51 protein-coding genes, 3 tRNA genes and 1 pseudogene (1 of these 55 only partly in view) are annotated in these 56,229 nt (G+C 71.4%); 26 read left to right on the top strand and 29 right to left on the bottom strand.

All coding sequences use genetic code 11. The annotated features are described in order from the left end of the window. The 6 genes from BM314_RS25795 to BM314_RS25770 form a co-directional block, all read left to right on the top strand. Positions 1–1,289: the 3' portion of a lysine N(6)-hydroxylase/L-ornithine N(5)-oxygenase family protein gene (locus BM314_RS25795; protein WP_056529520.1), read on the top strand. It extends 85 nt beyond the left edge of the window; the window shows 1,289 of its 1,374 coding nt (coding positions 86–1,374); its start codon lies off the left edge, out of view; its stop codon occupies positions 1,287–1,289. 109 nt (positions 1,290–1,398) lie between these two features. Beyond that, complete coding sequence (locus tag BM314_RS25790) at positions 1,399–2,349, top strand: ABC transporter substrate-binding protein (RefSeq protein WP_091981170.1); 951 nt, start codon at positions 1,399–1,401, stop codon at positions 2,347–2,349. Further along, a complete protein-coding gene (gene fhuB, locus BM314_RS25785; protein WP_091981167.1) occupies positions 2,346–4,358 on the top strand; it encodes a Fe(3+)-hydroxamate ABC transporter permease FhuB in 2,013 nt (670 codons plus the stop codon). Before BM314_RS25790 ends, fhuB begins: the two co-directional genes overlap by 4 nt. Continuing rightward, the gene (gene fhuF, locus BM314_RS25780) at positions 4,355–5,152 is read left to right on the top strand and encodes a siderophore-iron reductase FhuF (RefSeq protein WP_091981164.1); all 798 of its coding nucleotides are present in this window, start codon (positions 4,355–4,357) and stop codon (positions 5,150–5,152) included. The genes fhuB and fhuF overlap by 4 nt, the downstream gene beginning before the upstream one ends. Further along, positions 5,149–5,997 carry an ATP-binding cassette domain-containing protein gene (locus tag BM314_RS25775; RefSeq protein WP_170855236.1) on the top strand — a complete coding sequence of 283 codons (849 nt, stop codon included), beginning with the start codon at positions 5,149–5,151 and terminating at the stop codon, positions 5,995–5,997. The genes fhuF and BM314_RS25775 overlap by 4 nt, the downstream gene beginning before the upstream one ends. Positions 5,998–6,435: 438 nt before the next feature. Then, the gene (locus tag BM314_RS25770) at positions 6,436–7,425 is read left to right on the top strand and encodes a helix-turn-helix domain-containing protein (RefSeq protein ID WP_091981162.1); all 990 of its coding nucleotides are present in this window, start codon (positions 6,436–6,438) and stop codon (positions 7,423–7,425) included. Positions 7,426–7,815: 390 nt separating this feature from the next. Here the strand turns inward: BM314_RS25770 and BM314_RS25765 are convergent, their stop codons facing one another. Together BM314_RS25765 and BM314_RS25760 are read right to left on the bottom strand one after the other, a co-directional pair. Further along, positions 7,816–8,094 (bottom strand): hypothetical protein, encoded by a 279-nt coding sequence (locus tag BM314_RS25765; protein WP_056529510.1) that lies wholly within the window; start codon positions 8,092–8,094, stop codon positions 7,816–7,818. A 431-nt stretch (positions 8,095–8,525) separates the two neighbouring features. Continuing rightward, positions 8,526–9,164: an isochorismatase family protein gene (locus BM314_RS25760; protein WP_091981160.1), complete on the bottom strand. Its 639-nt coding sequence runs from the start codon at positions 9,162–9,164 to the stop codon at positions 8,526–8,528. Positions 9,165–9,288: 124 nt separating this feature from the next. Between BM314_RS25760 and BM314_RS25755 the strand changes: the two genes are divergently transcribed. The 5 genes from BM314_RS25755 to BM314_RS25735 all read left to right on the top strand — a co-directional run bounded on the left by BM314_RS25755 (position 9,289) and on the right by BM314_RS25735 (position 14,727). Next, positions 9,289–10,200, top strand: coding sequence for a LysR substrate-binding domain-containing protein (locus tag BM314_RS25755; protein WP_056529504.1), 912 nt, complete (start codon positions 9,289–9,291; stop codon positions 10,198–10,200). 186 nt (positions 10,201–10,386) lie between these two features. Further along, positions 10,387–11,265, top strand: coding sequence for a pirin family protein (locus BM314_RS25750; protein WP_091981158.1), 879 nt, complete (start codon positions 10,387–10,389; stop codon positions 11,263–11,265). Positions 11,266–11,368: 103 nt separating this feature from the next. Beyond that, a complete protein-coding gene (locus BM314_RS25745; RefSeq protein ID WP_091981155.1) occupies positions 11,369–12,313 on the top strand; it encodes an alpha/beta hydrolase in 945 nt (314 codons plus the stop codon). Between the two features lie 32 nt (positions 12,314–12,345). After that, on the top strand, positions 12,346–13,872 hold the full coding sequence (locus tag BM314_RS25740; protein ID WP_091981153.1) for a GMC family oxidoreductase: 1,527 nt from the start codon (positions 12,346–12,348) through the stop codon (positions 13,870–13,872). Positions 13,873–14,310: 438 nt separating this feature from the next. Beyond that, positions 14,311–14,727, top strand: coding sequence for an ester cyclase (locus BM314_RS25735; protein ID WP_056529496.1), 417 nt, complete (start codon positions 14,311–14,313; stop codon positions 14,725–14,727). Here the strand turns inward: BM314_RS25735 and BM314_RS25730 are convergent. From BM314_RS25730 to BM314_RS25720, 3 genes are all read right to left on the bottom strand, one after another. Then, the gene (locus tag BM314_RS25730; RefSeq protein WP_056529492.1) at positions 14,724–14,906 is read right to left on the bottom strand and encodes a hypothetical protein; all 183 of its coding nucleotides are present in this window, start codon (positions 14,904–14,906) and stop codon (positions 14,724–14,726) included. The two genes, BM314_RS25735 and BM314_RS25730, sit on opposite strands and share 4 nt — an antisense overlap. Positions 14,907–15,078: 172 nt before the next feature. Continuing rightward, positions 15,079–15,807 (bottom strand): phosphatase PAP2 family protein, encoded by a 729-nt coding sequence (locus BM314_RS25725; RefSeq protein WP_091682788.1) that lies wholly within the window; start codon positions 15,805–15,807, stop codon positions 15,079–15,081. 26 nt (positions 15,808–15,833) lie between these two features. After that, positions 15,834–17,108, bottom strand: coding sequence for an MFS transporter (locus BM314_RS25720; RefSeq protein ID WP_091981150.1), 1,275 nt, complete (start codon positions 17,106–17,108; stop codon positions 15,834–15,836). A 269-nt stretch (positions 17,109–17,377) separates the two neighbouring features. Between BM314_RS25720 and BM314_RS31075 the strand changes: the two are divergent. Beyond that, positions 17,378–17,440 (top strand): annotated as a pseudogene (locus BM314_RS31075) (hypothetical protein); the annotation flags it as partial. Between the two features lie 144 nt (positions 17,441–17,584). Here BM314_RS31075 and BM314_RS25710 read toward each other — a convergent pair. From BM314_RS25710 to BM314_RS25670, 9 genes are all read right to left on the bottom strand, one after another. Next, positions 17,585–20,128, bottom strand: a complete 2,544-nt coding sequence (locus BM314_RS25710; protein WP_091981147.1) for an HWE histidine kinase domain-containing protein — start codon at positions 20,126–20,128, stop codon at positions 17,585–17,587. 184 nt (positions 20,129–20,312) lie between these two features. Further along, positions 20,313–20,552 carry a CsbD family protein gene (locus BM314_RS25705; protein WP_042671726.1) on the bottom strand — a complete coding sequence of 80 codons (240 nt, stop codon included), beginning with the start codon at positions 20,550–20,552 and terminating at the stop codon, positions 20,313–20,315. Positions 20,553–21,235: 683 nt separating this feature from the next. Further along, positions 21,236–21,327, bottom strand: a tRNA-Ser gene (locus BM314_RS25700). Between the two features lie 12 nt (positions 21,328–21,339). Then, positions 21,340–22,200, bottom strand: a complete 861-nt coding sequence (locus BM314_RS25695) for a glycosyltransferase family 2 protein (protein WP_170868185.1) — start codon at positions 22,198–22,200, stop codon at positions 21,340–21,342. Continuing rightward, complete coding sequence (gene lysA, locus BM314_RS25690) at positions 22,197–23,465, bottom strand: diaminopimelate decarboxylase (protein ID WP_091928102.1); 1,269 nt, start codon at positions 23,463–23,465, stop codon at positions 22,197–22,199. The genes BM314_RS25695 and lysA overlap by 4 nt, the downstream gene beginning before the upstream one ends. A 167-nt stretch (positions 23,466–23,632) precedes the next feature. Then, the gene (locus BM314_RS25685) at positions 23,633–23,980 is read right to left on the bottom strand and encodes a hypothetical protein (RefSeq protein WP_056530018.1); all 348 of its coding nucleotides are present in this window, start codon (positions 23,978–23,980) and stop codon (positions 23,633–23,635) included. Positions 23,981–24,148: 168 nt separating this feature from the next. Further along, entirely contained in the window at positions 24,149–24,451 is a 303-nt protein-coding gene (locus tag BM314_RS25680) for a hypothetical protein (protein ID WP_020094369.1), read from the bottom strand. 142 nt (positions 24,452–24,593) lie between these two features. Continuing rightward, a complete protein-coding gene (locus BM314_RS25675; protein ID WP_091981186.1) occupies positions 24,594–25,316 on the bottom strand; it encodes a hypothetical protein in 723 nt (240 codons plus the stop codon). A 147-nt stretch (positions 25,317–25,463) separates the two neighbouring features. Further along, positions 25,464–26,102 carry a DUF1134 domain-containing protein gene (locus tag BM314_RS25670; protein WP_091981144.1) on the bottom strand — a complete coding sequence of 213 codons (639 nt, stop codon included), beginning with the start codon at positions 26,100–26,102 and terminating at the stop codon, positions 25,464–25,466. 157 nt (positions 26,103–26,259) lie between these two features. On the opposite strand from BM314_RS25670, the gene BM314_RS25665 reads away from it, so the two are divergent. Further along, positions 26,260–26,838 (top strand): YHS domain-containing (seleno)protein, encoded by a 579-nt coding sequence (locus BM314_RS25665; protein ID WP_091981142.1) that lies wholly within the window; start codon positions 26,260–26,262, stop codon positions 26,836–26,838. Here BM314_RS25665 and BM314_RS25660 read toward each other — a convergent pair. Both BM314_RS25660 and BM314_RS25655 read right to left on the bottom strand, forming a co-directional pair. Continuing rightward, entirely contained in the window at positions 26,819–27,691 is an 873-nt protein-coding gene (locus BM314_RS25660) for a 3'(2'),5'-bisphosphate nucleotidase CysQ family protein (protein WP_091981140.1), read from the bottom strand. The two genes, BM314_RS25665 and BM314_RS25660, sit on opposite strands and share 20 nt — an antisense overlap. A gap of 72 nt (positions 27,692–27,763) precedes the next feature. Next, complete coding sequence (locus tag BM314_RS25655) at positions 27,764–30,769, bottom strand: bifunctional [glutamine synthetase] adenylyltransferase/[glutamine synthetase]-adenylyl-L-tyrosine phosphorylase (protein WP_091981138.1); 3,006 nt, start codon at positions 30,767–30,769, stop codon at positions 27,764–27,766. A 407-nt stretch (positions 30,770–31,176) separates the two neighbouring features. On the opposite strand from BM314_RS25655, the gene BM314_RS25650 reads away from it, so the two are divergent. The 10 genes from BM314_RS25650 (at position 31,177) to BM314_RS25605 (ending at position 41,945) form a co-directional block, all read left to right on the top strand. Continuing rightward, complete coding sequence (locus tag BM314_RS25650) at positions 31,177–31,887, top strand: histidine phosphotransferase ChpT (protein ID WP_091981136.1); 711 nt, start codon at positions 31,177–31,179, stop codon at positions 31,885–31,887. 104 nt (positions 31,888–31,991) lie between these two features. After that, positions 31,992–34,748: a hybrid sensor histidine kinase/response regulator gene (locus BM314_RS25645; protein WP_091981134.1), complete on the top strand. Its 2,757-nt coding sequence runs from the start codon at positions 31,992–31,994 to the stop codon at positions 34,746–34,748. 91 nt (positions 34,749–34,839) lie between these two features. Continuing rightward, complete coding sequence (locus BM314_RS25640; protein WP_056529997.1) at positions 34,840–35,358, top strand: chemotaxis protein CheW; 519 nt, start codon at positions 34,840–34,842, stop codon at positions 35,356–35,358. A gap of 11 nt (positions 35,359–35,369) precedes the next feature. Beyond that, positions 35,370–35,762 (top strand): response regulator, encoded by a 393-nt coding sequence (locus BM314_RS25635; RefSeq protein WP_012320961.1) that lies wholly within the window; start codon positions 35,370–35,372, stop codon positions 35,760–35,762. Positions 35,763–35,820: 58 nt separating this feature from the next. After that, on the top strand, positions 35,821–37,032 hold the full coding sequence (gene cheB / locus BM314_RS25630) for a chemotaxis-specific protein-glutamate methyltransferase CheB (RefSeq protein ID WP_020094378.1): 1,212 nt from the start codon (positions 35,821–35,823) through the stop codon (positions 37,030–37,032). After that, positions 37,029–37,892 (top strand): CheR family methyltransferase, encoded by an 864-nt coding sequence (locus BM314_RS25625; protein ID WP_020094379.1) that lies wholly within the window; start codon positions 37,029–37,031, stop codon positions 37,890–37,892. Before cheB ends, BM314_RS25625 begins: the two co-directional genes overlap by 4 nt. A gap of 170 nt (positions 37,893–38,062) precedes the next feature. After that, the gene (locus BM314_RS25620; RefSeq protein ID WP_091981132.1) at positions 38,063–38,719 is read left to right on the top strand and encodes a hypothetical protein; all 657 of its coding nucleotides are present in this window, start codon (positions 38,063–38,065) and stop codon (positions 38,717–38,719) included. A 119-nt stretch (positions 38,720–38,838) separates the two neighbouring features. Beyond that, entirely contained in the window at positions 38,839–39,855 is a 1,017-nt protein-coding gene (locus tag BM314_RS25615) for an asparaginase (protein WP_091981130.1), read from the top strand. A 347-nt stretch (positions 39,856–40,202) separates the two neighbouring features. Continuing rightward, positions 40,203–41,108, top strand: coding sequence for a tetratricopeptide repeat protein (locus BM314_RS25610; protein ID WP_091981127.1), 906 nt, complete (start codon positions 40,203–40,205; stop codon positions 41,106–41,108). 303 nt (positions 41,109–41,411) lie between these two features. Beyond that, entirely contained in the window at positions 41,412–41,945 is a 534-nt protein-coding gene (locus BM314_RS25605; RefSeq protein WP_056529984.1) for an isochorismatase family protein, read from the top strand. Positions 41,946–41,977: 32 nt separating this feature from the next. Here the strand turns inward: BM314_RS25605 and BM314_RS25600 are convergent, their stop codons facing one another. The 5 genes from BM314_RS25600 to BM314_RS25580 form a co-directional block, all read right to left on the bottom strand. Beyond that, positions 41,978–42,574 carry a sigma-70 family RNA polymerase sigma factor gene (locus BM314_RS25600; protein ID WP_020094385.1) on the bottom strand — a complete coding sequence of 199 codons (597 nt, stop codon included), beginning with the start codon at positions 42,572–42,574 and terminating at the stop codon, positions 41,978–41,980. Next, positions 42,571–42,828, bottom strand: coding sequence for a NepR family anti-sigma factor (locus BM314_RS25595; RefSeq protein WP_042671734.1), 258 nt, complete (start codon positions 42,826–42,828; stop codon positions 42,571–42,573). The genes BM314_RS25600 and BM314_RS25595 overlap by 4 nt, the downstream gene beginning before the upstream one ends. Before the next feature lie 323 nt (positions 42,829–43,151). Then, the gene (locus BM314_RS25590) at positions 43,152–43,910 is read right to left on the bottom strand and encodes an SDR family oxidoreductase (RefSeq protein WP_091981125.1); all 759 of its coding nucleotides are present in this window, start codon (positions 43,908–43,910) and stop codon (positions 43,152–43,154) included. Positions 43,911–43,927: 17 nt separating this feature from the next. Further along, on the bottom strand, positions 43,928–45,142 hold the full coding sequence (locus tag BM314_RS25585) for an ABC transporter substrate-binding protein (RefSeq protein WP_042671735.1): 1,215 nt from the start codon (positions 45,140–45,142) through the stop codon (positions 43,928–43,930). Positions 45,143–45,424: 282 nt separating this feature from the next. Beyond that, positions 45,425–45,499 (bottom strand) — tRNA-Thr (locus tag BM314_RS25580). Between the two features lie 211 nt (positions 45,500–45,710). Between BM314_RS25580 and BM314_RS25575 the strand changes: the two genes are divergently transcribed. Next, positions 45,711–45,962, top strand: coding sequence for a hypothetical protein (locus BM314_RS25575; RefSeq protein WP_091981122.1), 252 nt, complete (start codon positions 45,711–45,713; stop codon positions 45,960–45,962). Between the two features lie 2,467 nt (positions 45,963–48,429). Here the strand turns inward: BM314_RS25575 and BM314_RS25565 are convergent. The 7 genes from BM314_RS25565 to BM314_RS25535 all read right to left on the bottom strand — a co-directional run bounded on the left by BM314_RS25565 (position 48,430) and on the right by BM314_RS25535 (position 52,229). Continuing rightward, positions 48,430–49,086: a class I SAM-dependent methyltransferase gene (locus BM314_RS25565; protein WP_091981118.1), complete on the bottom strand. Its 657-nt coding sequence runs from the start codon at positions 49,084–49,086 to the stop codon at positions 48,430–48,432. Between the two features lie 350 nt (positions 49,087–49,436). Then, complete coding sequence (locus BM314_RS25560) at positions 49,437–49,814, bottom strand: hypothetical protein (RefSeq protein WP_091981117.1); 378 nt, start codon at positions 49,812–49,814, stop codon at positions 49,437–49,439. Between the two features lie 64 nt (positions 49,815–49,878). Beyond that, positions 49,879–50,208, bottom strand: coding sequence for a hypothetical protein (locus BM314_RS25555; protein ID WP_091682827.1), 330 nt, complete (start codon positions 50,206–50,208; stop codon positions 49,879–49,881). 104 nt (positions 50,209–50,312) lie between these two features. Further along, positions 50,313–50,678 carry a response regulator gene (locus BM314_RS25550; protein ID WP_007567202.1) on the bottom strand — a complete coding sequence of 122 codons (366 nt, stop codon included), beginning with the start codon at positions 50,676–50,678 and terminating at the stop codon, positions 50,313–50,315. Between the two features lie 163 nt (positions 50,679–50,841). After that, positions 50,842–51,408 (bottom strand): hypoxanthine phosphoribosyltransferase, encoded by a 567-nt coding sequence (gene hpt / locus BM314_RS25545; RefSeq protein WP_020094392.1) that lies wholly within the window; start codon positions 51,406–51,408, stop codon positions 50,842–50,844. Between the two features lie 124 nt (positions 51,409–51,532). Continuing rightward, positions 51,533–51,901: a hypothetical protein gene (locus BM314_RS25540; protein WP_091981114.1), complete on the bottom strand. Its 369-nt coding sequence runs from the start codon at positions 51,899–51,901 to the stop codon at positions 51,533–51,535. Between the two features lie 251 nt (positions 51,902–52,152). Then, positions 52,153–52,229 (bottom strand) — tRNA-His (locus tag BM314_RS25535). A 221-nt stretch (positions 52,230–52,450) separates the two neighbouring features. Between BM314_RS25535 and BM314_RS25530 the strand changes: the two genes are divergently transcribed. Then, complete coding sequence (locus BM314_RS25530; protein ID WP_244540036.1) at positions 52,451–54,382, top strand: chloride channel protein; 1,932 nt, start codon at positions 52,451–52,453, stop codon at positions 54,380–54,382. A 103-nt stretch (positions 54,383–54,485) separates the two neighbouring features. Further along, positions 54,486–55,577 carry a tartrate dehydrogenase gene (locus BM314_RS25525; protein ID WP_091981112.1) on the top strand — a complete coding sequence of 364 codons (1,092 nt, stop codon included), beginning with the start codon at positions 54,486–54,488 and terminating at the stop codon, positions 55,575–55,577. A 260-nt stretch (positions 55,578–55,837) separates the two neighbouring features. Here BM314_RS25525 and BM314_RS25520 read toward each other — a convergent pair. Continuing rightward, a partial coding sequence (locus BM314_RS25520) for a transketolase C-terminal domain-containing protein (RefSeq protein WP_280142568.1) occupies positions 55,838–56,229 on the bottom strand: 392 nt, incomplete at its 5' end.

Here is a 56,229-nt window from a genome sequence, read left to right as displayed (position 1 = left end):
AGACCCCGGCGGCGCGCGGCCTCCGGTACCGCTTCCTGGAGCGGCAGCCGCACTTCCGATGGCACGGCGGCATGCTGCTGCCGGGCAGCGACATGCAGATCTCGTTCCTCAAGGACCTCGTCACGCTCCGCAACCCGACGAGCCCGCTGACCTTCGTGAACTACCTGCACAGCCAGGGTCGACTGCACGATTTCATCGATCTCGGGACGTTTCATCCCAGCCGGATCGAGTTCAACGACTATCTTCGGTGGGTGGCGGACCATTTCGCCGACCGGTGCGACTACGGCGAGACCGCGGTCGCGGTGGAGCCCGGGCCGGGACCGGACGGGACGGTCGAGACCCTGTGGGTCGTCACCCGCGACGCCGCGGGCCGCGAGATCCGCCGCCAGACGCGCGACCTCGCCCTCGCGGTGGGCGGCGCCCCGCACGTGCCCGCCGCCTTCGCCGCCCTGGCGCGCGATCCCCGGCTCTGCCATTCGAGCCGCTACCTCGACCACGTCGACCGGCGCGGCCCGGGCAGCCCGCTCGACCTGTCGCGCCCGGGCGCCCGCGTGGCGGTGATCGGCGGCGGCCAGAGCGCCGCCGAGATCGGCCACGATCTCCACGCCCGCTTCCCGCAGCTGCAGGTCGATCTCGTCTTCCGCGGCCACGCCCTCCGACCGTCGGACGCGACGCCGTTCGTCAACGAGATCTTCCACCCCGACCGCACCGACTTCGTGTACGCGCAGCCGAGCGAGCGGCGGGCGGCGATCGTGCGCAGCTACCGCAACACGAACTACGCGGTGATCGACGCCGACCTGCTCAAGGCGCTCCACGTGATCGTCTACCGGGAGAAGGTCTCCGGGCCGCAGCGCCTGCACCTCCGGCCGCGCAGCGAGATCCTCTCGGCCGTCGGCGACGCAAGCGGGATCAGGCTGCGGACCGTCGACCGCTACGCCGAGGTCGAGGCGGAGCGCAGCTACGACGGCATCGTCCTGGCGACCGGGTACGCGCGCGACCCGAACCCGGCGATCCTCGAGCCGCTCGCGCCCTACCGCGACGGGCCGGACCTGGCGCGCGACTACCGCGTCCCGACCCGCCCCGGCTTCGTCCCGCGCATCTACGTCCAGGGCTACTCGGAGACCTCGCACGGTCTGAGCGACACCCTGCTCTCGGTCCTGCCGGTCCGCGCGCAGGAGATCGTCGACAGCCTGCTCGATCAGGACGGGCACGGGGGCGCGGTCGCCCCGGCGCGCGCGCCCGCCGCCGGCGGGATCCGCGCCTGGGAGCGGCAGGGAGCGCATCCATGAGGCTCGCCGTCCCGCGGACCGGCCGGGCGCGGCGCGCGGAGGCGTGCCGCGGGCGGATCCGCCGCCCGCTCGCCCGAGTCGGCGCACGGGTCGGCGCACGGATCGGCGCATGGGGATGAGCCGCCCGCGCGGCGATCGTCGCGCCCTCCTCGCCGGCCTCGCCGCGGGCGTCCTGGGTCTCGTCCCGGGCGGCTTCGCCGCGTCCCTCGCGGGCGCGTCCGACGACCCGCGGCGCGCGGAGACGGGCGGCGCGCCCGCCGCCCGCGTGGTCGCCCTCGACGGGTTGTTCGCCGAGACGCTCCTCGCCATCGGCCTCGTGCCGGTGGCGATCGCCAACCGGCCGCTCTACGAGAAGCTCATCGCGCAGCCGCCCCTGCCGGACTCGGTCCTCGACCTCGGCCCGCTGCAGGAGCCGAACCTCGAGTTCCTCAGCCTGATCGCCCCCGATCTCATCCTCGCCGCGCCGTGGCAGGCGCAGATCCAGGTCGCGCTGACCCGGATCGCCCCGGTCGTGGCGCTGCCCATCGTCGCGGGCGCGCGGGAGCCGATCGACCACCTCGACGCGCTGACCCGCGACCTGGGGGACCGCGTCGACCGCGCCGCGGCGGCGCGGGCGCTGGTCGCCGGGACCGACGGGGCGCTCGCCGAGGCCCGGGCCGCGCTCGCGGGCCGGACCGGGCGCCCGGTCTACATCTGCCGCTTCCGCGACGACGGGCGGCAGCTGGCCGTCTTCGGCACGCGCAGCACCGTCGGCGCGGTCGCCCAGCGCCTCGGCCTGACCAATGCCTGGACCGGCCGGCAGAGCGGTGCGGGCACGGTGCTCGCCGCGGTCGAGGACCTCGCGGAGGTGCCCGACGCGACGCTGATCCACTTCGACCGCGGCGCCGAGACCGCGCGCGCCCTCGGGCGCCTCGACGACAGCCCGCTCTGGCGGGCGCTGCCCGCCGTGCGCGCCGGCCGCGTGATCCGCATGCCGGTCGTCCATCCGAACGGCGGCCTGCCGTCGGCCGCGCGCTTCGCCCGTCAGGTCGCCGCGGCGCTCGGGAAGGCCCCGGCGTGAGCGCGGCCGGGGCCGGAGCGCGGCGGGCGCGAGCCGACGGGGCCGGGGCCTCGCCGCTCTGGCGCGGGGCGGGGCTCCTCGCCCTCGCGCTGGCGGTGAGCGCCGCGCTGCTGCACGCCAACCTGGCGGCCGTCCTGCCGCCCGGGCAGTGGTGGGCCGCCCTGCTCCACCCGACCGACGGCGACATGCCGCAGCTCGTCCTGCGCGACAGCCTGCTGCCGCGCCTCGCCATGGCGGTCCTGGCGGGCGGGGGGCTCGGCCTGGCCGGCGTGCTGTTCCAGCAGGTGCTCGACAACCCGCTCGCCGAGCCCGGCACCCTCGGCGTGTTCGCGGGGGCGAAGCTCGCCCTGGCCCTCGCGACCCTGTGGTGGCCGGCCCTCCTGATCTACGGCTACGAGCCCGTCGCCGGCGCCGGGGCGGCCCTGTGCACGGGCCTCGTGCTGCTGCTGAGCGGGCGCAGCGGCTACGCGCCGTCCACCGTCATCCTCGCCGGACTGGTGGTCGGGCTGTCCGCCGAGGCCGCCAACCGGATGCTGGTGCTCGCGCATTTCGACGCGCTCTCCGACCTCTACGCGTGGCAGGCCGGCGCGCTGAACCAGAACAACTGGGACGGCGTCCGCGGCCTCGTCCCGCGCCTCGCCCTCGCGGCCCTCGCGGCCGGCCTGCTGGCGCGACCGCTGACCCTGATCGAGCTCGGCGATGCCGGGGCGCGGGGCCTCGGCGTCTCCACCGCCGGCACGCGGCTCGCCGCCCTCGCCCTCGGCGTCGCGGTCGGCGCCAGCGTGACCGGGTATCTCGGGGTGATCGGCTTCGTCGGCCTGGCGGGGCCGGCCATCGCCCGCTACGGCGGCGCCCGCCGGCTCCGCGACCGCCTGCTCTGGGGGCCGGTGGCCGGGGCGGTGCTGCTCGTCCTGACCGATCAGCTCGTGCAGCGGCTGATCGGCCGCAGCGGTGTCCCGACCGGCGCCGTCACCGCCCTCGTCGGCGCGCCCCTGCTGGTCGGCCTCATCCTGGGCCTGCGCACGGCGCGCGAGGCGCCGCCGGCGCCGGGGCCTATCCCGGTACGACTCGCCCGGCCGTGGCCCGCCATCGGGGCGCTCGCGATCCTGGCGCTCGCGGCCGTCGGCCTGTCGCTCACCCTGGGGCGGGATGCCCAGGGCTGGCTGTGGAGCCCCGATCCGGGCGCCCTCCTGGCCTGGCGGGCGCCGCGCGCGCTGGCCGCCCTGGGGGCCGGGGCCATGCTCGCCTACGCGGGCGGGCTGCTGCAGCGGCTGACCGGGAATCCCCTCGCGAGCCCCGAGCTGTTCGGCGTCTCCGCGGGCGCGGCCCTCGTGGTGGTGCTCGTCCTGTTCCTCGCCCCCGGCCTCGGTCCGGCCGCGATGCTGGCCGCCTCCGCGGCGGGCGCGCTCGCGACGCTGCTGGCGATCCTGGCCCTGGGCCGCCGGGCGCGCTACGCCTCCACCCGGATCCTGCTCGTCGGCGCGGCCCTCACCAGCCTGATCGGCTCGGTGATCGCGCTCCTGCTCGCCACGGCCGACCCGCGGACCGCCGCCCTGCTGACGTGGCTCTCGGGCTCGACCTACAACGCCACCGGGACCGAGGCCGGGCTCGCCTGCCTCGGCGCGGCCCTGGTGCTCGCGGGCACGCCGCTGCTCGCGCGCTGGCTCACGATCCTGCCGCTCGGGGCGGAGACGAGCCGGGCCGTCGGGCTCCAAGTCGCGCGGGCGCGCCTGACGGTCCTGTCGGTCGCCGCGATCCTGACCGGCGCCGCGACCCTGCTCGTCGGCCCCCTGAGCTTCGTCGGGCTGATGGGGCCGCACCTCGCCCGCGGCCTGGGCTTCAGCCGGGCCGCCGAGCAGCTGGTGGCGGCGACGCTCGCCGGCGGCCTGATCATGGTGCTGGCCGACTGGCTCGGGCGCGTCGCGGCCTTCCCGTGGCAGTTGCCCGCCGGCCTCGTCGCGACGGTTCTCGGGGGCGCCTATTTCGTCTGGCTGATGCTGCGCCGATGATTCTCTCCCCGCTGAACGCCCTGTTCGTCGGCCCCCTCGAGGGCTACCGGGATCGGATCGTGTCCGCGGAGGATCCGCGCCCCTCCGTGAGGGGCGCCGACCTGCTCGATCCGCGCGTCCTGACCGAACAGCTCGACCGGTTCGCCCGCACCTTCGCGGCGCCGGAGCCCCGCGCCGTCGCGTCGATCTGGGCGAAGCAGCACTTCTCGATGCTGGTGGTGCCCGCGCTCGCCGCCAACATCGTGCTCGACCTCATCCTGCCCGTGGCCCTCGACGCCGTCGAGATCGTCCCGGACGACGGCGGGCTGACGCGGGCGCTCAAGCTGCGCGACCCCGCCGCGGGGAGCGACGGGCCCGGCGGGCAGACCCAGGAGAGGGCGCCGGCGGATCGCTTCGGCGCGCTGATCGACGCGCACCTGGCGCCCCTGGTCGGCGCCCTGGCGGCGGTCTCGGGCGTGGCGCCGCGCGTGCTGTGGAGCAATGCCGGCAACATCTTCGAGTTCGTGGTGCGCCGCACCGAGGGGCTCCCGCAGGCGGGCCGGACCGGGCACGCGGCCGCCGCGAGCGTCCTGACGAGCCGCCGCCGGTCCGGCGCGCCCAACCCGCTGTTCGCGCCGATCCGCTACGTCCCGGAGGCGGGGGACGCGCCGGCGGGCGCGCCGCCGCGTCGGGTGCGGAAGGTCTGCTGCCTGCGCTACCTCATCCCCGACCAGAGCCTCTGCGGCGCCTGCCCCCTGCCGGCACGCCCCGAAGCGGGTCCGGCGGGTACGGACGGCCCGAGGAGGCCCGCATGAACGGTCCCGATGCGCCGGTCGTCGCGCGGCCGCGGGGCGCGCCGACGGCGGAAGCCGCGGGCGCCCCCCCGCTCTTCACGCTGCAGGGCGCGAGCTTCGGTCTCCCCGAACGCACCCTGCTGCATCCCCTCGACCTCGTGATCCAGCCGCGGCAGGTGGTGGGCCTGATCGGCCATAACGGGTCCGGCAAGTCGACCCTGATCAAGCTGCTGGGCCGCCAGCAGGCGCCGACCGCCGGCCGGATCGCGTTCGCGGATCGCGCCCTCAGTGCCTGGGAGGACCGCGCCTTCGCGCGCGAGGTCGCCTATCTGCCGCAGGCGCTCCCGCCGGTCCCGGGCATGACCGTGCGCGAGCTCGTGGCGCTGGGGCGCTATCCCTGGCACGGCGCCCTCGGCCGCGTCGCCGACCGGGATCGTGAGGCGGTCCGGCGGGCGCTCGCCGCCACCGGCGTCGCCGCCTTCGCGGACCGCTTCGTCGACACGCTCTCGGGCGGTGAGCGGCAGCGCGTCTGGCTCGCGATGATGATCGCGCAGGAGCCCGCCTGCCTGCTGCTCGACGAGCCGATCTCGGCCCTCGACGTCGCCCACGCCGTCGAGATCCTCGCCCTCGTGCGCGATCTGGCCCATCGTGACGGGCTCGGCGTCGTGGTGGTCCTGCACGACGTGAACATGGCGGCGCGCGTCTGCGACCGCATCCTGGCGCTGCACTCGGGACGCCTCATCGCGGACGGCCCGCCCGGCACGCTGATGAACCCCGACACGCTGCGCGCCGTGTACGACATCCCGATGGGCGTCATGCCGCATCCGGATACCGGTCGGCCGCTGAGCTACCTGCGCGGATCGTAGGCCGGCGCGCGACGACCAGCTGCTCGCGATCCGGCACGCTCGGACCCAGGGTCCGAGCGCGAATCGGCCGGACACTCGGGTGGCGGCGCGCCGCGGACCTCGTCGCCGCCCGGCGGTGACCTCGTGTCGTCTGGACGATCGAGGCATCGGGAAGAGCGCGGCCGTTGCGGCGGCTCCGACAACGCTGGCGAGGACGGAGGGATTCCGAGACGGTGACCGGCCCCCGCGGGGTGGTCCTGTGTCAGGCTTGGGTGCGATCGGAGTGGCGGCTCTGGGCGGTTTCCTGCCGGTGCGCTTACCGACGGCATTGGTTGAGACGCGGACAGAACCGCCGCGAAGCACCCGGCACCGCGGTCTTGAGATAATAGATTATATACAATAACCCTCCGGATCCGCAGTCTGCGCTTCGGGACGGCGCGCTGCGTGCCGAGGCTACGCATGCAACCCTTCTTCTCGACAGAGGGAATTCACCCCAAGGACGCGTTCCGGCGCTGGCGCGAGACGATCTGCGAGCGATTGATCCCGATCGACCAGCAACCCCTTCACGGGGTTCCGTTTCAGGGCAGGCTGGACGTCACCAGCATCGGGCCTGTGCCGATCTCCAAGATGGCACACACCGCCATGCGGACTGAAGCGACCCCCGACGCGATTCGGCGCTATGGGCAGCCCGACCGCCTCTACGCGTCCATGAAGCTCTCCGGCCAGGACGCCATCCAGCAAGGCGATCGGGAGGCTGTATTCCGGACGGGCGACTTCGTCGTTATCGACGCACGCCCGGCCGTCTGCGAGGCCGACACGGGCATCTCCCTCGTCATCGATCTGCCGCGCGAGCGCTTCGAGGCCATGCTGGGTCCGTCCCGGCTGTACTGTGCACTCACGGTCGGCGCGGACCTCGCGTCCACGACCCTGGCAAACACCTTCCTCCAGGAGCTGGTGCGCATGGGCGATCAGCTCACGCCCGACGCGGCCGCGCGCATGGCGGCGATCGGAACGGACCTGATCATAGCGAGCCTCGCCGAACGGATGGCGCAGGAGGTACCCCGTTCCGTCCACGGCAACGTCACGGTCCAGCGCGCCAAGGCCTATATCGAGGCCCATCTGAGCGACCCGAACCTGGATCCGCCGCAACTCGCCGCCGCGATGGGCGTGTCGCTGCGCCGGCTCCAGGAACTGTTCCACGAGCGCGGCCGGCACATCTCCGACTACATCTGGGGACGCCGCCTGGAGGCGGCAGCCAAGCGCCTGGGCGATCCGGCCTGCGCCCACCTGTCGATCGGCATGCTGGCTTACGGCTGCGGTTTCAGCAGCCAGGCGCATTTCGCGCGCCGCTTCAAGGATCGCTACGGCATGAGCCCGCGTGACTACCGGCAGGCGCACAGCCGAGACACGCAACCGGGCGCGTCCGCGTCCCGGCCGTCATTCTCGTGACCTGAGTGACCGGTTCGGGTCGCTCCCGGAACGGCAGTTCGGGGTGGTCTTCCGCCTGTCCGCTTCTGGGCATCAAGTGCGGGAAAGCCGACCTCGGCTTCCATTCGCGCCCAATCTCGAGAAGCGGCGGACTCCGCCACGATCCGGCGCAGGGGATTTCGCATTGCCCTTCGACTGTGCGCGGCGAACGCGCACCGCGTGCGCTGGCTTGCGGTACCGGTCATCCAACCCCCATTCGCCGAGGGCTGTCGGGCGCGGTAAGGTTGATACCCTGCGGCGGGTCGCATCCCGGTCAGGGCAGGCGACGGTAGACACGGGCGAATTCCGTGCCGCGCCGGATTTCGCAGATGCCGGCTCGGCTGACCTTATCGAATACGCCAAGGGATGACTTCACCGTGCGGCGCGGACCTTCCGGATCGGATTCGCGGCCTTCTGCTCCTCTTGGTAAGCGGCGATAGCCATCGAGCAATTCGGTGTCAGGAGGCCGGCTCTCTCGCGGAAGCAGGCCTGGACTTCCCCGCCGTCGGGCGAGAACTGGCCGCAGTGTTCCAGGTAATCTCCTATGCAGTGGCGCTTCAGGTTCTCCTGGCTCGCCTGTGGCTGGGCAAAGGCCATGTCGGAGACGAGGCCGAGGACAGCGGTGAGGCAAGCGGTCTTCGAGATACTCATGGTCGGCTCCGTAGGGTGAGAGATCTACCGAGGAGACGCCTTCAGGCTCCGGTCATCGCCAAATACGGGATGAGGGTGGCGCAGGCGAAGTTGCCGGCGATGACCAGCAGGATGACGGACTGCATGGCCATGACGGCTCACCTCGTCTGCGCGAGGAGACCGGCTGCGGATGCCGGCGTCAGCATCGGCGCGCAGGCGATGGCGCCGATCACGCTGATGACGATCAGCAGTCGTGCGATGATGGTGGTCATGTCGGTTCCCCCTCGTGGCCGTTCGGGCCTTTGGTTAATGAAGGATTTAAGAGCTCGGCCTTACGCGCGTGTTGCTTCGATTGTTGCGTCGAGCAGGGGCCGGCAGACACCGCTGGCGCGCCCGCTTGCCGACCGCTGTGGGACAAGCGGCGGCCGCAAACTGACACGTGTCGGGAACGGTCAAGCATTCGCTCCGCCGTCCACTCTGCCGAAGGAGGCGGCGACCTGGCCGACCAAGGTCGCCCAGGGCATGTCCAAGGCGGCGTAGACCGGGCCCGCCTCCGGGCGGGCGTTGTCCTTCAGGATCTCGACCATCAGCGTCGCGTAGTCGGACAGGACCACGCCCGCCTGCGCCATACGGAGAAGGCCGGCCTGGCGCTTGGTCTCGCTGAACGTCCCGGAGGCGTCGACAGCCACGTAGGCGTCGAGGCCGCGGGCGACGGCTGTCATGGCCGGGAAAGCCGCGCAGACCTCCAGCGAGATGCCGGCGAAGATCAGCTTCTCGCGGCCCGTGGCCTCGATGGCCCGGGCGACGCGCGCGTCGTCGTAGGCGTTCACCGACGAGCGGTCGATGATCTCGTTTCCGGGCAACGCCGCGACCAACTCGGGGAAGGTCGGACCCCATAGGCTGTCGCGCGCCGTCGTGGTGACCACGATGGGCAGGCCGAGCGCCGTGGCGGCCTTCGCCAGGGCGATCACGTTGTGCTTGAGCTCGCCCGTCGAATAGTCCCGCACGCCCGTCATCAGGCCGACCTGATGGTCGACGAGGACGAGGGCTGCGTTCTCGGCGGTGAGCGGTTCGTAGGCGCGAGCGGTCATCGTATCCTCCTGCTCAAGGCCCGTCGGGGCCGGCGACGAGCAAGAGCTATCGGCTGGACCGACGGCCCAGAAGCCGCAACAATCCGAACCCAGCGTCCATAGGTTTGGACGACGAGGAGGCGGCGTGCTCGACCTGAACGACTTCTTCTACTTCGTGCAGGTCGTCGATCGCGGCGGCTTCACGGCCGCCGGGCGGACGCTGCGCGTGCCGAAATCCACTTTGAGCCACCGCCTCCAGCAGCTGGAGGGCGCCCTCGGCGTCCGGCTGTTGAACCGGACCTCGCGCCGGTTCGGCATGACGGATGCGGGGGAGGACTTCTACCGCCACGCGGTCGCGATGCTCAGAGAGGCGGAGCTGGCGGAGACGACGATCCGCCAGCGCCTGACGGAGCCGACCGGCACGGTGCGGTGCACGGCCGGCGTCGCGACCATGCAGTTCGCCCTGGCGGACATCATCGCGGACTTCCTCGTCCGCCACCCGAAGGTGAATGTCGTGGCCCACGGCGCGGACCGCACCGTCGACATCGTCGGCGAGAATTTCGACATCGCCGTGCGGGCCCATACGGACCCGCTGCCGGACTCGAACCTCGTCCAGCGTACCCTGGCGCCGGCGCCCTGGTTCCTGTTCGCGGGATCGGCATACCTCGACGAGAACGGCGCTCCGGACAATCCGGACGCCCTTCGGGACCATCCGTCCCTGTTCATGATGCGGACCGGGGTCGCGCCAGTCTGGCGGCTGCGGCACGCGAGCCGCGCCGGGGACGAGGCGGTACTGCCGTTGAGCCCGCGGCTGATGGGCGATGACATGGTCGGGCTGCAGCAGGCCGCCATCCGCGGCATCGGCGTGGTCGCTCTGCCGAGCTACATCTGTCGTCAGGCCGTCCGCTCGGGTGCCCTGCGGCGCGTTCTGCCCGACTGGGTCGCGGGCGACTCCACCCTGACGGCCCTCATTCCCTACCGCCAAGGCCTGCTGCCGTCCGTGCGGGCCTTTCTCGACCACCTCGCGGCGGAGTTTCCGAAGGCCGTGCTGCTCTAGGCGCGGGCGATCTCGACGAGGTCGGTCGAGGGTGTGCGGGGCCGGGGCCGGTCGCCATCCGCCGCGAGCGCCACCGGATGCCGGATCCCGGCGTCCAAACGATCGGACGATAGGTCCGAAAATGGCTGCCTTCTCGGCCAGCGTCTGTCGCCACACCATCGGCACATCCACGCAGCGAGGCAGGACATGACAGCTCTCGAGACCATCCACGGGGCCGACGCGCTCAGCCCGAGGCTCGGCGAGACCGTTCTCGGAGAGCCCCACCGCATCGGCTCGAACTTCTCCGCGACGCACTTCTCCGAGGAAGTCTTCGACGGGCGCATGGACCCGCTTCTGATGGTCGACCACTTCGTCATGACGGGGCCGACCTTCGAGCCGCACCTCCATGCCGGCATCTCGGCCGTGACCGTCATGTTCGAGGACGCGACCGGCCACTTCCTCAACCGGGACACGCTGGGCCGAGACGTCGCCCTCGAGCCGGGCGACCTCTACTGGCTCGCGGCGGCGTCGGGCGCAGCGCACGAGGAGAGGCCGGCCGAAGGGGCACGGGTCCACGCCCTGCAGGTCTTCGTCAACCTGCCCGCGCGCCTCAAGGCGCAGCCGGCGCGCGCGCTGCACGTTCGCGCGGCCGACATCCCGGTCCTCGAAGGCCGCGGCCATCGCGTCCGCGTCGTCCTGGGGCAGAGCGGCGACGTTGTCGGCGCGGGTGGCACCCCGGAGGAGATGACACTGCTCGACGGCTTCCTACAGCCGGGCGGCGCCTTCGCCCACGCCCTGCCCGAGGGGCGGCAAGCCTGGATCTACGCCGTGTCGGGGCGCGTGTCCGTCCGCTGCTGTGAGGAGGAGCGCCTCCTGCCGGAGGGCGGCGCCCTCGCGGTGGGCGCCGGTTCCGCCGCGGAGATCATCCTCGAAGCCGCCGAGGCTGCGCATGTCGTGCTGATGGCCGGGCGGCCGATCCGCGAGCCCTTCGTCAAGCGCGGTCCGCTGGTGATGTCCACGGTCGCCGACGTCGAGCGCGCGCTCGCCGGCTACGCCCGGGGCGCGTTCGGCCGCATCCCGGCCTGAGATCCGATCGTCCGACACACGAACCCCGCGCGGCGCCGAGCGACGCGCGGACGGCGGAGCCTTGCCCGGCGGCGGTCGGGCCGATGCACCAGCGGGAACTGCGATGCGCGACGACACCTTCGGCCCCGATCCGGCGCCAGGGACGATCACCATTCCGCTCGCCGACGATGAACGGCGGCGCGAGGACGCCCTGCGGGACCTGTTCGCGCGCTTCTGGGACAACGCGACGGGAGAGCCGCGGGCGGTCTACGACACCTTCATAGCCGGCAGCCCGCGCGCGGACGGCGTCGCGTTCGACCCTGTGGACGAGGCCGGCATCCGCGGCTGGTGGGTGCGCCCCGCGGATGCCGCGCCCGGCCAGGCGATCCTCTTCCTGCACGGCGGCGGCTACGTCCAGGGCACGGCCGCGGCCTATCGCGGCTTCGTCAGCCAGATCGCGAGCCGGGCCGGCGTCGCCGCGCTCGCCATCGACTATCCTCTGGCGCCGGAGGCGACGCTGCCCGCTGCCCCGGAGGCGGCGCTGGCTGCCTGGGATTGGTTGATCGGCCAAGGCTACGACCGGATCGCCGTCGTCGGGGACTCGGCCGGGGGCGGGCTGAGCCTCGTCACCCTGGCGAGCCTCGCCCTGCGCGCGCGCGGCCCTGCGCCGGTGGCCGGCGTCGTCTTCTCGCCCTGGACCGACCTGACGCTGTCCGGCCCCTCCATGAACGACCCTTCGGTGCAGGACCCGCTCATCGGCCGTGCGTACCTGCAGGACTGCGCGCGCAAGTATGCCGGCGCGCGCGATGTCCGCCACCCGCTGGCTTCACCGCTCCTCGGCGACCTGCGCGGATTGCCCCCGCTCCTGATCCAAGTCGGCACCGACGAGCGCCTTATCGACGACGCGACGCGCTACGCCCGGCGCGCCGAACAGGCTGGCGTCGCGGTGTGGCTGGAGGTCTGGGAGGGCCTGCATCACGTCTTCCAGCTCGACATCGCCCACCTCGACAGCAGCCGCCGGGCCCTCGACCGAGCCGCCGCCTTCCTGCGCCGCGCCTCCGCATCCTGACCATCGCCGCTCTCGAAGAGGACATGTCCGCCATGCCCACCCGCGCCCCCATCCCGGATCAGGCCTTCGACGTCGTCATCGCCGGCGGAGGCTCCGCGGGCGCCGTGCTCGCGCGCCGGCTCAGCGAGAATCCGAACCGGACGGTTCTTCTGCTGGAGGCCGGACCGGCCTACGCGCCGGGGGCGTATCCGGACGTCATCGCGAACGCGAACCGGGTCGGCGGCGACGCGGCGCACGACTGGAGCTACCACACCCAGGACCGCTCCGGCCTCGGCCACGACGTGCGCGCGATCCGCGGCAAGGTGCTCGGCGGCAGCTCCGGCGTGAACGCCGCGGTCGCCATGCGGGCGCGGCCGTCCGATTTCGCCCGCTGGACCGCGCGCGGTCTCGACGGCTGGTCGTGGGACGAGGTGCTCCCGGTCTTCAGGGCACTGGAGAACACGCCGGCCGGCGACGACGCTCGGCGCGGGCGCTCCGGGCCCTTCCCGATCCGCCAGCGCACGATGGAGGAGATCACCCCCTCCATGCGCGCCTTCGTGTTGGCCGCGGAGGCGGCCGGCCTGTCCCGCATCGCCGACTTCAACGGCGTGGAGCAGCACGGCGTCTCGCCCTACCCGCTGAACGTGGTCGAGGGCCGACGCGTCAACACTGGCATGGCCTACCTGACTGAGGAGGTTCGGCGCCGACCGAACCTCGCCATCGTCGGGGGCGCCGAGGTCGACGCCGTGCTGTTCGACGGCCGGCGGGCGCGCGGCCTCCGGCTTCTGGGCGGCGCGACGGTGGAGGCCGGACGAGTGATCCTCTCGGCCGGGGCATTCGGCAGCCCCGCCATCCTGATGCGGTCGGGCATCGGGCCGGCGGCGCACCTGCGCGACCTCGACATTCCCGTGCTGCAGGACGCGCCGGTCGGCGAGCGGCTCAAGGAGCATCCGTTCTACTACAACGTCTACGCGCTCAAGCGGGAGGTGCGGGCGATGGACCCGGTCGCGGGCGCGATCATCTGGACGCGGTCGCGTGAGGCCGCCCCGGACGAGTTGGACCTTCACATCTCGGGGACGCACATCTTCGATCCGGCGCAGAGCCCGACCGGCGGGGCCATCGTACTGGCCTGCTCGGTCACGCTGCCGAGGTCCGTCGGCTCGGTTCGGCTGGCGAGCCGCGACCCCCGCGCCATGCCGCTCATCCGCTACAACTTCTTCGAGGACCCGGCCGACCTGAGGCGCATGTTGGAAGCGGTGCGCCTGTCGCGGCGCATCGGCCGGACGGCCCCGTTCAGCGACGTGGTCGCGGCGGAGCTGTATCCCGGTCCCGATGTCCGTGACGACGACGCGCTGCGGCGAGCCGTGCTCTCGGCAGTCGACGGCTACGCCCACCCGACCTCCTCCGTCCCGATGGGCGGCCGCGACGACCCGTGGGCAGTGGTCGATGGGAGCGGGGCGGTGCGCGGGGTGGACGGCCTGAGCGTCGTCGATGCCTCGATCATGCCCGACATCGTCTCGGCGCCGACGAATGTGACCACGATCATGCTCGCCGAGGCGATCGGCCGGAGGTTCGGCTAGAGCCGTGCCCGATCGCGTTGCAATCGGGCACGGCTCTAAACCTTTGTCTTGACGCGCTCTCTTACGCCGAACCGGTATCCACTTCGGCGGAGAGCGCTCGAGCGCTCGGCCAGGGGACGGCCGAAGTCGGGACGCCGCCTTCGAGAAGCCGGGCCGCACGCCTCGGCACGTCCGCCCCACCGCCTCCCCCGGCTTCACACGAGAACGGTCACAGACATGGCGTGCTCGACCTCGAAGCGTCTTGCCCCAACCCGCTCCCGCACGGGAGCGGGGGGCATGGCGCGGCTGTCTCGAACGAGGCGCCTTCCTGACCGTCGCGATACGGTCGGAAGCGGCGCCAGCCGCATGACCGGCCGCGCAGACCCTCGCAGAGGGTGCTTGCGCGGACGGCGTCCGCTACAATCGGCGCTTCCGGCAATGGAAAAGGGCGATCCAGGCATGGGCGACATCACGACGGTAGCAAAGGCCTTCTTCGACGCCTGCGAGACCGGCGGAGGCTGGGAGGCGTGCGCGCGCTACTGTGCCCCGCATGCGACCTTCTCCGCCCAGGCCGATGCCCTGGCCGGCGTGACCTCCCTGCGGGACTACACGGAGTGGATGAAGGGGCTCCTGACCTTCATCCCCGACGGTCGGTACGAGGTGCGTTCCTTCGCGACGGACGAGGAGCGCCGGAACGTGACGGCCTACGGGGTCTTCCACGGGACCCACACTGGCGAGGGCGGACCCTGCCCGCCCACGGGCAAATCCACGTCGACCGACTACGTGTATGTCATGCAGTTCGAGGGGGACCGCATCATCGGATTGACGAAGATCTGGAACGACGCCCGGGCCGTGAGAGAGCTCGGCTGGGCTTAGCCATCGCAGCGGCGAGCCTCGTCTTCCGCCGAACAGCGTGACGAGGCCGCCCGACAGATGCGCATCGCGCGGACGAGCTTCCTGGCCTGCCGCTTCTCGCAGGTCTCCGTGACGGCACGACCGGCGACCTTGACCATGAAGTGCCCATCAGCGGCCTTCTCCTCGGTGACGTGAGACATGCCGGCGGTCTCCTGTCGTTCGGGGCTCGGATGTCGGGCGGCCCATCTCCGGGGCTGGGTCGGGTGCGGCAAGGGCCCGTGCGCGGGTGCCCAGGATTGCCTGGGATCGCAGTTGGACAGGCGGGTTCGCCCCGCAACCCGCCTTCGTGATCCTGCGTCAGGAGCCTTCGCCTCACCGACCGGAGGCGCCGCCCTGGGCCGCGACTTCAGAAGCCGCCCGGGCGAGATCGCGTTCGAAGCGCGGGTCGTGGAACAGCGCCTCGGCGATGACGGCCGCGGCGATTTTGCCGGCTTCGAGGTCGGACGGGAAATGGGTGCCGGCGATCACGCGGTTCTCCCCGTAGGTCTCGGCGAACGCGAACAGCGCTTGGCGCTTCTCGGGCACGAGGCGCGACAGAACCGTGGCCGCGAGATACCCGAACGTGGCGTGGCCGCTCGGGTAGGACGTGCTGTCGGAGCGATGTCCGAACGTGGCGAGGTCCGGCTTCACCGTGTAGGGCCGCGGCCGCGCGATGGCGGCCTTCGCCGCCAGCACGGCGAGTTCCCCGTCCTGGAACACACTCTCGATCAGCGCCGCGGTGTCCGGCATCGTCTCCGCCGTGAAGGCTGGGCCGAGCACACCGGTGAAGCGGTCGAGGGTGCACGGCAGGTTCGCGGTGATGCGCCGCTCGTCGTCGGGCGTGCGGGCGCGGACCGCGGCCTCCACGGCCTGCATGTCGGCCTTGGCCGATTCCGAGCCGGCTTCGGGCGGGGGCGGCAGGACGCGCTGCAGCGCCATCGCCGCCGGGTCGACGTAGGTGCTGTGGAGCGTCGCGGCGGTGACGGGCAGGGCAAGGGAGAGGAGCACGGCCAGCGTCGCGGTGAGCCGCCGGCCGCCCCGGCCGGAAATCCGATCTTTCACCACTCCTCCTCAAGCCGTGTCAGGTCTCAACGCTCGCAGCCACGCCGCCGGGCCGCCCCGGGGCTCCTCCGGGGCTTCTCCGGGATTGTCTCGGGCAGCAGCGTCACGAGCACCCCGAGTGCGACCGCCGCGACGGCGGCGCACGCGAGATAGGCGGCATCGAACCCCGCCTGCTGGACCAAGGTTCCGGCGATCACGAACGACAGCGAAGCGCCGGCGCCCTGCACGGTCCCGATCAGGCCGTGGGCGGCGTTGTAGCGGCCGGTTCCTCGGGTGATGTCGGCTATGACCAGCGGCTTCACCGCGCTGAGCAGGCCGGCACCGACGCCGTCGAGGCACTGGACCGCGATCAGCCAGTACGGGTCGCGCCAGACGAGATAGAGCAAGGCGCGCACGGGCAGCGCGGCGAAGCCGATCACGAGCAAGGGCTTGCGGCCCCAGCGCTCGGCCCGGCGGCCGACGATGAGCCCCATCGGCACCATCACCCCCTGCGCGCCGACGATGCAGACGGAGACGATGACGGACGACCAGTCCGGGCGCGCCTGTCCGATCTCCTGGGCGACGAGGGTCAGCAGCGGCGCGTTGGCGAAATGGAAAAGCCCTACGCAGGCCGCGAAGACCATGAGCGGCCGGCAGGTCAGCAGGGTCCGCCACCGGGCCGGGGCTTGCTCCCCCTCGCCGCCGCCGCGAGCCCGGCGCGCGTCGATGGCATCGCGCGGGATGGAGTAGAGTGCCGCGGCCGAGACGATGGCGCAGGCCGGGACCAGGAGGAACACCGCGCGGTCCGGGAACAGCCAGCCGACGAGCCCGATCAGCACGGCGATGGCGACGTTCCCGGTCCGCTCCAGGGCGGCGTTGCGGCCGAAGCGCCCGGCGATCCGGTCGGATGGGAACAGGCCGAGCGTGAGCGTCGCGATGGCCGGGCTCAGCATGCCCCCGACGGCGGCCAGCACGCAGGAGGCCGCGAGCACGGGCCAGAAGTACGGGAAGAGCGCGACGAGGAGCGTGGCCAGCGAGAGCGCGACCAGGGCGCCGAGCAGGATCACGCGCTTGTCGCGCACCGCGTCGATGGCGGTCCCGATGGGCGTCTGCACCACGATGCCGACGATGCCCGACACCGTGCTGACCAGCCCGACCGAGGCATCATTCCAGCCGCGGTGCACGTAGAGGTAGACGTTGAGGTAGGGCTTGATCGCCCCGTTCACGTCGATGAGCAGGAGGTTGAGGAGGTCCAGGGACCTGGAGACGGATGGCCGTCGCGAAGCGGGCGGCCGCTCCCCCTCGCCGATGTCCTGCTCCATGCGGTCCGCTCCCCTTTCAGCCAACCTAGAGCGGCGCGGTACCGAACCGAGGTGACCCCGCCCCGAATGAGCGTGACCGCCGGTAGAGGCGCTCCGGCCCGGCGACCGCGGCGCCGACCCACCCGAAGCCCGCGACCGTCCCGGCCTGCCGGGTCTCGAATGCCGCCCGCGACCTGTCGGGCCCGGCGCCGTGACCCGCGCACCGCCGTCGTTCACCCCGCCTTCGGGCCAGCGGCACCACCGCCTTCGACGCGTGGCGCGACGGCGAGATCCGCCGCATCGAGGCACCGCGTCGCGATCGTGAAACCCGTCTCCGTGAGTCCGAGGGCTTCCTCGGCAAGCTGAGGCGCGCCGAGGACCGCGCGACCTCCGCGCGTTTCGTGGCGGAACATCCCACCGGGCCAAGCGCCGCGCCCGACATCGCCCCGACCACCGGCAACCCCGATCACCGACCCGCCAAGCACCGGCTCTCGGGCTCAAGCCGGGAAGGCGCGCAAGAGGTCCTCCGCCCCGTAGGGCTTCTTCACCACCGGCACGGCGGCGAGGTCTTCCGGAATGCGGAAGCCGTCGCCGTAGCCGGTGGCGAACGCGTAGGGGATGCCCAGTTCGAACAGCCTGCGCGCGACGGCGATGCTGGTCTCGGAGCCCAGGTTGACGTCGAGCAGGGCCCGGGCCGGCGGCGCCGCGTCGATCAGCCGGAGCGCCTCGCGCGTCGACGAGGCCATGTCCACGTTCGTGGCGCCGAGCGACGTGAGCAACTCCTCGGCCTCCAGGGCGATGATCATGTTGTCCTCGACGACCAGCACGGACCCCGCGAGACCGCGCAGCGCCTCGGCGTGAACCGCCCTGACAGCCTTCGGCGCGGCGCGTGAGGCGTTCTGGACGAAGGCCGGGGGGATGGTGAAGCGCGCCTCGACGCCTGCCAGTTCGTAGCGCACCTCCGCCTCGCCCTTGAGCTCGTACGGGATCGACCGCTCGATGATGGTCGTGCCGAAGCCGCGCCGGGTGGGCGCCCGCACGGCCGGGCCGCCGGTCTCGCGCCATCGGATCACCAAGTGGTCGAGGGCGTCCCGCTCCCAGCGCAGGTCGACCCGCCCGAGGCTGTCGCAGAGCGCGCCGTACTTGGCCGAGTTCGTCATCATCTCGTGGACGACCAGGGCGACGGTCGAGAACGCCTGCGGCTCCAGCAGGACGTCGGCGCCGTCGAGCACGACCCGGCCGGCCTTGGGTCCGAGGTAGGCGCCGGCCTCCAGCATGACGAGGTCGCGCAGGGATCCCGGTCCCCAGTTGCTCGAGGTGATCTGGTCGTGCGCCCGGGCGAGCGCCTGGATGCGGTCGCCGACCGTGTTCGCGAAGGCGCTGTCTGCCCCGTCCGCCGGCCGGCTCTGGGTCACCACCCCGCGGATCAGGTTCAGGATGTTGCGGACCCGGTGGTTGAGCTCGGCGATGAGGAGTTCCTGACGCTCCTGCGCGACCTTGCGCTCCTTCTCGGCGGAGTCGGTGAGGCGCAGGATCACCTCGAGCAGGGTGATGCGCAGGGCCTCGGCGGTCCGCATCTCGACCTCGGCCCAGGGGAGCGAGCGCCCGTGCACGGTCTCGCGCCACGCCTCGAAGCTCTTGCGCGGGGTCAGGCGGACGCCGTTCGGCCCCGGAGTCGCGGGCTTCACCGGGTTGCCCGCCCAGGTCACGGTCCGCGAGACCTCGCGCCGGAAGTAGACCAGAAAATCCCGGGGCGTGCGCGACACCGGGATGGCGAGCATGCCGGCCGCCCGCTCGGTGAAGTCGCGGCCCGGTTCGTGGACGCGCCCGATCTCGTCGGTCGCGTAGGCCTTGCTCGCAGCCGTGCGGTTGAGGAAGCGCACCAGGCCGGCGAACTCCTCCGCGGTCGGGGTCGAGCCCTGGAGCGTGATCTCGCCGTTCACCCACAGGCCGATGCCGTCGCAGGGCAGGATCGCCGCCAGGTCGTCGAGGAAGTCGGAGAGGCTTTCCAGGTTGGTGCCGCCGGTGGCCAGAGCGCCCAGCAGGCGGTTGTGCAACTCGCGCGAACGGACCTCGCGCTCGGCGTCGGCCTGCCGCTCGCGGGCCTCCAGCAGCCAGGAGAACATCTGGCCGAACAGCTCGGCGCCGGTCCGGCGCTCGAGCGAGATGTGGCGCGGCTCGGTGTGGTGGCAGGCGAACAGGCCCCACAGGCGACCGTCGCGCAGGATGGACACGGACAGCGAGGCCGCCACGCCCATGTTGCGCAGGTATTCGAGGTGAATCGGCGAGACCGTCCGCAGGGTCGACAGCGACAGGTCGAGGGGCTGGCCGGCCGGATCGCGCGGGGGCAGCACGGCGGCGCCGGTGTCGTCGACGTCGGCGATGATGCGCAGCCAGTTGCGCGCGTAGAGGGCGCGGGCCTGTTTGGGGATGTCGGAGGCCGGGTAGTGCAGCCCCAGGTAGGGAGCGAGGCCGGACCGGGCCGCCTCGGCGATGACCTCGCCCGAATGGTCCGCGGCGAAGCGGTAGACCATAACCCGGTCGAACCCGGTCAACGCCCGCATCTGGCGGGCGGCCTCGCGGCAGAGGGGGTCCAACCCCACGGTCTGCTGGAGACGGGTGACCATGCTGCGCACGAGGTTGCCGGCGCTGAGGTGTTCGGTGGCGCTCGGCTCGGCCTCGATGACGATGGTGTCCCCGGACCGGTGGAGGGCCACGTCGAACGGCTCGCCGCCCGGCACGAGCCGGAGGCCGAAGACCCGGTCGACGGCGTCCGGCCCGCGCAGGGTCTGCAGGTGCCCGCGCAGGGTGTGGATGGCCTCGCGGTCGAGGACGGCATCGAGGGGCAGGCCGAGAAGTGCCGCCGCACCCTGGCCGAGCCAGGTCGCGACGTTGTCCGAGGCGCGGGTGACGATCCAGTCCGGGGAGACCCCGATGAGGAAGCCGAACCCCTGCACCGCGCCGAGGATGTGGATGGGCTCGCGGTCGCAGGACGAGAGGTCGATCTCCGGCGTCGGTTGCGACGCGTTCAACTGGTCCATGGGCCCACGATGCTGCGCGCAGGCAAGGGTCCGGCTGCGGTTCGGATATTGTCTTCGCAGATCAACGCGGCACGGCGCGCGGGCGTTGCAGGACCGGCCTATGCCAGCACCCACGATCCTTTCCTTCGACGCGTTGCCGCGACCTCGGGATGCCCGGAGCGTGGAACCGCTCCGGGCGGCCGGATCAAACCTTGCCGGTGAGCTTGTCGGCCACGTGCTTGGCGCCGTCCTTGACGTTCCCGGTCGTCTTCTGGGCTTCGCCCTTCAGCTCCTGCGCCTTACCCTCGGCCTTCAGCTTGTCGTTGCCAGTCGCGCTGCCGATGCCCTGCTTCACGTTGCCGACGGCCTCATTGGCCAGGCCCTTGATCGTGTCGGTGGTGCTGCTCCTGGCGGTTCTCCTTCGCGACCAGGCCTTCGCGACCAGGCCTTCGCGACCAGGGCGGCCACGGGGATCGGGAACGGCTCTCGCCCGGGCGCCGTTCCGCGCGGCTGGTCACGGTCACGGGAGGGTCCTGACGCGTGCCCAGCGGGTGCACGGATCGACGCGACGGCCAAGTCTCGACTGCCCGGTGGAGAAGGGCGCTCCGCGCGAGTGGGATCCGCTAGGGATGTGCCTTCGCCCTCGTGCGCGCGCTCCTGTTCAGTGCGGCTCCTTCGGACGCGACCACGCCCATGTCAGCCGGTGCCGAAGCCGGCGTACCCGCCTGGACGCCACCCAGACGGAGCAATCCGACGCGCACGCCGGGTGACATCATCCCGCCTCCGGATCGCAGGCAGCACGACGGCACCGGCGCGGCGTGGTTCTCGGAGTCGGTACCTACGCTGAAGATCTGGCGACCCGGGCAGTCAGGTCTCGCAGAGAATGCTGCCGAAGCAGGATGCGACGGTTCGGTCGATCACATTTGCTCGGACGGAGCTCTTCGCAAGCGAGCCAGGAAGCAGTCGTTCCTCCGCTCAAGCTCAAATCACACGCCGTCGTGAAGATCGGACGCGCCGAGTGGGCATTCCTTCTGCTGTTGGCCGAGCCAGTTTCCGCGGGGAGAAATCAAAACTCGACGTGCGGAAAATCGCTGTCACTTAAGCGACTTAGATCGTATTGAGCGGTGCTGGCGGAGACGGAGGGATTCGAACCCTCGATACCCATTTCTGGGTATGCTCATTTAGCAAACGAGTGCCTTCAGCCGCTCGGCCACGTCTCCGGCGCTCTGGCTCTAGAAGGTCGGATCCGGCGGGTCAACCCGATCCTGGCGGGCGGCGGCCACGCGGCGGCGCTCGACGTGCTTGGCGACGCGCAGATGCCGCGAGATCGCGTAGTTCATCGCCGTCAGGAAGCCGTAGGTGCCCCGCACGAAGTGGCGGCGGCCGAGATAGGCCTTCAGGAAATTGCCCGGCAGCTCGACGAACACCCGCCAGGTCGGGATCACCACGCCCCGCGACTCCAAGTCGTCCGCCTGCTGGTCGGAGTAGCGGTTTAGCTTGTCGAGCTGGTCGCCGAGCGAGCGCACCGAGAAATGGTGGATCACGCCCCGGAGTCGGCCCGGCTTCACCCCCGGTTCCAGCGCCACCCGGTCGTGGACCGGCGAGGCGGCGTAGCGGCCCTTGTCCTTCCGGTAGAGCCGGACCGGCGTCAGCGTGTAGGCGAGCGGGTGCGGCCGGCCCTCGCCGGGGAAGATCTCGGCGATGCCGATCCGCCACGCCGGCCGGCGCGGCTCGCCCGCGGCCCAGAGGCCCCGGATCTCCCGGGCCAGCTCCGGCGGCACCACCTCGTCGGCGTCGAGGTTCAGGAGCCAGACGTGCCGGCACTGCTCCTCTGCGAAGCGCTTCTGCGGGCCGTAGCCCGGCCAGGGATGGTGCAGCACCCGCGCGCCCAGCGACTCCGCCAGGGCCTGCGTGCCGTCGGTGGACCCGGAATCGACCACCACGAGGTCGTCGGTCAGGCCGCGGACCGCCCGAAGCGTCGCGCCGATCCGGTCCACCTCGTTGTGGGCGATGATGAAGACCGACAGCGGCAGGGGCCCGTCGGGTCCCGGGACCGGCCTGGGGGCGGCGGCGCCCTCCGGAGCGCGGCTCACGCCAGCCAGTCCGGCACCCGGTCGAGGGCGATCAGGGCGTCGACGTCGAGGCGCGGGCGGACCACCGCCGCGCGGTCGCCCCGCACCAGAACCTCCGGCACCAGCGGCCGGGTGTTGTAGGTGCAGGACTGCACCGCCCCATAGGCGCCGGCGCTCATCACGGCGATCAGGTCGCCGGGCCTCACCTCCGGCATCTCGCGGTTGAGGGCGAGGTAGTCGCCGCTCTCGCAGACCGGGCCGACCACGTCGGCGACGAGGCGCGGCGTCTCGGGACCCGGCTCGATGACCGGCCGCAGGCCGTGATAGGCCTCGTACAGTGTCGGGCGGATCAGGTCGTTCATCGCCGCGTCGACGATCACGAAGGTCCGCCCCTCGCTGTGCTTCACGTAGAGCACCCGCGTCAGCAGGATCCCGGCATTGCCGACGATCATCCGGCCGATCTCGAAGACCGGCCGCAGGCCGAGGGGGGCGAAATGCGGCCGGAGGGTCGCCGCCAGCGCGGCCGGGTCCGGCGGCGGCGCGTTGTCGTCGCGGTAGGGGATGCCGAGGCCGCCGCCGAAATCGATGTGGCGCAGGGGATGGCCGGCCGCCAGCAACTCCCGGGCGAGGCCGGCGAGCAGCCGGGCCGCGTCGGCGAAGGGCGCCAGATCGGTGATCTGGCTGCCGATATGCATGTCGACGCCGTGCACCGCGATCCCCGGCAGGGCGGCCGCAGCGGCGTAGACAGCCGGCGCCCGGGTGATCGGGATGCCGAACTTGTTCTCGTACTTTCCGGTGGAGATCTTGGCGTGCGTGCCGGCGTCCACGTCGGGGTTCACCCGGACCGAGACCGGCGCGCGGAGGCCGAGGCCCACCGCCACCTCGGACAGGACCGCGAGTTCCGGCTCACTCTCCACGTTGAAGCAGAAGATGCCGGCCCTCAGCGCGGCCTCCATCTCGGCGCGGGTCTTGCCGACTCCCGAGAACACGATCTTGCCGGGGTCCACACCGGCCGCCAGGGCCCGCTGCAGCTCGCCGCCGGAGACGATGTCCATCCCGGCGCCCCGGGCCGCGAGGGTCCGCAGGACGGCCTGGTTCGAGTTCGCCTTCATGGCGAAGCAGACCAGCGCGTCGTCGGCCGCGAACGCCTCCGCGAAGACGCGGAAGTGCCGCTCCAGCGTGGCGGTGCTGTAGCAGTAGAACGGTGTGCCGACCTCCGAGGCGAGGCCGGTCAGGTCGACATCCTCGGCGTGCAGGCGGCCGTCGCGATAGTGGAAATGGTGCATCTCGGCCGTGTCTCGTCGCCGTATCTCGTCCCGCCGGAGCGCGGGCTGTTTCCCGTGAAACACCCCGCCGCAAGCCGCGGCGGGCGCGCGCCGGTGGCGGGGTCCGACCGAGTCCGAGCGGGGTCACCGGGCGCGCGGCACCGCGACGACGTGCCGGCCTCCGCCCTCTAAAGCAGCGGATCCAGAATGAAAGGCTCCTTCGGCACCCGGTAGCCGCGCCGCGCGCCGCGGCTGGTCTCGACCGGCGCCTCGGTGCCGCCCGGCGGGACCGCCGCCGCGGAGAGCTCGTCGCCGGCGCGCACCGAGGCCGGGTCCGGCTCCGGGGCGCCGCCACCGAGGCCGACCGAGACCGGCAGCGTCCGCCGCCCGGTCGGCGCGTCCGCGCTGGCCTGCGCACCCGCCCGCGGGGCCGCCGTCTGGGGCGGCTCCAGTGCACCCCGCCGCCCGCAGGCGGAAGCCGCCAGGGCCACGAGGCCGGACACGGCGAGGAGTTTCAGGGCGGGTTTCGACAACATCGCGCGAGGGTCCGGCGGGCTCGGCACCGGCACGCGAGGGCCGGCGGGAGCGCTACCTTAGCCGTTGCCGCGTCCCGGCGCGAGCGCCCGTCCGCCACAGGCCGGCCGCGGCGCACGGTTGGGGCCCGTTCCCGCGGCTCCCGGCCCGACCTCGACAGCCGGGAGGCGTCAGCCCCGCCGCTCCTTGCCGCCCTGCGAGCCCTGCCGGTTCTTGGCGGGGGCGTTCTGCTGCTGCTCGGCCTCGTAGGCGTCGATCGCCCGGCGGCAGTTCTCGCTGAGCTTCTTCCAGTTCTTCTGGAAGCAGGCATCGGTGGCCGGATCGTCGGGGGCCAGGTTGCCGCAATAGGTCAGGTAGTCCCCGGTGCAGTACTTCTTCAGGGTCTCGTTGCCGCGCTTCGTCTGCTGCGCGGCTGCCGGCAGCGTCAGGGCAACGGCCGCCGCGACGGCGAGGACGATCGGCTTCAGGCGCATGGGTATCCGTACCATCTGTCGAAGTTGTGATGCAGGGCGGGTCGGCGATGCGATGATGCCTTTGCGTGGTCGAAACAAGGCAGTCATCGCAGGTTTTCGGTTGCGTTCCGGTCGCCAAACCCCGTTTCGGGGGTGGATCGGCTCAGACCCGCTCGGGTTCCGGCATCGCCGCCGCGGTCCGCGGCATCCGGCCCGGGGCCGTGAGGGCCTCGGCGACCTCGACGATTCGCCGGCGGAGATCGGCGTTCTCGCGCTCGATGCCGGCCTGCCGGTCCGGCGGCAGGTTTCCGGCCCGGTCGTGGCGTTCGTTCTGGCGGTCGGCCACGGTCAGGGCCAGAGCTTCCTCGGCCGCCTTCAGGCTCGCGCGCAGGTCGTCGCGCTCGGCCGCCAGCGCGGCGGCGTCCGGTGCCGGCGCCGCGCCCTGCCGGAGCGCCAGGAGACTGTCGAGCAGGTCGGCATGGGCGTCCTCGAGAGCCTGGAGCGTGGCGAGGCTCGCGCTCCCGTCCTCCCGCGCCAGCGTCAGCTCGGTCTCCAGCTCCCGGGTCTTGGCCTGGGCCTGGGCGATCTCGGCGTCGCGGGCAGCGACGTCGCGCGCCAGGGCGGCGACCCGCATCGTCCCGGCCCCGATCGCCGCCATGTCGGACTGCCGCCGCGCCTCGACGGTCTCGACCCGGCGCTCCAGGCGGCGCTGCTGCACGGCGAACTGGGCGCGCAGGAAGTCCCGCTCGGCGGCGATCTCGGCCGGCGACAGGGGCAGGCGCGCCTCGGCCCGCCGGCGCTCCAGGCGCGCGGCGCGGGCATTGAGGGCCGGCAGCAGCAGCAAGCCGCACAGGCTCGCCGCCAGGAAGCCCAGCGCGAAGATCATCACCGTTTCGATCACGAGGGTGCAGCCCGCGCATCCGGCCGGAAAACCCGACCCAACTCCACTCTAGCCCAGGTTGGCCGCGAGGGTGAAATCCTGCGGTGCCGGTCAATCAGAACGCGTTCCGACGCCCTCGCGGATCCGATCGGATCAGAACGGGTTCCAAGTCGGCTCACGGGTGAACTTCAGATAGCCGACATTGATCCCGAGCCGCGCGCCGACGCCACTGCGGATCGGCACGACGATGACCCGGTCGTTGACCACCGCGGTCATCCCGAAGCCGCCCACCAAGTAGGCGGAGCCGTCGACGCCGGCGAAGCGGCGGTACAGGTCGCGCACGTTGGGCAGGTTGTAGACCAGCATCATGGTGCGGGCGCCGTCGCCGCCGACATCGAAGCCGAGGGACGGGCCCTGCCAGTAGATGCGCCGCTTGCCGGCGTTGCGGGTGTAGAGCGTGCCCTCGCCGTAGCGGACGCCCGCCACCACGGCGCCGCCGCCCTCCTGGCCGAGGATGTAGCCGTTGGGCTCGCCCCAGCGCCGGCCCGCCTCCTCGACGGTGAGCGCGAGGCCGCGCGACACCGTACCGAAGAACCGGTGGCCGGATTCCACGATCTCGCCGGGACGGAAGGTCTCGGGCGTGTCGAGATCCTCGCCGGCCGCGCGGGCCGCGCTCGCGGCGCCGAGGAGGGAGCCGCTGAGGGGCGCACCCAGCGCCAGGCCGAGGCCCGCGCGCAGGAGGGTGCGGCGGTCGGTGCCGCGATCGGTGCCGCGATCGTCTCGTGCCGTCATCGTTGCCTCCTCGCCCGGTTCGATTAACGGTTCGTGCGATGGACCTGTGCCGCTCTGTCCCGCCGGGCCGGCAGAGGCCGCGCCGGGCGGATGAGTCGGACCAGCTTCTGAGGGAATCCGCAAGATGTGGTTAACGCGTCCTGACCCCGCAGTCCGCATGGCCGGGCGGTCGGGCGCGGGCGTCCCGCGGGCGGCGCTCACGCTCGCGCGGGCGGTGGGGCTGTCAGCCGCGCTGTCAGCCGCGCTGGCGGCCCTGCCGGCGGTGGCCCCCGGCCGCGCCGCCGCGGAGGAGGGCCTGACGGCCCGGACGCGGATCGAGCTGCTGACGCTCAACGGCTTCGACCCGGTCAGCTACTTCCTGGAGGGCGGGCCGCAGGCCGGTCTGGCCCGGTTCGAGCTGTCCTGGGGCGGCCAGGTCTGGCGCTTCTCCAGCGGCGCCAACCGCGCGGCCTTCCGGGACGACCCGCCCGCCTACGCGCCGCGCCTCGGGGGCTACGACGCCGCCGGGATCCTGGATGGCCGCTTGGTGGACGCCGATCCCCTGGTCTTCGCGGTGATCGACGAGCGCCTCTACCTGTTCCGGGATGCCGGGCGCCGCGCCCGGTTCCTGGCGGAGCCCGGCCTGGCCCGGCAGGCGGAAGCGGCCTGGCCGGCCGTGCGCCGCCTGCAGGATGTCCCGCCCGACGCCTCGCTCGACGCCTCGCCCAACGTGCCGCCTACGGATGCGCCGCGCTGAGCGCCGCCGCCGGCCGGTCGCTCGCGCGGGCCGGCAGGGCGAGTCGCGGGGCCAGGGCAGGGTCGCCGAGGGCCGCGAAGGGCCCGTTGCGGTGATCGGGCCCGTGCTGGCCGTAGCGGATCGGGCCGCCGCCCGGCACCACCACGCAGCCCCCCGCCGCCGCGACGATGTGGTCGCCCGCGGCCGTGTCCCATTCCATGGTCGGGCCGCAGCGGACGTAGATGTCGGCCTCGCCTGCGGCGATCAGCCCGAACTTCAGGGCGGACCCGACCTGGCGCGTCTCCACCACCGGCAGCGCCGCCAGGCAGGTGGCGGTCTCGGGATCGCCGTGCCGCCGGCTGCCCAGGGCGACGAGGCCCGTCCCCGGCGCCGCCCGCGCGCGGACCGGACGCCCGGACCCCGGCCGGCCCGCGATCACGGGGCCCTCCAAGGTCGTAGGGCCGGCCCACCAGACGCGGCCGAGGCCGGGGGCGGCCAGCGCGGCCGCCACCGGGCGGGCGCCAGACACCAGCGCGATGTTGACCGAGTAGTCCGGCGTCCCGGCGAGGAAGTCGCGCGTGCCGTCCAGGGGATCGACGAGGAAGAAGAGATCGGCGGGGCGGGTCGCGTCGCTCTGGGCGCGCTCCTCGGCCACGACCGCGATCCCGGGGAAGCGCCCGGCGAGGGCCTCGACGATCAGGTCCTCGGCCTCGACGTCGGCAGCGCTGGAGGGTGAGCCGTCCGGCTTCAGGGCGTGCGGGCAGGGGCCCCGGTGGTAGCGGCGCAGGATCTCCCCCGCCGCGCAGGCGATCTCGGCGAGCGCCGCGGCGATCCGCTCACGCTCCGATCCCGAGATCGTCACCGCGCCCGTCATGATGCCTCCCGACACCGCCCTGAATGCCCGAGCGGGGGGGGAATGTCGACGGCCACTGGCCGGAGCGCCGCCTCATCGGCGCTCCGGCAGCTCCCGCGCGGCGGCCGGCATCCGAACCGTCCGCCGGATCCGCGCCAGCAGGGCCTGGCTCCGGCGGCGGTGGCGGCGCAGCTCCGCCGCGAGGCCGCGCGCGTCCGGGAGGCCCACCGCCTTGGCGATCTGCTGGGACGCGGTCTCGGACGGTTCCGCGGCGGGATCGGTCATCACGAGCCGCTGCCACTGGTAGACGGCGTCGAGGAAGCCGTAGGTCTCGGCGAGGGCCTCGCCCGCCGCCGCGGGCAGGAGGCCGCGCGCCGCCGCCTCGCGGAAGAGCGACTCCGCGCCGAGGCCGATGCAGCCGGGCCAGTCGCGTGCCTGGCTCAGCACGATGGCCTGGGCGAGGAAGTCGAGGTCGAACAGCGCGCCGGGGGCGAGCTTCAGGTCGTAGGGGCCGGCATGGCCCCGCTCCCGCGCGACCAGGGCCCGCATCGCGCCCGCCTCGGCGCAGACGGCGGCGGTCTCGCGCGGCTGCCGGAGGATCCCGGCGATCGCGGCCGTGACGTCGGCCGCCAGGGTGGCGTCGCCGGCGACGACCCGGGCACGGGCGAGGGCCATGTGCTCCCAGAGCTCCGCCTCGCCGCCGTGATAGGCCGCGAAGCCGCTGAGCTGCACGGCGGGCGGGCTGTGGCTGCCGTAGGGCCGCAGCCGCAGGTCGACCGCGTACAGCCGGCCGCGCCGCGTGGCCGTGGTGAGCGCCGCGAACACGCGCTGCGCCAGCCGGTTGTAGGCCACCACGGCGTCGAGGGGGCGCCTGCCGTCGCTGGTGCGGTTCTCCGGGTCGAAATCGTACAGGAACAGGAGGTCGAGGTCGGACTCCGCGCTGAGCTGGCGGGATCCGAGGCGGCCGAGCGCCAGGATGCAGCAGCGGCCCGCCGGCACCGCGCCGTGGTCCAGGGCGAACCGGCGCTCCTCCGCCTCCAGGCTCAGCGCCACCGTGGCCTCGGCGATCGCCGCGTAGGCCTCCCCGGCCTGGCGCGGGGTGAGGATGCCCGACAGCAGGCGGGCCCCGGTGACGAAGGCCATCTGCCGCGTCGCGTCCCGGCAGCGGTCGAGGCTCTCCTCGTGGCTCGCCGGCTGGCCCAGGAGCGACCGGTACTGCGCGCGGACCTCGTCGGGATCCGTGGTCGGCGTCACGAAGTCGGCGTCGAGCACGGTGTCGAGGACGTGCGGGCTCAGGCCGACCGTGTCGGCGAGGCGCGGCGCCGTCCCCAGGATGTCGGCGAACAGCAGGCGCAGGCGCTCGTGCGAGCGCAGGATGGCGAGGAGTTCGGCCACCGCGGGCATCCGCGCGAAGGCCCGGTCGAGGGCGAGGAGCGCCGCGTCGGGGTCGGCGGTGCCGCCGAGCGCGCGCAGCAGCGCCGGGAGCATCTCGGCGAGGATCTCCCGGGCCCGGCCGGTCCGCAGGGCCGGGCGGCGCCCGAGATGCCAGCCCTGCACGGTCTCCCAGGCCAGGGGCGGGTCCCGGAACCCGAAGGCGCCGAGCCGCGCCAGGGTCTCGGGATCCGGCTCGCTCTCGCCGAAGACCAGGGCGGTGCCGTCGGCGCCGGCGTCCGGCTCCGCCTCGAACAGCAGGGCGTAGTGCGCCTGGACCCGGCCGGCATGGTGGAGCAGGGCCGCCTCGAAGGCGGGCAGGTCGGGGAAGCCCGCGAACAGGGCGAGCGCGGTCAGCGCCTCGGTCCCGGTGGGCAGGCGCTGGGTCTGCTCGTCCCGGATCATCTGGATCCGGTGCTCGAGGGTGCGCAGGAACGCGTAGGCCGCGGAGAGCTCGTCCCGGGCCCGCCCGTCGATCCAGCCCTCCGCGACGAGCTCGCCGAGCATCGCCACGGTCCGGCGGCCCCGCAGGGCCGGCTTGCGGCCGCCGAAGACGAGCTGCTGGGTCTGGACGAAGAACTCGATCTCCCGGATGCCGCCGCGGCCGATCTTGATGTCGTGGCCGCCGACCGCGATGGTCTCGTGGCCGCGGACCATGTGGATCTGCCGCTTCAGGGCGTGGATCTCGGCGATGGCCGGGAAGTCGAAGTGTCGGCGCCAGATGAACGGCGCGAGTTCCGCCAGGAAGGCCTCGCCGGCCGGGATGTCGCCGGCGATCGGCCGGGCCTTGATGAAGGCCGCGCGCTCCCAGTTCTGGCCGAGCGTCTGGTAGTAGTCGAAGGCGAAGCCGGTGGAGAGCGCCACCGCGGTCGAGCCCGGGTCTGGCCGCAACCGGTAGTCAATGCGGTGGACGTAGCCGTCCGCGGTCCGGTCGGCCAGGAGCTTCACCAGCCCCTGCGCCAGCTTGACGAGGAAGGGCTTCGGATCGCCGCCGGTCGCCGCGGCGGCGGGCTCGGCCTCGTAGAAGACGACGAGGTCGATGTCGCTGGAGTAGTTCAGCTCGCAGCCGCCGAGCTTGCCCAGGCCCAGGACGATCAGGCCCGACCCGTCCTGCGGCGCCTCCGGATCTTTGGGCCGGTACCGCCCGGCCGCCATCCCCTGCCGGAGGAGCGCCTCGACCGCCCCGCTCACCGATGCGTCGGCGAAGGCCGACAGGGCGCCGGTCACCGCGTCGAGGTCCCAGCGGCCGCCGAGATCCGCCAGGGCGACCAGGAGGGCGTGGGCCTCCCGGTTGGCGCGCAATTGCCGGCCGACCTCGGCAAGGTCGGGATTCGCCCCACAGGCGGCGCTGACGGCGCGCTGCCGCGCGATGATGTCCCGGCTCGCCGCGTCCGGCGGCTGATCCAGCAGGGCGACGAGCCGCTCGGGCGACCGGGTGGCCGCCCGCCACAGGAAGGGGGAATGATCCGCCAGGCCCAGGAGCAGCTCCCGGCAGGGCGGTGTCAGGAAGCCGGCCGGCAGCGCCGGCGCGAGCTCGGCGAGCCGGGCCCCCGCGGCGTCCGGGTCGGCGAGCCCGAGCCGGGGGCGCAGGCGCGCGCGCAGCGTCTCGGCTGGCTTGGCGGCCGCTCCCTTCGCCGATCCGTTCGGGAGACCGGTCTCATCTCTCATGCCGCATCCTCCCTGGCGCGACGGGGCCGGCATCGTAGCCGACCGGGCCGCCCGTGTCCGGTCCGGCGCGCATGGCTTGCGGCGCCCGCCGCGCGTTCACGATGCGGCCAGGACCGGGCAGCGGCGACGCGTTCGCGGCCGCGCGGGCCCGGAATCGGGGGCCGTCCCGGCCTTCCGTCCGATCCGGTAACGCTTTTCAAAGCCGACCGTGGCGTCTATCCGTGCGGACCGGTCGTCGCCCCCGGTCCGGCCCGCGGGCCGCGCGGGATCCCTTCGGGCGACTCGATCGCCGCAGGGGCGGCCGAGGACCGGGCGACCGAGAACCGGGCGGCCGGGAACCGGCAGCCCCAATCGGGGCCCCGGCCCGCAGACGTCCGCACCTCAGATCCGCCCGCCCGGAGCGCACCATGTCCTCCCCGACCTCGCCCACCCTGACTCTCGACGGCCTCGACCTCGCCGCCCTGCTCTGCTCCCGCGTCTGCCACGACGTGATCAGCCCCGTCGGCGCGATCGTGAACGGGCTCGAGGTCCTGGAGGACGACCAGGACGAATCGATGCGGACCTTCGCCCTGGAGCTGATCGGGAAGAGCGCCCGTCAGGCCTCGGCGCGGCTGAAATTCGCCCGCATCGCCTTCGGGGCCGCCGGCTCGGCCGGCGCCTCGATCGACCTCGCCGACGCCGAGAGCGTGGCCAAGGGCATGTTCTCCGACGACAAGACCAAGCTGACTTGGAGCGCCCCGCAGGCCCTGTTCCCGAAGAACAAGGTCAAGCTCCTGCTCAATCTCGTGATGGTCGCCACCTCGGCGATTCCCCGGGGCGGCCTGATCGACGTCGTCGTCTCCGGCGACGGCGAGGCGCCCACGCTGGTGCTGAAGGCCAAGGGCTCGCACGCCCGCATCCCGCCCCACGTCGAGGAGCTGATGGCCGGCAGCCCCGAGAGCGGCACCGTCGACGCCCACGGCATCCTGCCGTTCTACGCGGGCCTCGTGGCCCGGGCCGCCGCCATGGATGTCCGCTTCGCCATCGAGGGCGATGAAGTGACTATCACCGCCACGCCCGCAGTGATCGACGCGTCCGAAGACTCCGATGGAGAAGCTTCGGACACGGCGCTGGCGTGAAACTCTGAAAAAGGTGCCGCGCGGGGCCGGGATGGAAACGCTTCCCTAACCCCGCGCGAGTAAGTAGGTTGCGCGAGACCTTCTCCGCGTAACGAGTAGCGCCTATGGACGACCTGCTTCGCGAGTTTCTGACCGAGAGCGGGGAGCATCTCGACACGGTCGATGCAGAATTGGTTCGATTCGAACAGGATCCGAACAACGAGACTATTCTGCGGAACATTTTCCGACTCGTGCACACGATCAAGGGAACCTGCGGGTTCCTCGGACTCCCGCGGCTGGAAGCTCTGGCGCACGCCGCCGAGACCTTGATGGGTCGCTTCCGTGACGGGCTGCCCGCCACGTCGGATTCCGTCACCCTGATCCTGCTGACGCTGGACCGGCTGAAGGCGATCCTGGCCGATCTGGAGGCCACCGGCACGGAGCCCGCGGGCTCGGACGACGACCTCATCTCCGCCCTGGAGCGCATGGCCGAGGGCTCGCCGGAGCCGGAGGCCGCCGCCCCGCCGCCGCCGCCCGAGCCGGTCCTGCCCGATCCGGTGGTCCGCGAGCTGAAGCCCGGCGAGGTCTCCCTGGACGACCTGGAGGCCGCCTTCCTGGCCGCTCCCGGTCCGGACGAATCGGACTTCCTCCCGCCGCCGGCCCCCGTGGCCGCGATGCCCGCCCCCGCGGCCGCCGTCGCCCCGGCGCCCGCGCCCGCCGTCAGCGCGGCGCCCAAGGCCGAGAAGAAGCCCGAGCCCGTCGAGGCCGAGAAGACCGAGAAGGCCGAGCCGGCGCGCGCCGAGAAGGTCGAGGGCGCCGAGGGCGAGACGACCGCCGCCGCCAAGAACCAGACCATCCGGGTGAACGTCGACACGCTCGAACACCTGATGACGATGGTCTCCGAGCTGGTGCTGACCCGCAACCAGCTCCTCGAGATCGCCCGCCGGCACGAGGATTCGAGCTACAAGGTTCCGCTGCAGCGCCTGTCGCACGTCACCGCCGAGCTGCAGGAAGGCGTCATGAAGACGCGCATGCAGCCGATCGGCAACGCGTGGCAGAAGCTGCCGCGCGTGGTGCGCGACCTCTCGGCCGAACTCGGCAAGCAGATCGACCTCGTGATGGTCGGCAACGAGACCGAGCTCGACCGCCAGGTCCTCGAGGTCATCAAGGACCCGCTGACCCACATGGTCCGCAACTCGGCGGATCACGGCCTCGAATCGACCGCCGAGCGCGTGGCGGCGGGCAAGCCCGCCCGCGGAACGATCCGCCTCGCCGCCTACCACGAGGGCGGCACGATCACGATCGAGATCGCCGACGATGGCAAGGGCCTGAACCTCGCGGCCATCCGCAAGAAGGCGGCGGAGCGCGGCCTCGCCTCCCAGGCCGATATCGAGCGGATGACCGACGCGCAGGTCGCCAAGTTCATCTTCCACGCCGGCTTCTCGACGGCGGCGGCGGTGACCTCGGTCTCGGGCCGCGGCGTCGGCATGGACGTGGTCAAGACCAACATCGAGACCATCGGCGGCCTGATCGACATCGCCACCACGGCGGGTCGCGGCACCACCTTCACCATCAAGATCCCGCTGACGCTGGCGATCGTGGCCGCCCTGATCGTCCGGGCCGGCGAGCACCGCTTCGCCCTGCCGCAGGTGGCGGTGCTGGAGCTGGTCCGGGTCGATGCCGGGGCGCAGCGGGTCGAGCACATCAACGGCGCGCCGGTGCTGCGCCTGCGCGAGCGGCTGCTGCCGATCGTCTCGCTCACCGGCCTGCTCGGCCAGACGAGCCCGGGCGCGGAGACGGACCAGGCCGGCTTCGTGGTGGTCGCCCAGGTCGGGCGCGAGCGCTTCGGCATCCTCGTCGACGAGGTCTTCCACACGGAGGAGATCGTCGTGAAGCCGATGTCGGTGAAGCTGCGGCACATCCCAATGTTTGCCGGCAACACGATCCTCGGCGACGGCGCCGTGGTGCTGATCGTCGATCCGAACGGCGTGGCCCGTCAGGTAGCGCAGGGCGTCCAGGGCAGCGGCGGCCACATCGACGCCGACGCCGACGAGGCGGTCGAGATGGCCGACACCAAGACCACGCTCCTGGTGTTCAAGGGCGGCCAGGGCAGCTTCAAGGCGGTGCCGCTGTCGCTGGTCACCCGTCTCGAGGAGATCGAGTGCGCCAAGGTCGAGTGGCTCGGCGGCCGCGCGCTGATCCAGTACCGCGGGCGCCTGATGCCCCTGGTCCCGGCCGACGCGGCGATCACCATCAAGTCGGAGGGGACGCAGGCCCTGGTGGTGTTCTCCGACGGCGAGCGCGCCATGGGTCTCGTGGTCGACGAGATCGTCGACATCGTCGAGGAGCGCCTCGACATCGAGATCGCGGCCGACCGGTCGGACCTGATCGGCTCGGCGGTGCTGCGGGGCCGGGCGACCGACATCATCAACATCGCCCACTTCCTGCCGCTGGCCTACGACGACTGGGCGCGCGGCCTGAAGCGGCCCGAGCAGATCTCCACGGTCCTGCTGGTCGACGACTCGGCCTTCTTCCGCGACATGCTGAGCCCGGTGCTGAAGGCCGCGGGCTACCAGGTGGTCACGGCGTCGAGCGCCGAGACGGCCCTGTCGACCCTCCAGTCCGATCCGCAGATCGAGGTGGTGGTCACCGACCTGGAGATGCCGGGCCGCAGCGGCTTCGACCTCGTCGCCGCCATGCGGCGGGCCGAGCCGCGCCTCGCCGGGCTCCCGGTGATCGGCCTCACCGGCGCGATCGGCGCCGACGCGGTGGAGAAGGCGCGGGCGCTGGCGATCAGCGACCTCGTGGCGAAGTTCGACCGCAGCGGCCTGATCTCGGCGCTGGCCGAGATCGGCGCCGCCACGGTGTCGAAAGCCGCCTGAGCCGCCGCGCCGCCCGCCCCGGGCGATCGACCCAGGCCGATCGCCACAAGCCGATCGCGACGATCGCGACGAACGAATCCGGAGAGTTCCGATGCAGGCTGCCAACGCCAACACCAGCGGCGCCCCCACCAACGGCGCCGAGACCGGCGCCACCGACGACTTCGTCACGGTCTTCGTCGGCGAGACGCTGTTCGGCCTGGCGATCGAGCGGGTCCACGACGTCTTCGTCCCGTCGGGCGTGACGCCGGTTCCCCTGGCGCCGGCCGAGATCGTCGGCCTGCTGAACCTGCGCGGCCGGGTCGTGACGGCCATGAGCCTGCGCCGGCGCCTGGGCCTGCCGGACGCGGAGGCCGAGGCGGACGGCAGCAAGGCCAGCCCGAAGATGGCGATCGGTCTGGAGCAGGCCGGCGAGACCTTCGCGCTGGTGGTCGACGGCGTCGGCGAGGTGCTCAAGCTCGGCGCCGACAGCCGCGAGGCGGTGCCGATCAACCTGGATCCGCGCTTCCGCGACCTCGCCACCTGCGTCCACCGCCTCGACGGCCGGCTCCTGGTGATCCTCGACGTGGACGCGCTCCTCGGCTTCACGCCCGCCGGCGCCAAGGCGGCTTGAGGGAGAGGTCGATGAAGGCGCCCCACGAGACCACCTGCCTGGTGGTGGACGATTCCGCGGTGATCCGGAAGGTCGCCCGGCGGATCATCGAGGATCTCGGCATGAATGTCAGCGAGGCCGAGGACGGCAGCGCCGCCCTCGAGGCCTGCGCGGCCAGCATGCCCGACGCCATCCTGCTCGACTGGAACATGCCGAACATGGACGGCTACGCGTTCCTTCAGGCCCTGCGCCAGAGCGAGGGCGGGGGCGCGCCGAAGGTCCTGTTCTGCACCACCGAGAACGACGTCGGGGCGATCGCCCGCGCCCTCCGGGCGGGGGCCGACGAGTACATCATGAAGCCCTTCGACCGCGACATCCTGACGGCCAAGCTCGAACAGGTCGGTCTCGTCGCCGACGCGGCCTGATCGCCCGCTCCCTGACCCGCGGCCCGAGCCCCGCGACCCTGCACCCGAGGCAATCATCATGGCCCTGAGTCCCGCGGTCGCCCCGCTGCGCACGCCGCCAACCCAGAGCACGACCTCATCGGCCACGGCGATCCGTGTGCTCGTGGCCGACGACTCGGCCGTGGTGCGCGGCCTCGTGGCCCGCTGGATCGGCGAGGCCGGATTCGAGCTCGTCGGCACGGCTTCCAACGGCCGGATCGCCCTGGAGCTGATGGCCAAGCACGACCCGGACGTGGTCCTGCTCGACATCGAGATGCCGGAACTCGACGGCACGACCGCGCTGCCGCGCATGCTCGCCATGAGCCCGAGCGTGCAGGTCGTGATGATGTCGACGCTGACGACGCGCAACGCCGATATCTCGCTGAAATGCCTCGCCCTCGGCGCGGTGGACTACATCGCCAAGCCGGAGAGCAGCCGCGGCGTCACCACCTCGGACACGTTCCGGGTCGAGCTGATCGAGCGCGTCCGCGTGTTCGGCTCCGCCCGCGCGCGTGGCCGGCGCCCGGCCGCCGCGCCCGCCGGCCACGCGCCCGGGTACCACGCCGCGCCGGCGGCCGCACCGGCCGCGGTGCATCCGGCGCCGGCCGCCGCGGCGCGCCCCGCGACTCCCTTCACGCTCCGGCCCAAGGTCCGCAACCGGACCCAGCCCCGCGCCCTGCTGATCGGCTCCTCCACGGGCGGCCCGCGGGCCGTGGGCGAGATGCTGGAGGGCATCGGCGCGGCCGCCCTGCGGCGCCTGCCGGTCCTGATCGTCCAGCACATGCCGCCGATCTTCACGGCGGTCTTCGCCGAGCATCTGGCCACCCGCACCGGGCTCCCGGCGGCGGAGGGCAAGGCCGAGGAGCGGGTCGAGCCGGGCCGCATCTACGTCGCCCCGGGCGGCCGCCACATGGGGCTGGCCGGCGGGGCCGGCGGCCCGATCATCAAGCTCACCGACGGCCCCCCGGTGAATTTCTGCCGCCCCGCGGTCGACGTCCTGTTCAAGGACGCGGCGGTGGTGTTCGGCGCCGCCACCGCGACCGTGATCCTCACCGGCATGGGCTCGGACGGGACCAACGGCGCCCGGGCGCTCACCGAGGCCGGCGGCCCGGTCCTCGCCCAGGACGAGGCCACCAGCACGGTCTGGGGCATGCCGGGCAGCGTCGCGCGGGCCGGGCTCGCCGAGGCCGTGCTGCCGTTGCCCGAACTCGCGACGGCGCTGCGCGCCCTGATCACGGGGCAGCCGGCATGACCGAGCTCGAGTTCGAATTCCTGCGCACCTTCCTGAAGCAGCGCTCCGGCCTCGCGCTGACGCCGGAGAAACGCTACCTCGTGGAGAGCCGGCTGACCCCGGTCTGCCGCCGCTTCGGCCTCGCCAGCCTCGGCGACCTGATCGGCGCCCTCAAGCTCGCCCAGAACAGCACGATCGAGCGGGCCGTGGTCGAGGCCATGACCACGAACGAGACCTTCTTCTTCCGCGACCGGATCCCCTTCGACCTGTTCCGCGACACGCTCCTGCCGGACGTGCTGGCGCGCAATGCCGGCCGCCGCCGGCTGCGGATCTGGTGCGCGGCGGCCTCGACCGGGCAGGAGCCGTACTCGCTGGCCATGCTCCTCCAGGAGGCGGCGCCGCGGCTCGCCGGCTGGCAGGTGGAGATCGTCGCCACCGACCTGTCCACCGAGGTGATCGAGAAGGCCAAGCTCGGGCTGTACAGCCATTTCGAGGTCCAGCGCGGCCTGCCGGTGCAGTGGCTGATCAAGTACTTCACCCAGGTCGGCGAGCAGTGGCAGATCGCCCAGAGCCTGCGCAGCATGGTCGATTACCGCCAGCTCAACCTGCTGCACAGCTTCGCCTCGCTGGGCCAGTTCGACGTGATCTACTGCCGCAACGTGCTGATCTACTTCGACGCGCCGACCAAGTCCGACGTCCTGGCGCGGCTCGCGGCGCAGCTCGCCCCGGAGGGCGCGCTCCTGCTCGGCGCCGCCGAGACGGTGATCGGCCTGACCGACCGGCTCTCGCCGAACCCGAAGCACCGCGGCCTCTACGGCCACGCCGAGGCCGCGGCGCGTCCGGCCGAGGCGCCGCCGCTGCGCATGGCCGCGAGCCTCTGAGCGGCGCGACCGGGATCCCCGGTCGCGCCCCGGCTCCGGGCCGTCCCCGAGTCCGCCAGCGCGACGGGAATCCAGGCGATCCCGGAAACGCGGCCTTAAGAACCGCGTGGGTAATTTGCACACGGACCCGCCGCCGGGCGAATCCGGCTCATCCGTGACCCGAGCCTCCCATGAGTACCGTCTCGTCCACCGCGACAGCACAGCTCGCCGCGCAGCGATGGTCGCCGCCTGCGTCGCCCCAGACCCGGATATCCGACACGATCAGCAGCGCGCTGTCGGCCGGCACGATCAGCAGCACCGACGCGACGGCCCTCGCGGGCGCCCTGAGCAGCATCGATAGGAGCCTGTCGTCGACCAGCGCTGCCTCGACCAGCGCGACGAGCCGGTCCGGGCTCGACCCGTCCTCGATGAAGGACCGGATCGACGGCCTGATCGCCGATCAGGTCAGCAGCGGCAGCCTCACCGCCGACCAAGCCACGGAGCTGAAGAACCTGTTCGCCAGCCACGGCCGGAGCACCCAGAGCGCGGACGCCACCGGCGACGGGACTGGCGACGTCGCCGGCCCGGACGGCCCGCCGCCGGGGCCCCCGCCCGGCCCGGCGCCGACGGACGCTGCGGGCAGCGCCGGGAGCGGGGCGTCGGTCTCCGCGTCGGCCTCGACCTCGACTTCGACCTCGACCACCGACGCGGCGCGCACGACGAACGACCTGCTATCCACCTTCATCCAGCAGCTCCAGAGCGGCCAGTCGGGCCGCGTCGGCTACGGGGCGAGCGGCACCGCCAACAGCGGCGCCGTCTCGGCGCTCCTCCTCGACTTCCGCAGCTGAGGCCGGGGACGCGCCCGGCGGGCCTCCCGCCCGGTGCATCGCCCGCCTGCGCGCGGCCGGGGTCGACCCCGGCCGCGCGACGCGGCATCACAGCGTCGGACAGGCACGGGAGAGACGGCATGGCGGCAGGAGCGGGGACCGGATTGCCCAAGGTCGCGTTCATCGGCACAGGCGGGACGATCTCGTCCCTCGGCCGCGATGCCCTCGACATCCTCGACTACACCGCCACCGACCGGCGTCTCGAGGCCGGCGCGATCCTGGACGCGGTTCCGGAACTCGCGACAGTCGCCGCGGTGGTGCCGGTGCCGTTCCGGGCGGTCCCGAGCCCGGCGATCGGGTTCGCCGAGTGGCGCGACCTCGTCCGGCTGTGCGAGCGCCTCGCGTCCGAGCACCCGGACCTCGCCGGCATCGTCATCGGGCACGGGACCGCCACGCTGGAGGAGACCGCCTACGCCCTCAGCCTCACCCTGACGGTGGATCTGCCGGTGGTGCTGGTCGGCTCGCAGCGGCCGATGAGCGCCCTCTCCACCGACGCCAAGCTGAACCTCGTGGCGGCCGTGCGCACGGCCGCGGCGCCCGCCTCCCGCGGGCGCGGCGTGCTGGTGGTGCTCAACGACGAGATCCAGGCCGCCCGCGAGGTGACCAAGACCTCGGTGGCCCGGCTCCAGACCTTCCGGACCCCGGATTTCGGCGTGCTCGGCCACGTCGACGGCGAGTCCGTCCGCTACTACCGCCGCTCCGAGCGGGCGCACGCGCCGGGCACGCCCTTCGACATCCGGACCCTGCCGGCGCTGCCGCGGGTCGACGTCGCCTACGGGTACGCCGACGCCGACGGCACCGCGGTCCGGGCCTTCCTGGCCGCGGGCGCGCGCGGCCTCGTCGCGGCCGGTCTCGCGCCGGGCATGACCCCGCCCGCCGAGGCCGAGGCCCTGGAGGCGGCGGCCGCCGCCGGGATCGTGGTGGTGATGTCGACCCGGGCCGGCAGCGGCGTGGTCCCGCTCACCACCCGGCTGCGCAGCCGCGGCATCCTCAGCGCCGACAACCTCACCCCGCAGAAGGCCCGGATCCTGCTCGCCCTGGCGCTGACCGTCACGGCGGAGCCCGAGGCGGTGGCGCGGCTGTTCGCGACCTACTAGCGACGCGTCCCGGGGCCGGTCGCCCGCCCCGCCGAGCCCTCAACGCCTCCTTCCGGCCGGTCCCGCACGGTCCCCGCCGCGCGCGAACCCTGTCGCGGCCCGTGGCGCGCGCCGGCGATGTCGGCCGGCCATGCGGGCCGCATGTGCGATTTGGTCCAGAAAGTCCCGCCGAGCCCGGATAGGTCAAGGATCAGTCCGGTGCAGTCCAGCCGAAGGGTTTTTCGCCCGGAAGACTGTCAGCGGACGAAGAAGGTTCGGGAACACGCCTTCAGCATTGCGGAAGATGCTCGGGATCGGCTTCCGCGCAGGGCATGACGGTTCGCGTGCCCGCACAGGGATTCACGGCCATGCGCGCGACATCCATCGTCTCCATGTCTCTGGCGCTCTCGGTCCTGTCCGGGCTGGGCGCACAGGCGGAGACCGCCGGGAGCCTCTCCACGACGACGGCCGTCAGCGGCAGCGCCGCCGCGATGTACAATCTCGGAATCCTCTACATCAACGGCCAGGGCGTGAAGCAGGATTTCGGTGCGGCCGGACGCTGGTTCGAGAAGTCGGCCGCCGGCGGTGACGTCGACGCCATGCTCAACCTCGGCAGCCTGTACTACAACGGCCAGGGCGTGAAGCAGGACTACGCCGCCGCGGCCGCGTGGTTCGAGAAGGCCGCCCTGGCGGGCAACGCCGAGGCCATGAACAACCTCGGCAGCCTCTACGATGCCGGCCAGGGCGTGACGCAGGACTACGCCACCGCGCGCAGTTGGTACGAGAAGGCGGCGGCCGCCGGTGCCGCGTCGGCCCTGTACAATCTCGGCTTACTCTACGCCAACGGTCAGGGCGTCGGGCAGGATTACGGCGCGGCCGCGTCCTGGTTCGGGAAGGCCGCCGCCGCCGGCAACGTTGACGCGATGAACGCCCTCGGCAGCCTGCACCTCAACGGTCAGGGCGTGAAGCGGGACGCCGCCGCGGCCCGCCGCTGGTTCGAGCGGGCGGTCGCCGGCGGCAACGTGGACGCGATGAACAACCTCGGCAGCCTCTACCTGAACGGCCAGGGCGTGAAGACGGACGCCGCCGCGGCCCGCCGCTGGTTCGAGAAGGCGGCCGCCGCCGGCCACGCGGAGGCGATGAACAATCTCGGTTTCCTCTACGTCAACGGTCGCGGGGTGAAGCAGGATTTCGAGGCCGCCCGGCGGTGGTTCGAGAAGGCCGCCGGCGGCGCCGCGGCCGCGAACGTCCCCGGCGACATCGCGCTCCGCTAGAGCCGTTCCCTGTCGGTTCGGGACGGAGGTGATCGCCGGGCCCGTGCCGAACGAGGCACCGCTGCCCTCTTCCGCGAGGGAGAGGGGCCCTGGCGCGGCTGCCGGGACCGGAGTTGCCGCCCTTCCCAACCGTCGCAAAACGATCGGGAGCGGCTCTTGGGCGGGGTCGCGGTCGGGGCGCGCACGTGTCATGCCAGCGGGCGCGGTCCCCACCGGACCGGATGGGGCGAGGATACGGCTCGGATGGGGCCAGGATGGCCTCCTCCGTCTCCGACGCGACCCGTCCGCAGGGACCAGACATCGATGCCGCTGATCGACCCCGCCCGCTCGCTCCTCCTCGTCATCGACGTTCAGGTCCGGCTGATGCCGACGATCGCGGAAGGGGACGGGGTCGTCGCCAATGCGGGCCGCCTCCTCGCCGCCGCGCAGCTGCTCGACGTCCCGGTCCTGGTCACCGAGCAGAATGCCGGCGGCCTCGGGCCGACCGTGCCGGCCCTGGCGCCCGAGCCCGGGACGGCCTTCGCGAAGATGAGCTTCGGCGCGACCCGGACGCCCGGCTTCCTCGAGCGCCTGCCCGCGGATCGCGACCTCGTGGTCAGCGGCTGCGAGGCGCATGTCTGCGTGCTGCAGACGGTTCTCGGGCTGCGCGAGTCCGGCCGCCGCGTCGCCGTGGTGGCCGACGCCGTGGGCTCGCGGCGGATCGAGAACCGGGAGGCCGCGCTCGCCCGGATGGCGGCCCACGGCGCCGAGATCGTCACGACCGAGATGGTGGCGTTCGAGTGGCTCGGCACGGCGCGGCACAGGCGGTTCCGCGACGTCGTCAGGCTCATCAAGTAGGCGCCGCGGCGGTCCTCGCCGCGGCGCGCGCCTCAGGAGCCGTCGAGGGCCGCGCGGGTCTGCGGGTCGGGTCCGATGTCGTCGGTGCCGGTCATGCCCAGCACCTCGATCAGGCGGGTCCGGGCGCGGCTGACCCGGCTCTTGATCGTGCCCACCGCGACGCCGCAGATGGCCGCGGCCTCCTCGTAGGTGAAGCTCTGGGCGCCGACCAGGACCAGCGCCTCGCGCTGGGCCGGCGGCAGCCGGTTCAGCGCGCTCTGGAATTGCGCCATCTCCATCCGGATCTCCTGCTCGGGGAGGGCGGTCAGGCGCCCGGCATGGAGGCCGTCGGCGTCCTCCACCTCGCGCTTGCGCTTGCGCTGCTCCGAGTAGAACAGGTTCCGCAGGATCGTGAACAGCCACGCGGTCAGGTTGGTCCCGCGGCGGAAGCTTGCGGCGTTGACCCAGGCGCGCACGAGCGTGTCCTGCACGAGGTCGTCCGAGCGGTCGAGGTCGTAGGTCAGCGAGAACGCGAAGGCCCGCAGCGCCGGGATCGCCCCCAGCAGGAGGTCGCGCATCTCCGCGTCGGCGCCCCGGGGGGCCGGACCGGATCCGCTCCCCGCGGGGGCGGCTTGCAGCATCAGGGTCATCGCGAGGCCTCCGTGTCGGAGTGTGCGGCGAGCTCGTCGAGCAGCGTCCGGAGCCGGTCCGGGATCGGCAGGGCCAGGACGCCCGCGTAGTGCAGGCGCAGGCCGCGCCCGATCCGGTCCCGCGCGCCGTCGTCGATCGGCCGGCCGGGTCCGCCGACCGGCACCGGGCGTGATGCGGCCGCGGCGCCCGGTCCGGCCGGGTCCGCCGCGCCGGCGGAGCCCGGAATCCCTGGATCGTCCTCGGTCCCTGACATGGTCGCGCCCCCGGTCGTGCGCGATGGGGCCCCGAGGGGCCCGGCGGTCCGCCGGACCGTTGTCCCCATCGGTTCGGCGAAGACGCGTCTCATCGCCTTCCGGCAGCGCTGGTAGGCGCGACGGATTTAATCGGTTCTGAACCCCGCATTCATCCAATTTTAATCTTGAAATAGCCCAGCTTGCGCCGAATTTAGTCCATAAAATCTCAGATACAATTCAGAAATACTTGTGTTCAGCTTGGCCGTGGCGACACTCGTCCTCCGTGCCTGAACGCGGGATGAGCGCACCGCGCCCCCGGCCAAGCGCGCCGCGACGGCCCCGCTCAGAGCTTCACGCCCTCGAGATAGCCGCGGTTCCAGGTCGGGCTGATCAGGATCTCGTTGACGCAGACGGAGGCCGGCAGGCGGGCGACGAACAGGATCGTCTCGGCGAGATCCTCCGGCTGGAGCATGCGCCCGCGATCCTCCGCGGTGACCGGGACTGGCCGCTTGTCGAGGAGGGGCGTCGCGACCTCGCCGGGGCAGATGCAGCAGGACCGGATGCCGTGCCCGCACTCCTCTTGGTTCAGGCTCTCCGAGAGCGCCACGAGCCCGTGCTTGGCGGCGGAATAGGCCGGTCCCGTCAGCTTGGAGACGTAGCGGCCGGCCCAGGAGGAGACGTGGATGATCAGGCCGCTCCGCTGCGCCCGCATGGTCGGCAGCACCGCCCGCGCCGCGTAGAAGGGGCCGTTGAGATTGACGCCGACCACGGCGTCGATGCCGGCCGGCGTGATCTCGCTCCAGCCGCGCCGCGGCACGTTGAGGCCCGCCGCGTTCACCAGCAGGTCGCAGCGCCGCCACGCGGCGTGAACCGCCTCCCAGGCGCGCTGCACGTCGTCGGCCACGCCCATGTCGGCCGGGGCGACCAGCGCCTCGCCGCCCGCCGCGCGGACCATCTCCGCGGTGCGCGCGAGGGCCTCCTGACCCCGTCCGGTGAGCGCGACCCGCGTGCCGGCCCGCGCCAGCGCCACGGCGGCCGCCTGCCCGATCCCGGATCCGGCCCCCGTCACCCAGGCGGCCTGCCCTTCGAGCGCGCGAATCATGGCGTTCGGCTCCCGCCCTACGGCTTGGCGACGAGCGGGCAGCCGCCCTCGGCGAGGGGGCGGAAGGCCTGCTCGGCGGGGATCGTCTCCAGCACCTTGTAGAGGTCCCACGGGCCCTTCGACTCGGACGGCGCCTTCACCTCGAACAGGTACATCGGGTGGATCTTGCGCCCGTCCGCCCGGACCACACCCTTGCCGAACAGCGGGTCGTCGGTCGGGTTGGCCTTCATCCAGGCCATGGTCTTCTGCGGGTCCGTCGACTTCGTCGCCGCCACGGCCTTCAGGTAGTGCAGGAGCCCGGCATAGACGCCCGCGTGGTTCATCGTCGGCATGCTGTTGCCGTTGCGCGGGTAGAAGCGCTCCGAGAAGGCCCGGGTCTCCGGGTTGAGATCCCAGTAGAACGACTCCGTCAGCACGAGGCCCTGCGCGGTCTGCAGGCCGATCGCGTGGACGTCGACGGCGTAGATCAGCAGGGCGGCGAGCTTCTGGCCGCCGTCGGTCAGCCCGAACTCGTGCGCCTGCTTGACCGCGTTGACCGTGTCGCCGCCCGCGTTGGCCAGACCCACAACCTTCGCGCCCGAGGCCTGCGCCTGCAGCAGGAACGAAGAGAAGTCCGTGGCGGGGAACGGGACCCGCGCGGCGCCCAATACGCGCCCGCCGCCCGTATCGATCACGGCCTTCGCCTCATTCTGGAGGGAGAGCCCGAAGGCGTAGTCGGCGGTGAGGAAATACCACGTGTCGCCGCCGCGCTTGAGCATGGCGCCGGCCGTGCCGTGCGCCAGGGCGTAGGTGTCGTAGGTCCACTGGATCGTGTTCGGCGAGCACTGCTTGCCGGTCAGCTCCGTGGTGCCGGCCCCCGAGTCGATGAAGACCTTGTTCTTCTCGCGGGTGACCTGACTCACCGCCAGCGCAACCGAGGAGGTCGGCACGTCGAGGATCGCGTCCACGCCGTCGCGGTCGTACCACTGGCGGGCGACGGCGGCGCCGATATCGGGTTTGTTCTGGTGGTCGGCCGAGACGATCTCGACCTGCACGCCCGGCTCGGTCTTGGCGAAATCCTCGACCGCCATCTGCGCGGCGACGACGGAGCCCTTGCCGCCGGTATCGGCGTAGACGCCCGACATGTCGTTGAGGACGCCGACCTTGACGCGGATCGGCTCGGCAACGGCCGGCCCGGCGAGCGCGGCGAAGCCGATCGCGACCGAGAGCACGCAACTCCGGATCGACGCCATGGCAGACCGTCCTCCGCGGCAATTTCTGTCTTTCGGCCAGGAGGGCACGCTGGCATCCCAGCGTCAAGCAGCGGTCCGCGACCGGACCCGGGAGCGGTGAGACAGGCCGGCGCCGGATGTGTCGCGGCGGCGGTGCCGACGGAATTGGGCCGGAACTCCCACCCGAGACCGGCCCGTCGCGACATCGGGATCGGCGCGGTGGCGCGGCCTCAGCCGACGCGCTGTGCCGGACGACGGTCACGCCCCACGGGCGCGAGGCCCGGCCTCGGCGATCGAATGTCGTGGTGCCGGCGGAGGGGATCGAACCCCCGACCTTCGGTTTACAAAACCGCTGCACTACCGCTGTGCTACACCGGCTCGCGCTCTGAAACCATTGAGAAAATTGGCGGTTTCGGTGCGTCAGAGGCGCTTTTGACTACGTTTGGGGGGGCTTCGTCAAGGCACACATCTCGGCACGTTCCGTTCATCGTGCATGCGCGCGACCCTTTGGAGTGGGCCGAAGAAGGCCAGCGCCCGAGCGATGTGGGAGGCGGCACAGTTCATGGCAAAGTCCACGGTTTGGGAGTGAATGGCCAAGGAACCCTCGACTCGCCGAGCTGCGCGAGACCGCGAGGTTACCGATCGGGCGATCCGCGCCGTGGTTGTCGCGGTGCTGGCCGACCGCGCCGGCAGGACCTACCCGCTTCCGAAGGATCGGCGCCGTGACATCACCGCGACCATTCGACAGAACACTCGTGCGGCCGTTGCGCGCGCCGCCCACAAGCCGGCTCGAAAGCGCAACATGGTTCGGACCGCGATCCTGCTGGGGCACTCGATATAGGGGTGAGCGTGATAGATCCCGGTGCCGCCCGAGCGGCGACTGTCGAACGCGTAATGGAGCGGTTGAGCGGCTTCGCGCAGGGAAGCGGCGTCAGTGGTAGGGTCGCCTGCCAGATCATCGAATGGGTGATCGCCTCCCCAACCGATCGCCGCAGGCGGAGACCTGTTGGCAAGGCGTGCACGTGCATCTTGATCGCACCCGGGTAGCGGGGTCGACGACGAAACCGCTCGCGACTTGTAGCGGCTTCGCTGGGAGGGATCGTCCTGAGAGGACAGGATCCAGATATCTAGAATGTGCGGTCGATACTGAATTCAGTTTTTGATATTCCTGTTGCTTCCCGTGTGCAGCATACATCTAAATTGACGAGATACCTATCTGCTCTTCAGGTCGAATGCGATACTGTTTTTACATGTATGGAGTAGTTTTCCGCAATAAGACATGCACCAGCTTTCGAATTTCATCAACGGACCCCGAAGGGAGAGTGCTCTTTTCTCAATGCAATGCCATGAAAAATAGGCAACCGAAATTATTATCGGGGTCGAAATTAGAAAATTAATCCACCACTGCCGAAGATCCGGAAAAACTGCAGACACTGCCTGTTGTATCGGAAATCCATACAAGAAAATGCCATATGAATAATCTCCGCTTGACACAATTGCGGACCGTGTCGGATTCCGCATCCCCAAATAGATAGTCACATAGGCGGCAGGAAGTGCGGAGAGGGCATTGAAGATTGGAAGATAAAGAAATCCAACCATGGCAATGGCGCATGCGAAGAAAATCGGGGCGCTATATGGAACTCGATCTCTGACCCGATAGAGGTACGCGCCGTACAGAAAGGATAAGACAAGCACAGGGCCGCGAACAGTCCCTTCGTCAACCTGCGTTCGCGTATAAATGGTGATCATGACTAAGACTTGCATCACCAGGCAGCCGAACAAAATCAGTTTTTCCGATCTGTAGAAGCCGATTATATAAAATACAGATATCAATATGTAGCAATACAATTCGTAAGGAAGTGTCCATAATTGCGCGTTCACCTGCGTAGTTGGGTTATCAGTAAAGACACCGGGGAGATAATACCGAACGACGCCTATCATGTTCAAAGTATATGACCAAAAGCCCGGATCCGTAAAATACTTTGGGAGCGGGTAATACGTGAACAGCGCTCCAATGATCATCATTGCTATTGTCGACTCCACTGCCAGCGCAGGGAAGATGCGAATTAGTCGAAGTCCCAAGAACCCGACGATCGTTCGAGAGCGTTCTAGACTTCCGGAAACGAGGAATCCACTCAGTGCGAAAAACATGGGAAGTATCATGGCCCATAATGGCCGCGACGGTCCCAAAATGAGCCATCTTTGAGCTTCTATGCCATAAGAAACTATCACAGTGTGCCACAAAACTATCATTGCGGCGAGACCAATTCGCATATAATCGAAGCCGGATGGCCGCCCTTTCGTCAGAAAGAGGCGTTGACTCAGAGTCATCGTTTCCGTCCCTCCCGGAAGCCGGGATTGATATCTTAATCCGGATCGTACCTCTGAATGGGAAATTTTGAAATTATAAAGAAGATTACGCTATTGAACGTATCACCATATCCGAATGGCTAACATGTGTGGGCTTCGAGAAGGCTTGATGCCCAAATTCCTCGACGGCCATCGATATTGCAGAGCGTACCGGGATCCACTGCCGTGCGCGCGCCTCGCTCGCTGCACGCGCTGGCTCGGTCGGAGGCCTATGGCTAACAATCGGCAATGCGCGCCTGAGCCGGAGTCGGCGGCACGTGGTCGGTGATACGACCGCTCACGCGTCAGTCACCGGCAGATTGCTCACCTGCGTCGTGTCCCGCTGCGTACGAATCGACAACTTGGTGTTCCAGTCGTGCCGACTGACCCGCCCCGCGCACCGGCACCCCTTAAGCGGGGCTTGGTCGGGCCGAGACCGATGGAGGTCGGGACCTCGGTCCAGGCCCGCACCGTGGCGTGCGGGTGTTGCGCGCGCTCGACCTTCGAGCCCAATGCCGCGTCCGACAGGTCGGAAAGCTCTCGTCGACCGGGTCGATCCCCATCTGCGGGGGCAGGGTTGGTCCGCCCCAACGTATCCCCGTCGAGGGTGAAGTTCGTCGAGGGCGCCGCTCGCGCGAGCAGCAGGGGCTGTTGCCGTGGATCAGCGCCACGGCGCGGCCGCCGCCGATCCGGTCGGGGTGGCCTGGCCTCCGAGGGAGGGCTCGCCCGGACCGGCAGGCCGCCAGGTCAGCCCAGGCATCGTCCGGTACTCCGCGCGTTCGTATAGAAGCGTAGAAGGCCTCCGATGATCGCATCAACGCGAAGTCCGTTCGCCGTCGGATGCGCGCGAAATGCCGTATGCTCACATATTCCCTGCCCGTCATTTCGTTCACCGCCATGCGTATGCCGAGCGGTTGCCAATGTGTCAGAAGCGATGGCGATTCCCGGTGCGGATCCCGCTAGACCTCGAACCAGAAGCTGGCACCCTCGTCGCACATGCCCTCACGATGCATGTACTTGATCGGAGTGATAATTTCGGACGCAGGCTTATAGTAAAATATCATGGCGAGAATGTATTGCTCGTTCGAAAACAGCGTGTCGCAAATCTCAGGATACTTATATGGCAGATGGATGTCGTGCACATGCACGATCACGCCAGGCCGGAGAAGCGGGTAGATTCGCAGGAAGAAATGCGTCGTGTCGGCGCCATGGAACAGGAAATGGCTGCCATCTAGCATCAGCACATCGCCATCCTTCAGCGATTGAAAGTAGGACGGGTCAACATCGAGAAGGCCGTTAGAAATCCACTTATCCGCAATGTCGCGGACGCTTGAGCGCGGATTGGGGTCGAGGCACTCGATCTTGGTGTCGAGCTTGTACTTGCCGATTGCGCGGCGAGCGAATTTCGTACTGTTGCCGCCTCCGACCTCGACATACCGGGCCGGCTTGCGTGTGGCGAGGACAGTCGTCAGGGCCAATGCGTCGCCGTAGTTGAAGTAGCCGTTCGGCAGGAACGGTGTCCGGCCGTCGGGGTCGCGGTCAGCGACGTTCGAGAAATCGGCGAATTGCTTCATGTCGTCGGCGAACGTTCTGAAGTGCCGGCTCTTGCGCTCCATGCGTTCGAGCAGCCAGGAATATGGCGTTCGATTCAACTCAGTTTTGACAACGTAGTCTCCGTCGAGAGAGCAGCTAGGCCCGGATTTCGATATTCGGGCATGAGCACTCGTCCATTGGTGTAATGCGGCACCAACGTATGGGCGCCCTGGAACATTTCGAGCGTTGGATGTGAAATCTTATCAATAGTTTCGCTAGTCGGCACAGGCGTACCGGTTCAGACCCGCCGCCACCGCGTGGGGGGCGTTGAGAACGGAAGGTGGCGGGGCGCGCGAGACAGATACTCGGTTCGCAGAAACGGCGTATAAGCGCCGCTCAATCCGAGCCGCGCCAGGATCTGCGCGGCCGGCCCTCAATGGCCCGAGCTGCGGATCAGGCTCTTCAGGCGCTGGTCGGCGGTGTCGAGGCGGTCAGCGATGCCGCGCCGGATGCATTTGCCGACGGAATCGCCGGCGTAGAACCCGACCGTCTGGTCCTGGTTGCGGCAGGACTGGACCGGCGGCCACGCCACCACGCCCGCCACGACCAGCAGCACGACCAGGCAGTCGACGACGAGCCAGCCCTTCCAGCCGAGCCGGAAGCCGCGACGCCGCTCGGGCGCCCGGTTCCGGCGCGGGGTGCGGTGCGCGCCGTCCGGGCCGACCCGCGCCATGCGAGCGCGGAACTGGGCCTCCTCGAGGGCGTCGGAGGCGCGGCCGGACGAGGCCGGGAGGAGCGGGCGGGTGGACATGGCGGCCTCGCGGAGGTCGGTTCGGAGCGGATCGGCGGAGCGCGGAAGGGCCTTGAGCGGGCGCTCAGTCGATGAGCCGCTTCAGGAGCGCGAGGTTGTCCTGGATCGACAGGACGTTGCCGAGCATCTCGGTACGGGCGCAGGCCCCGGCCCCGACAAGACCGAGCCAGCCCGCCGCCGGGCGGGCGCTGCAATCCGCGAAGCTGCCGTACAGGAACAGCCCGGCCGGCACCGCGAGGAGGGCGAGCTTCGTCGGAGAGAAGAGCCGGCCGACGACGCCTCTGCGCGGCCGCCGCGCGTCGCGGTCGTCGTCCCAGTCCGTGTCGTCCGGCTCCCAGCCGTAGCGGTCCGCCTGGTACGCCGCCGCGTCGATGTCCCGGTCCCGGCGATACATGGCGTTCCGTGCTCGGTCTGATCAGTCGGACCGAAGATGCCATGCTTTCGTGAAGCTCAACCTAAGAGCAATGTTTAAGTTCTTCTGAACCGGTCTCGCCCGGCTCAGGCGGCGAGCGCACGCCTCACCGTGGCGCGCAGATCCGCCAGGGAGAAGGGCTTGGTCAGCACGTCGGTGACGATGGCGTCGAGCCCGCGCGCGCGCTCGCGCTGATCGGCGAAGCCGGTCATCAGCAGGATGGTCAGGTCGGGGAAATCGCGCTTGGCGGCGAGGGCCAGCGCGATGCCGTCCATGAGCGGCATGCGGATATCGGTGAGCATCAGGTCGAAGCCGCCGTCGGCCTCGTTGAGGCGGTCGAGCCCGTCGCTGCCGTCGTTGGCCGTGACGACCGCGTGCCCGTCGATCTCGAGCCCCCGCTTCAGGAAGCCCCGGACGGTCTCTTCGTCATCCACCAGGAGGATGCGCGCCATGTGGTCCCGTAATCGTCCCCGAAATCCGCGCGCGCCGCGTCGCGACGCCGCGCACGCTCAAATATCGACAAACGCAGACGAATTCTCCGTCTGTCAAGTCGTCGCAGGCTGAATTGTCCCGCAGGTCGCGGCGCGCGGCGAAAATGCCGCGCCGCGGGCACGGTCAGGCGTCGAACAGGTCCGGGGCGCCGTCCCCGTAATCGACCACGCCCACGAAGGGCAACTGACGGAAGGCGTGGGCGGCGTCCATCCCGTAGCCGACGACGAACACGTCGGGGCAGGTGAAGCCGACGAAATCCGCGTCGATCGTCACGGCGCGCTTGCCGGGCTTCTCCAGCAGCACCGCGGTGAGGACGCGCCGGGCGCCGCGGGCCATCAGCAGGTCCTTGGCGAAGACGACGGTCCGGCCGGATTCCAGGATGTCGTCCACGAGCAGCACGTCCCGCCCGCGCACCTCGCTCTGCACGTCGCGCAGGATCTCGACCTGCCCGCTGGAGACCGTCCCGGTGCGGTAGCTCGACAGGTGCACGAACTCGACCTGCGGGGCGAGACCCACCCGGTGCAGCGACCGGAGCAGGTCGGCCGCGAACATGAAGCTGCCCTTGAGCACCGCCACGACGAGGAGGTTCTCGGGCCGCGCTGCGAGGATCTCGCGGGCGAGCTCGTCGTTGCGCTTGGCGATGGCCGCCTCGTCGAACAGGGTGCGGACGCGCCGTTCAGGGATGCTCATCTCTCGTGTCCCGAAGCCCGTTGGCGCGGCGGCGCCCGCCGCCACGCTCGGGAACGGTCTTAGCGTCCCGGGCGCGCGCGGGGAACTCCGGATCCGCCAGATGGTCCGGCGCCGTCGACGCGGGTCAGCCTTCGGCCGCCTGCCGGAACGGTCGGAGCAAGCGGGTGAGCCCGCGCCGGCGCGCCGGCCGGGCCGGTCGCCGCGCCGCGGCCAGGTCCGGCCCCGCATAGGTCCCGTCGGCGTCGTCCCCGTCGACCGCGTCGTCGTCCGGGTCGTCTGGTTCGACGTGCCGGACCTGCTCGAGGACGTCCGTCACGATGCGCGGGATGGGCTGCGCGTGCTCTTCCAGGAGCAGCGAGGCTGTCCAGAGGCGACTCGCGTTCGCGAGGGGCAGCTTCCCCTGTGTCAGGCGCTCCATCAGCATCCGGTCGGCGAGCGAGGCCGCGAGGTCGCTCACGATCTCGAGCTGATCCTGCTGTGTCGTGCTCTTCATGGCAGTCTTCACGCTAACGAAAATAGTCTTCTCCCAAACGGGACGGTATGCGAGCAAATTTGGCGATTCTATAACGTGCGTGAGCATTGGAGCTGCCGCCTGTGTAGAGGCCGGCTCCGGCGCGAGGACCGGTCCCGTCGACTCCGATCGGGTCGGGGTTCGGGCCGGCCCTGATCCGGCGCGGCGCCATCCGCGCACAAGCAAAAGGGGCTGGCGATCCGCCAACCCCTCGCGCTGTCGAGCTGAATGGATGGTACCACCGCCCCGGCTCGAACGGGGGACCCCCAGATCCACAATCTGGTGCTCTAACCAACTGAGCTACGGCGGCACTGGCGCGGGGTGTATCGTGGGCCGCGGCAGTTTTCAAGGCGATGCGTGCACGGGATTTGGACTTCGTGGACAGCGCCGTCCGAGCCCCCCGCGCCGGGGCCGGCCGCGCTCCCGCAGCACCGCCCGTTTGCAACGGGCTCGGCCCCGGCTGTAACTGCGGCGGCGGGGCCGACGCGTCGGCCCCGCCGATCGGGCGGACCGGAGGCGAGGGGGCGGACCGTGAGCGCGCGACAGCCATCGGGCGCCGCCGGCGGGGGCAGGGCGCCCGGCGACGGATCGGCCGACGTCCCGGCCCGGCGGCCCGTCAGGCCGGCGCGGAGGCCCCGTCGGCGCTGGACCGGGATCGGGCTCGTCCAGGCCCCCGGGCGGCTCCGCAGCCTCGTCCGACGGAGCGAGGGCGGCCTCGTCGCCCTCGCGACCCTGGTGGGCTGCGTCGCCGGCGTGGCGGTGTCCGCCATGACCTGGATCACCCAGACCCTGCGCGAGCATCTCTACCAGCTGCCCGCGGGCGCGCGCCTCAGCGCCGTCGACGCCGTGCCGCCGGCGCTCCTGCTCGTGGGCCCGTGCCTCGGCGGCGCCGTCCTCGGCCTGCTGATCGTCGCCGCCAACTACGTCCGCGGCCCGCGCAAGCGCCCGGCCATCGACCCGATCGAGGCCAACGCCCTGCACGGCGGCCGCATGTCCCTGCGCGACAGCCTCTACCTCGCGCTCCAGAACGTCATCTCGAACGGGTCCGGCGCCTCGGTGGGGCTGGAAGCCGGCTACACACAGATCGCCTCAGGCCTCGCCTCGCGCCTGGGCATCGCCTTCGAAGTGCGGCGCAGCGACCTGCGCACCCTGGTCGGCTGCGGCGCGGCCGGGGCGATCGCGGCCGGCTTCGGGGCGCCGCTCGCCGGCGCGTTCTACGCCTTCGAGTTGATCATCGGCACCTACTCGATCGCCACGCTGACGCCCGTGGTCGTCGCGGCGCTGTGCGGCAACCTGATCTCGCGCGCCCTGATCGAGGCGCAGCCGCTCGTCGATCTCGGCGACATGCAGGCGGTCACGACCTCGCACGTCACCAGCCTCGAGATCCTGCCGAGCCTCGCCCTCGGGCTGTTCTGCGCGGGCCTCGGGATCCTGATCATGCGCGGGGTCACGCTGGTCGAGCGCCTCGTCCAGGCCTCCGGCGTGCCGCGGGTGGCGGCGCCCGCCTTCGGGGGGCTGTGCGTCGGCGCGCTGGCGCTGCTCGCGACGCCGCAGGTGCTCTCGGGCGGCCACGGCGCCCTGCACATGCACTTCGCCGCCGAGGGGCAGGGGCACGGGATCGCCGTCCTGGCCGGGCTGTTCGCCGCCAAGGCCACGGCCTCGGCGATCTCGATCGGCTCGGGCTTCCGCGGCGGCCTGTTCTTCGCGTCGCTGTTCCTCGGGGCCATCGCCGGCAAGCTGTTCGCCGCCCTCGCCCCCGTGCTGGTGCCGCCGCTGGCGGATTTCGGCCTGACGCCGCTCGCCTACGCGGTCATCGGCATGAGCGCCCTAGCGGTAGCGGTCATCGGCGGCCCGCTCACCATGACGTTCCTGGCCCTGGAGGTCACCGGCAGCCTGCCGATCACCGGCGTCGTGCTGGCAGCGGTGATCGCGTCCTCCCTCACCGTGCGCAAGACCTTCGGCTACTCCTTCGCCACGTGGCGCTTCCACCTGCGCGGCGAGAGCATCCGCAGCCCCCACGACGTCGGCTGGATCCGCTCGCTCACCGTCGGCCGGCTGATGCGCCGCAATCCCGGCACCGTGGCCCTGGACACGCCGCTGCCCACCTTCCTGCGCGCCCATCCCCTCGGCTCGCCCTCCCGGGTGATCGCCGTGGACGGGTCGGGGCGCTACGCCGGCATCCTGAACGTGCCCGAAACGCACGCGGCCGCCCGGGATTCCGGCGCCGACGCGCAGCCGGTCCTCGCCGACCTGCTCCTGCACGCGGACGATTTCCTGACGCCAGGCATGAACGCCAAGGACGCCGCGGCCGCCTTCGACCGGACCGAGAGCGAGGCGCTCGCGGTCGTCGAGAGCGCCGAGAGCCGGAAGGTGCTGGGCCTGCTCACCGAGAGCCACACCCTCAAGCGCTACAGCGAGGAGCTCGACCGCCAGCGCCGGGCGATGGCGGGCGAAACCGACTGATTGTCAGGCCGGGGTGTTGACCCGACACCGGCGCGGACCAATCACCTGACGCCGACGACCCGGGCCCCGCGGAGGCCCGCACTTCGGAACGCGTGGAGGATTCATGGCCGCCCCAGAAAACAGCCAGCAGCGTCGCTACCGCATCGCGGTGATCCCCGGCGACGGCATCGGCAAGGAGGTGGTGCCGGAGGGCGTGCGCGTGCTGGAGCAGGCGGCCAAGCGGCACGGCTTCGGCCTCCAGCTCGACTGGTTCGATTTCGCCAGCTGCGACTATTACGAGCAGCACGGCCGGATGATGCCGGAGGACTGGAAGGCGCGGATCGAGACCCACGACGCGATCTATTTCGGTGCCGTCGGCATGCCCGAGCGCGTGCCCGACCACATCTCGCTCTGGGGCTCGCTGATCCTGTTCCGACGGGAATTCGACCAGTACGCGAACCTGCGCCCGGTGCGGCTGATGCCGGGGGTGAAGTGCCCGCTCGCCGACCGCAAGCCCGGCGACATCGACTTCTGGGTGGTCCGGGAGAACACCGAGGGCGAGTACTCGAACGCGGGCGGCCGGATGTTCGCCGGCACCGACCGGGAGTTCGCCCTGCAGGAGACGATCATGACCCGGCACGGGACGGACCGGATTCTCCGGTTCGCCTTCGAGCTGGCCCAGAAGCGCCCGAAGAAGCACCTGACCTCGGCCACGAAGTCGAACGGCATCTCGATCACCATGCCGTACTGGGACGAGCGGGTGAAGGCGGTGGCCGAGGCCTACCCGGACGTCCGGTGGGACCAGTACCACATCGACATCCTGACCGCGCATTTCGTCCTGAACCCGGACCGGTTCGACGTGGTGGTGGCCTCCAACCTGTTCGGCGACATCCTGTCGGATCTCGGGCCCGCCTGCGCGGGCACGATCGGCATCGCGCCCTCCGGCAACATCAACCCGGAACGGGTGCACCCGTCGGTGTTCGAGCCGGTTCACGGCTCGGCGCCGGACATCGCCGGCCAGGGGATCGCCAACCCGATCGGCCAGATCTGGTCGGGGGCGATGATGCTGGAGCATCTCGGCGAGCACGCGGCGGCGGCCGAGATCGTCGGCGGGATCGAGCGGGTGCTGTCCGAGCGGACGCTGCGCACCCGCGACCTCGGCGGCAACGCCGACACGCAGACCTGCGGCAAGGCGGTGGAGCAGGCGCTGGGGTAGGGCAATCACCCCGAGCCTCCCTTCCAGGCCCTCATCCTGAGGTGCCCGCGTCAGCGGGCCTCGAAGGAGCCCTCCAGGGATCGTGAGACCGCTGGAGGGCTCCTTCGAGTGCTACGCTGCGCTCCGCCCATCAGGATGAGGTGGGATTCCGTTTCCGTCTCAAGGCTGTCGTTGAGATGCCCTCTCCGTCATCACGAGCGGAGGTCCGAACACATCGACAGCCAACGGAACGAGCGCGGGAGGCCCCGTTCTCCGCGGCGTCAGCGCGGGCGGCGGCGCACGCTCACCACGTTGCTCGCCGGCTCGGCCTTGCCGGTCTCCGCCGGCAGGGTGTCGAGGGCGGTCTTGACGATGGTCGTGGCGTCGAGGCCCGCCTCGGCGTACATCTTCTCCGGGCTGTCGTGGTCCTGGTAGGCGTCCGGCAGCGTCATCGTCCGCACCCGCACCCCGCCCGCGTCCAGAGCGCCCCGCTCCGCCAGCAGGTGCAGCACCATCGCGCCGAACCCGCCCCGCGAGCCCTCCTCGATCGTGATCAGCACCTCGTGCTCGCGCGCCAGATCCAGGATCAGCGCCTCGTCCAGCGGCTTGGCGAACCGCGCGTCCGCCACCGTCACCGCCACGCCCTGCTCGGCCAGCGTGTCGGCCGCCTTCA

Origin of the sequence: Methylobacterium sp. 13MFTsu3.1M2, from assembly GCF_900112625.1 — a bacterium.
Taxonomy (GTDB): Bacteria; Pseudomonadota; Alphaproteobacteria; order Rhizobiales; family Beijerinckiaceae; genus Methylobacterium.
This window is presented reverse-complemented; position numbering and strand designations above follow the sequence as displayed.

Coding starts and splice junctions, on each gene's coding strand:
- BM314_RS25740 (WP_091981153.1), top strand. CDS start 12,346: ATGCCCACCCGCGCCCCCATCCCGGATCAGGCCTTCGACGTCGTCATC.
- BM314_RS25775 (WP_170855236.1), top strand. CDS start 5,149: ATGAACGGTCCCGATGCGCCGGTCGTCGCGCGGCCGCGGGGCGCGCCG.
- BM314_RS25610 (WP_091981127.1), top strand. CDS start 40,203: ATGCGCGCGACATCCATCGTCTCCATGTCTCTGGCGCTCTCGGTCCTG.
- BM314_RS25560 (WP_091981117.1), bottom strand. CDS start 49,814: ATGTCCACCCGCCCGCTCCTCCCGGCCTCGTCCGGCCGCGCCTCCGAC.
- BM314_RS25595 (WP_042671734.1), bottom strand. CDS start 42,828: ATGTCAGGGACCGAGGACGATCCAGGGATTCCGGGCTCCGCCGGCGCG.
- BM314_RS25590 (WP_091981125.1), bottom strand. CDS start 43,910: ATGATTCGCGCGCTCGAAGGGCAGGCCGCCTGGGTGACGGGGGCCGGA.
- BM314_RS25665 (WP_091981142.1), top strand. CDS start 26,260: ATGGCCGGGCGGTCGGGCGCGGGCGTCCCGCGGGCGGCGCTCACGCTC.
- BM314_RS25640 (WP_056529997.1), top strand. CDS start 34,840: ATGCAGGCTGCCAACGCCAACACCAGCGGCGCCCCCACCAACGGCGCC.
- BM314_RS25675 (WP_091981186.1), bottom strand. CDS start 25,316: ATGATCTTCGCGCTGGGCTTCCTGGCGGCGAGCCTGTGCGGCTTGCTG.
- BM314_RS25625 (WP_020094379.1), top strand. CDS start 37,029: ATGACCGAGCTCGAGTTCGAATTCCTGCGCACCTTCCTGAAGCAGCGC.
- BM314_RS25600 (WP_020094385.1), bottom strand. CDS start 42,574: ATGACCCTGATGCTGCAAGCCGCCCCCGCGGGGAGCGGATCCGGTCCG.
- BM314_RS25585 (WP_042671735.1), bottom strand. CDS start 45,142: ATGGCGTCGATCCGGAGTTGCGTGCTCTCGGTCGCGATCGGCTTCGCC.
- BM314_RS25790 (WP_091981170.1), top strand. CDS start 1,399: ATGGGGATGAGCCGCCCGCGCGGCGATCGTCGCGCCCTCCTCGCCGGC.
- BM314_RS25645 (WP_091981134.1), top strand. CDS start 31,992: ATGGACGACCTGCTTCGCGAGTTTCTGACCGAGAGCGGGGAGCATCTC.
- BM314_RS25670 (WP_091981144.1), bottom strand. CDS start 26,102: ATGACGGCACGAGACGATCGCGGCACCGATCGCGGCACCGACCGCCGC.
- BM314_RS25655 (WP_091981138.1), bottom strand. CDS start 30,769: ATGAGAGATGAGACCGGTCTCCCGAACGGATCGGCGAAGGGAGCGGCC.
- BM314_RS25720 (WP_091981150.1), bottom strand. CDS start 17,108: ATGGAGCAGGACATCGGCGAGGGGGAGCGGCCGCCCGCTTCGCGACGG.
- BM314_RS25770 (WP_091981162.1), top strand. CDS start 6,436: ATGCAACCCTTCTTCTCGACAGAGGGAATTCACCCCAAGGACGCGTTC.
- fhuF (WP_091981164.1), top strand. CDS start 4,355: ATGATTCTCTCCCCGCTGAACGCCCTGTTCGTCGGCCCCCTCGAGGGC.
- cheB (WP_020094378.1), top strand. CDS start 35,821: ATGGCCCTGAGTCCCGCGGTCGCCCCGCTGCGCACGCCGCCAACCCAG.
- BM314_RS25605 (WP_056529984.1), top strand. CDS start 41,412: ATGCCGCTGATCGACCCCGCCCGCTCGCTCCTCCTCGTCATCGACGTT.
- BM314_RS25660 (WP_091981140.1), bottom strand. CDS start 27,691: ATGACGGGCGCGGTGACGATCTCGGGATCGGAGCGTGAGCGGATCGCC.
- BM314_RS25650 (WP_091981136.1), top strand. CDS start 31,177: ATGTCCTCCCCGACCTCGCCCACCCTGACTCTCGACGGCCTCGACCTC.
- BM314_RS25730 (WP_056529492.1), bottom strand. CDS start 14,906: ATGTCTCACGTCACCGAGGAGAAGGCCGCTGATGGGCACTTCATGGTC.
- BM314_RS25760 (WP_091981160.1), bottom strand. CDS start 9,164: ATGACCGCTCGCGCCTACGAACCGCTCACCGCCGAGAACGCAGCCCTC.
- BM314_RS25635 (WP_012320961.1), top strand. CDS start 35,370: ATGAAGGCGCCCCACGAGACCACCTGCCTGGTGGTGGACGATTCCGCG.
- lysA (WP_091928102.1), bottom strand. CDS start 23,465: ATGCACCATTTCCACTATCGCGACGGCCGCCTGCACGCCGAGGATGTC.
- BM314_RS25525 (WP_091981112.1), top strand. CDS start 54,486: ATGGCCGCCCCAGAAAACAGCCAGCAGCGTCGCTACCGCATCGCGGTG.
- BM314_RS25765 (WP_056529510.1), bottom strand. CDS start 8,094: ATGAGTATCTCGAAGACCGCTTGCCTCACCGCTGTCCTCGGCCTCGTC.
- BM314_RS25615 (WP_091981130.1), top strand. CDS start 38,839: ATGGCGGCAGGAGCGGGGACCGGATTGCCCAAGGTCGCGTTCATCGGC.
- BM314_RS25710 (WP_091981147.1), bottom strand. CDS start 20,128: ATGGACCAGTTGAACGCGTCGCAACCGACGCCGGAGATCGACCTCTCG.
- BM314_RS25540 (WP_091981114.1), bottom strand. CDS start 51,901: ATGAAGAGCACGACACAGCAGGATCAGCTCGAGATCGTGAGCGACCTC.
- hpt (WP_020094392.1), bottom strand. CDS start 51,408: ATGAGCATCCCTGAACGGCGCGTCCGCACCCTGTTCGACGAGGCGGCC.
- BM314_RS25735 (WP_056529496.1), top strand. CDS start 14,311: ATGGGCGACATCACGACGGTAGCAAAGGCCTTCTTCGACGCCTGCGAG.
- BM314_RS25685 (WP_056530018.1), bottom strand. CDS start 23,980: ATGTTGTCGAAACCCGCCCTGAAACTCCTCGCCGTGTCCGGCCTCGTG.
- BM314_RS25565 (WP_091981118.1), bottom strand. CDS start 49,086: ATGGAGCGCAAGAGCCGGCACTTCAGAACGTTCGCCGACGACATGAAG.
- BM314_RS25745 (WP_091981155.1), top strand. CDS start 11,369: ATGCGCGACGACACCTTCGGCCCCGATCCGGCGCCAGGGACGATCACC.
- BM314_RS25620 (WP_091981132.1), top strand. CDS start 38,063: ATGAGTACCGTCTCGTCCACCGCGACAGCACAGCTCGCCGCGCAGCGA.
- BM314_RS25575 (WP_091981122.1), top strand. CDS start 45,711: ATGGCCAAGGAACCCTCGACTCGCCGAGCTGCGCGAGACCGCGAGGTT.
- BM314_RS25750 (WP_091981158.1), top strand. CDS start 10,387: ATGACAGCTCTCGAGACCATCCACGGGGCCGACGCGCTCAGCCCGAGG.
- BM314_RS25550 (WP_007567202.1), bottom strand. CDS start 50,678: ATGGCGCGCATCCTCCTGGTGGATGACGAAGAGACCGTCCGGGGCTTC.
- BM314_RS25555 (WP_091682827.1), bottom strand. CDS start 50,208: ATGTATCGCCGGGACCGGGACATCGACGCGGCGGCGTACCAGGCGGAC.
- BM314_RS25680 (WP_020094369.1), bottom strand. CDS start 24,451: ATGCGCCTGAAGCCGATCGTCCTCGCCGTCGCGGCGGCCGTTGCCCTG.